Source organism: Vibrio sp. V09_P4A23P171, assembly GCF_963875615.1.
In the GTDB taxonomy this organism is placed as follows: domain Bacteria; phylum Pseudomonadota; class Gammaproteobacteria; order Enterobacterales; family Vibrionaceae; genus Vibrio; species Vibrio anguillarum.
In genome coordinates, this window is sequence record NZ_CAWNMR010000018.1 from 1 (window position 1) to 47311 (window position 47311).

Consider the following 47311-nt stretch of genomic DNA (forward strand, 5'->3'; position numbering starts at 1 on the left):
AGCCTGAGCTTATCCTGATTGCCACTGGCTCTGAAGTTGAACTGGCGGTAAAAGCCGCAGAGCAACTTACAGCAGAAGGTAAGAAAGTGCGCGTAGTTTCGATGCCATCGACCGATGCGTTTGATAAACAAGACGCAGCCTACCGCGAAGCCGTACTACCAGCAGCCGTGACTAAGCGTATCGCTATTGAAGCAGGTATCGCGGATTTCTGGTACAAGTACGTGGGTTTTGGCGGCAAGATTATCGGTATGACTACCTTTGGTGAGTCAGCACCGGCGGATCAACTGTTTAAAATGTTCGGCTTTACAACTGAAAACGTGGTGAAACAAGCACAAGAACTGCTTGCTTAAGTCTTCTTATTTTTAATGTAAAAGCCCAGCGAATGACTCGCTGGGCTTTTTTGATCTTGATGTTTATGGTGCTTTCCATTCCTCAGGACAGGCTTGACGTAGCGCGTCGATAAACAGACGCAGTTTGAGCGGATGTCTGCCTGCTGGATAATGACAACTAATTTCAGTGGGTGGCGACAACCATTCTGGCAAACATGCTTGCACACTGTTTGGGTGCGCTTGTTCAAAGCCTTTGGCAAACCATGTCGGCAGTAAGCCGATGCCTCTTCCTTTGGCTATCGCATCCGCTTGCATAGCTAAATTATCACTCTGCAAGCGGCTTGTGAGCGCAGGTAAAAGATAGCTGCCGTGAATAGGATGGATGAGAGCCAAAGCTTCTTGGCGAAAAGCGATAAAATCAATCCAAGGATGTTTGACTAGATCCTGTGGATGCTCTGGCATGTCGTTATTGGCAAGATAGTGTGGCGACGCATAAGGTGAATATTGCCAATGGCCGAGCAATTCACGTCTCCAGCCTTGTTGAGCAAACGGGCCAATCCAAATCAATAAATCAGGCTCAAGATGCGACTCTTCTGCCACATATTGGCTGTAGAGTCGAATGTTGATTTCGGTATGGGTTTGCATGAACTCATCCAATACGTTGCTCAACCAGCCACGAATTAAGTTCGGATGAACCACCAAGGTCATTTCACCGCTGATTTGGTTATTAAACTCTTGCAGTGCTTCATGGCTTTTTTCTGCTAATTCAAGCAGTTGTTCTGTATAAACTGCAAAAACTTGCCCAGCTTTAGTCAAAGTTAGACGGTTGCCTTGCCGAGCAATTAAGGCTTGTCCGAGATCGTTTTCCAAAGACGCCAAACGTCGACTGAGGGTGGACTTAGGCTGTTCCAGCGCTTTCGCCGCCGCAGTCAGGCTTTTGTATTGACAGAGAGCATGGAAAGCTTTGATCGCACTGAAATCATGCATAAGTAAAATGGCCTTTTAATCTAATCATCACTGTGTTCCATATTCGGTATCGACCATTCCATCTGTCTATCTATCTCAATCATCAAAATTATGAATAATCCACTCCTGAAATTAATAATCATTATCATTTAAAGGAGTGGTACATGTCCAGACTCAATCCGCTGAATGTTGCAATTACTGCAGCGCTCGGGTTATTCACCTCATCACACGTGTTCGCTGAAGAAATTCAATCTTATGAGAAATTAGTGGTGACGGCGGCTGGTTTTGAACAAACACAAGCGCAGGCTCCAGCGAGTATCAGTGTGATTACACGAGAAGAGTTGCAATCACGTTATTATCGTGATGTAACCGATGCACTGCGCAGTGTGCCGGGCGTGTTGGTGACTGGAGGTGGTGACAAAACAGACATCAGCTTGCGCGGTATGAGTTCAAACTACACTTTGATGTTAGTCGATGGTAAGCGTCAATCTTCACGTCAAACTCGACCAAATAGTGATGGCCCAGGTATTGAGCAGGGATGGATGCCACCACTGCAAGCCATTGAACGAATTGAAGTGATTCGTGGCCCAATGTCGACTTTGTATGGTTCAGATGCCATTGGTGGTGTGATCAACATCATCACACGAAAAGATAATCAAGAGTGGTCAGGCAGTGTTCAGTTGGATACGGTTTTCCAAGAAAATCGCGATTCTGGCGATCAGAACAGCGTCAACTTCTTCCTGACAGGGCCACTGGCCGACAATCTTTCTCTGCAAGTTTATGGACAGAGTACCGAACGCGATGAAGATAAGATTGAACGTGGCTACCAAGACAAAAGCTTAAAAAGTTTAACTTCAAAGTTGAACTACCAACTTAATGAGCAGCATGATCTGACTTTTGAAGTGGGTACTTCCGCACAAGATCGCCGAGGCAATGTAGGGTTATCCGTGCCAACGACAGGTTGTAAAGGTGGGTGCGAAGACAGCTTAAACGAATACCGTAGAACCTATATTTCCCTTTCTCACCAAGGGGATTGGGGCGACTATGGTGTGTCGGATACTTATGTCCAACGTGAAGTAAGTAATAATAAAAGCCGTGAAATGGAAATCATCAATACGGTAGCTAAATCAAGCTTAGTGGTGCCATTGACTAACAATACAGCAACCGTAGGCATTGAGGCTTCACATTCAAAGTTAGAAGATTTCACCTCAAATAAAGCCTCTGATTTAACTCAGATTGAAAGCACTCAATGGGCGGCGTTTGTTGAAGACGAGTGGCGCATGACCGAGTCGTTTAACCTAACCTTAGGTGGCCGTGTTGACCACGATGAAAATTATGGTTCTCATTTTAGCCCAAGAGCGTATGGCGTGTGGACCATCAATCCAGCGTGGATTCTGAAAGGTGGCGTGGCAACGGGTTTCCGTTCACCGCAGCTCAGAGAAGTCACGCCAAATTGGGCGCAAGTGAGTGGTGGCGGTAATATCTACGGCAACCCAGATTTAAAACCCGAAACTTCAATCAACAAAGAGTTAGGGTTGATGTACCAAAATGGAGCGGGTCTTAACGCGAGTTTGACTTTCTTCCATAATGATTTTAAAGACAAAATTACCCGTGTTGTGTGCCCAAGCAACGTCTGTACTGCAGGCCCGAACGAGTGGGGTTCTGATCCCACTTATCGAGTGAACGTTGATGAAGCGTACACGCGTGGAGTTGAAAGTACGCTCGGTTTACCTATCACAGAAACGGTTTATTTCAACGCGAGTTATACCTTTACTGACTCAGAGCAAAAAACCGGAAAATATCAAGGTATGCCACTTGAGCAACAACCTGAACATCGCTTCAGCGCTGATATTGATTGGCAAGCGACTGACAACCTGAGCAGTTGGTTGAAGCTGACTTATCGTGGAAAAGAGAGCAACCCAGTCACTGGCCCTTCTCGTAGCAGCTTGATTGAGCCAGCTTATCAGTTCATCGATACTGGCATCACTTACGCGCTTTCTTCTCAAGTAAGCTTGAAAGGTGCGATTTACAATCTACTCGATGAAGAAATTTCATACCAAGAATATGGCTATGTAGAAGATGGACGTCGTTATTGGTTAGGTATTGACGTTAACTTTTAAACCATCAATACCGCAAATGAAATGGCTCCCGTTTGGTGAGCCATTTTTTATGGTCATCTTTCTTGTCGTAGCCGCCGTTGCTTGTACCTTGAGTCCGTTTAGAAACGGAATCTTTTGCGACAACTGATGGCTTGGGGTGTTGCTCTTGGTCGCTATCGGTTACTATCTGTACCACGAAAAAAGTTAAGACGATGGAATGATGCTTAAAGTCGCGATCAATGGTTTTGGGCGTATCGGGCGCAACGTGCTGCGTGCGATATATGAAAGTGGAAAAAGTCAGCAGATAAAAGTGGTGGCGGTGAATGAGCTGGCGCTACCTGATGCCATGGCGCACCTACTGCAATACGACACTACTCATGGTCGATTTGGTAAAAAGATCACCAATGATCAAGAGCATATCTATGTTCATCATGGGCTGGATGAGCATGACTCGATTCGAATTTTGCACCTTAGTGAAATCAAACTTCTGCCATGGCGCGATTTAGGCGTTGATATTGTGCTCGACTGCACGGGTGTGTATGGCTCAAAAGCCGATGGTTTGGAGCACATTGAGGCAGGCGCAAAGAAGGTACTCTTTTCACATCCCGGCTCACATGATCTGGATAATACGATCATTTATGGGGTCAACCATGAGACGCTAACCGCAGAACATCGCATTGTGTCAAACGGATCCTGTACCACCAACTGCATTGTACCGATTATTAAAGTGCTTGATGAAGCGTTTGGTATCGATTCAGGAACCATTACCACCATTCACTCGTCAATGAATGATCAACAAGTGATTGATGCCTACCACACCGATTTGCGTCGAACACGTTCCGCAAGCCAATCCATCATTCCAGTGGACACCAAGTTGCACAAAGGAATTGAAAGGATCTTTCCGAAATTTTCTAACAAATTTGAAGCGATATCAGTGCGCGTACCGACAGTTAATGTCACCGCGATGGATTTGAGTGTCACAATTAATACAAATGTGAAAGTTAATGACGTAAATCAAACCATTGTTAACGCATCTCAGTGTACATTACGTGGCATTGTTGACTATACTGAAGCTCCGCTTGTTTCCATCGATTTTAACCACGATCCCCATAGTGCGATTGTTGATGGTTCACAAACAAGAGTGAGCAACGGGCAGCTTGTTAAAATGCTCGTTTGGTGTGATAACGAATGGGGCTTTGCGAATCGCATGCTGGATACGGCACTCGCAATGCAAGCATCCGAGTAGCAGCAGGATGATGGAGATTTATTTATTTTCAGGCTTGAAATAAATAACTCAAATCTCCATATCGATAACCAGTTTGAAGAATTTATAGGCTCGGCAAGGTTGCCGGGTTTCCAAAAACTTTATTTATTAATATTTGAGAGGACAAACCATGTCTGTAATCAAGATGACCGACCTGGACCTAGCAGGTAAACGCGTATTTATCCGTGCTGACCTAAACGTACCAGTGAAAGATGGCAAAGTAACTTCTGATGCACGTATTCTTGCATCGCTACCAACAATTCAGCACTGCCTAGCGGCGGGCGCTAAAGTGATGGTTACTTCTCACCTAGGTCGTCCAACTGAAGGCGAATACGCGGAAGAGTTCTCTCTACTACCAGTGGTTAATTACCTAAACGACGCGCTAGATTGCGAAGTGAAACTGGCAAAAGATTACCTAGATGGCCTAGAGCTAAACGCAGGTGAGCTTGTTGTTCTAGAAAACGTTCGCTTTAACAAAGGCGAGAAAAAGAACGAAGAAGAACTATCTAAAAAATACGCCGCTCTTTGCGACGTATTTGTGATGGATGCATTTGGTACGGCTCACCGTGCACAAGCCTCAACTCACGGCATTGGTATGCAAGCACCTATCGCTTGTGCTGGTCCACTATTGGCAGCAGAACTTGAAGCACTAGGCAAAGCTATGGATAACCCAGAGCGTCCATTAGTGGCTATCGTTGGTGGCTCAAAAGTGTCTACTAAACTAACGGTTCTAGAATCGCTATCTAAAATTGCTGACCAACTGGTTGTTGGCGGTGGTATTGCTAACACTTTCATCGCAGCAGCAGGCCACAACGTAGGTAAGTCTCTATATGAAGCAGACTTGCTTGAAACGGCTAAAAAGTTGATGAAAGAGTGTTCTATTCCAGTAGCAACAGATGTTGCTTGTGCAAAAGCCTTTGATGAAAACGCAGAAGCGGAAATCAAAAACGTGGCGGATGTTCAAGATGACGATATGATTTTCGACCTAGGTCCAGACTCAACCGCACAACTGGCTGAAATCATCGCTAACGCAAAAACCATTCTATGGAACGGTCCTGTTGGCGTATTTGAATTCAAAAACTTCGAAGCAGGTACAAAAGGTATCTCTGAAGCGATTGCGAAATCTGCAGGTTTCTCAGTGGCTGGTGGTGGTGACACACTGGCGGCAATCGACAAGTTCGGTATCAAAGCCGACGTATCTTACATCTCTACTGGCGGCGGTGCATTCCTTGAGTTTGTTGAAGGTAAAGTACTACCAGCGGTTGAAATGCTAGAAGCACGCGCGAAAGCTTAATGACTAATGAAAGCGGGAGTGATTCCCGCTTTCTTGTTTGCTGCACGTGTGTTTTTATTCTGATAGAATGACGCCAGTTGTGAGCAAACGTTTGCAAGAATTTAAACTTAACTGTTTTATTTTTAAAACGATAGAAAAAATAGGATCAAATCCATGTCTAAGATCTTCGATTTCGTAAAACCAGGCGTAATTTCTGGCGATGACGTACAGAAAGTATTTGAAGTTGCAAAACAAAATAACTTTGCTCTTCCTGCAGTAAACGTAGTGAACACTGACTCTATCAATGCGGTTCTTGAAGCTGCATCTAAAGTGAAAGCGCCAGTGGTTGTTCAGTTCTCTAACGGTGGCGCGGCTTTCTTTGCTGGTAAAGGCGTTAAACTTGCTGGTCAAGGTGCACAAATCCTAGGTGCGGTTGCTGGCGCGAAATATGTTCACGCTGTAGCAGAAACTTACGGTGTGCCTGTTATTCTTCACACTGACCACGCTGCGAAGAAACTACTTCCTTGGATCGACGGTCTACTAGACGCAGGCGAAGAGTTCTTCGCTCAAACTGGTAAGCCTCTATTCTCTTCTCATATGCTAGACCTTTCTGAAGAGTCTCTAGAAGAGAACGTTGAAACTTGTGCAAAATACCTAGAGCGTATGGCTAAAATGGGTATGACTATCGAGATCGAACTGGGTTGTACTGGTGGCGAAGAAGACGGCGTTGACAACTCAGACATGGATTCATCTGAGCTGTACACTTCTCCTGAAGACGTAGCTTACGCTTACGAGAAATTGAGCGCAGTGAGCCACCGTTTCACTATCGCAGCTTCTTTCGGTAACGTACACGGTGTTTACCAAGCGGGTAACGTGGTACTGACTCCAACTATCCTACGTGATTCACAAGCGTATGTTTCTGAGAAATTTGGCCTTCCAGCGAACTCTCTAAACTTCGTATTCCACGGTGGTTCTGGTTCTTCTGAAGCCGAGATCAAAGAGTCAATCAGCTATGGTGTTATCAAAATGAACATCGATACTGATACTCAGTGGGCAACTTGGGACGGTATCCGTCAGTACGAAGCTGAAAATCATGATTACCTACAAGGTCAAATTGGTAACCCTACGGGTGAATCTGCGCCAAACAAGAAATACTACGATCCACGCGTATGGCTACGTGCTGGTCAAGCATCGATGGTTGCTCGTTTAGAGAAAGCCTTCGCTGACCTTAATGCGATCGACGTACTATAAGTTCATTTATCTGAACTAAGTGATGAACCCGCTCAATGAGCGGGTTTTTTTATGGCCGAGATTCAGACAAAATGACTGGCGGATTGTTAAAATATTGCTTAACCTCTAACAAGCTCATATCAATGCTTCCAAGTAACTATTTGTTTTGTCAGTGTTTACATAAAACTGACTTTGCAACATAACCAAAGTGAGATATTGTGCCAAAAAACTGACACTCTACTGTCAGTCGTTTTTTGTCTTTGATGTTCAGTGGTAACAACAACATTCAAAATGATTTTATAAAGAGGAAATGCAATATGTCAGGTGAATCAATGGGCATCGAAGCTCCATTAGTCGATGGTTTAGCGCAAGCCAATACTTGGCTGACCAATAATTCAGATCTTTTGATACAATACGGCGTCAATATTATTTCCGCTATTCTGATCCTATTTATCGGTAACATTGTTGTTAAAGCTGTCGCTGGAAGTGTTGCCAAGGCTCTGAAAAAGAAAGACATGGACAAAGCAGTTGTTGAGTTTGTTCATGGCCTAGTCCGTTATACGCTATTTGTGGTGGTATTAATTGCCGCTTTAGGTCGCATTGGTGTGCAAACCGCTTCTGTTGTGGCCATTATCGGTGCGGCTGGATTGGCGGTTGGTTTAGCGCTACAAGGCTCCCTATCAAACTTTGCTGCGGGCGTTTTGATTGTGGCATTCCGCCCATTTAAATCCGGTGATTACGTGGAAGTGAGTGGTACTGCTGGATCGGTTGAATCGATTCAAATTTTTTCAACAGTACTGCGCACGCCAGACAATAAAATGGTGATTGTGCCTAATGGTTCGATCATCAGTGGCCCAATTGTTAACTATTCACGCCATGACACTCGTCGTATTGATTTGGTGATTGGTGTTTCTTATAAGTCCAATCTGCAAAAAACCAAGGAAGTGCTGGCTAAAGTAGTCGCGGCAGAGCCTCGTTTGTTGAAAGATCCTGCACCGACTATCGGTGTAATGGCCTTGGCCGATTCTTCAGTCAATTTTGTGGTTCGTCCTTGGGTGAAAACGACAGAGTATTGGGCTGTTTATTTTGATTTGTTACAAGCCATCAAAGAAGAATTAGATAAAGAAGGTATTGAGATCCCATTCCCACAAATGGATGTTCATCTGAATAAAATGAATTAATTCATTTTCAATCAAGTGAAAAGGGCATGAAATGATTATTCAGTTTATGCCCTTTCTTTTTGTTGGTTATACACTTACACCAGATATTGAATTGCCAGCCCTTTTGCAAGGATAAAGGCGATGCTAAACATCATTGCGGCCACGGCCATGTCTATTCCTTTCTTCACGTTAGGCTTTGAGAGCGTCGGCCCCAGTTTCGCAGCACCAATTGATAAAGAATAAAACCATACAAAGGAGGCCATCATGGTTCCTAGCGCAAACGCGATGCGATCATGGCCTTCAAACTGACCACCAATCGATCCCAAAATCACAACCGTATCTAAGTATAAATGTGGGTTAAGCACAGTAACGGCTAATGCGCCCAAAATAACCGTTCGTTTACCACGTGCGATCACTTCGCCATCCGATTCATTAGTGCTTGTTGAAGTGAAGGCACTCCTTAAAGAAATAAATCCATAAAATGAGAGAAAAGCAACACCGCCTAAGGTAACCGAGGTCAGTAAGATTTCGTTACTTGAGAGTAGGGCACCGCCACCAAATATACCCAGAGAAATAAAAATCACATCCAGTAGACTACAGATGGTCGCCGTCGTTAAGTGGTGATTGCGCTTAATTCCTTGGTTTAGCACATAGGCATTTTGTGCACCAATAGGAATAATCATCGTTGCACCTAATCCAAAACCTTGTAGCAAAATCCACACATTCACAGCTCACCTCATCGTAATAATTCAATACAGTGAGCGCACAATAGCGAGAGTATAAAAATAAGTATAATTAATGATTTTAATATTATATTAGTAATACTAATAATCATAAAAAGGAGCCTTGGATGAGAGGGCTAGATTACAAATGGATTGAGGCATTAGATGCGGTACTGCAACAAGGAAGCTTTGAACGAGCCGCTGAAAATCTCTATATTTCACAATCGGCTATTTCTCAAAGAATCAAGCAATTAGAGAGATTTATCGCCCAACCGGTCCTGATTCGAGAGCAGCCACCAAGGCCAACGCTGGTGGGGAAAAAATTGCTAGGGTTGTATCGTAGGGTGTGTTTGCTTGAAAATGAACTGGTGCCTGAATTGATGAATGAGGAGAATACGCGGCCCGTTTCAATAGCTATTGCCACTAATGCGGACAGTTTGGCCACTTGGTTACTTCCTGCGTTATCGAATACGATGAAAACGCGGCAAGTTGAGTTGAACCTGACGGTTTTCGGTGAGTCACGTACGATCGAAAAAATTAAAAATGGCGAAGTAGCTGGCGCAATAAGCTTAGAATCGCAAGCCATTCCTGGTTGTCATGCTGACTACTTAGGCCGAATGGACTATGTGTGTGTTGCCAGCCCGGAGTTTTATCAGCGTTATTTCTCTCAAGGTGTGAACTTTCATACCTTAAAAAAAGCACCAGCGGTATCGTATGATCAGTATGATGATCTGCATAAAAAATATTTGCATGATCACTTCAATGTGCCAAGAGATGCCGTCATAAACCATACCGTGGGTAGTTCAGAAGCTTTTGTTAAATTAGCCCTATCCGGTGCGGCGTATTGTTTGATCCCTCGCTTACAGATAGCACAAGAGCTCGAAATAGGCACGCTTACCGACATTACACCAGGGTTCATTTTAACCAACCGTATTTATTGGCATCATTGGCAGTTAGAAACGGGAATATTACAGGAAATTTCTCAGGCCATCGTTCAATATGCTCGCCAAGTGTTGCCGCAATGACAAAAGTTCAACGTCAAAGTTGTGTCATTTCATAAGCTATTAACTGTGCTTATATAGAGTATCGCCTATGATGTATTCACCCATTTGAGTAAGGTAACTCCCATGAAATTAATGACAAGTGTAACGCTATTATCTGGATTGCTCAGTTTTGGTTCTATGGCGCAGGAAATGAATTTTCCTCATCTTTCAACGACAGGTTATGGTGAAGTCGTTGCGGCACCTGATATGGCTGAGTTTTCAGTTAAAGTGGTTGAATCGACGCTGACGGCGGAGCAGGCAAAAAGAGCGGTCGACAAAGTGGTAGAAGCATTTGTGGCGCGTTTGAAAGAATCCGGTGTGACTTCCCAACAAATATCGAGTTCAAATCTCTACCTTGCCCCTCAATATCACTACCCTAAGTCCGGTAAGCCTGAGTTAGTGGGTTATCAAGCAACAAGAAGTGTCACGGTTGAGGTTGAAGATTTAAGCCAGCTTAATCAATACCTTGATGTAGCGCTCGGTGAGGGCATTAACCAAGTCGACAATATTCAACTTAAAGTTCGGAATCAAGATCAATACCAGCAACAAGCTCGGCTAGCGGCGATTCAAGATGCGAATACCAAAGCACTATCATTGGCGGAAGGATTTAAGTTGAAATTAGGTGATGTGTGGCAGATAGACTACAACTCGCCCAGCGTGCAGCCGATTATGATGCGTGCTATGGCAATGGATGCAAAATCTGAATCTAATAGTTACCAAGACTCGACGCTTATTATTCGCGATAGGGTGGACGTAGTCTATCAATTAAACAACTAAGCCCTTACCTAAGCTACTGATTGATTGGTTAATTTAAAATGGATAAAAACGAGCCTTTACTTCCATAAATTGATTGTATTATTAATCGGTAGCTTTTTGTTTTGTCTATTTTTTAAGATGCTATAATCCGCTCATCACTATTTAGGGTTAATATTTAGACAAGTCATGAGATACACAAAAATAATCAGCATCCTTCTCATCATTTGTTTCTTATTCAGCGCAATAGTGACTGGGTATTACTATCAGCGCTACCAAGAAGTGAAAGACAACGCAACGCAAAACACGGTAGCGGAGGCGTTTGATCAACTCAATGAAAGTGAGCGACAGTATCGGGGGTTGAAAGCTCAGGTTGGTTCCATTATTGATTTGCTTAGTCGAAGCCAAAGTTTGTATGAATTTATTTTTTCTCCTTCAGAGATAAATCAGCAGCATCTTGAAAATATATGGTCTTCGGTTGCTGAAAAGCAAACATGGTATAGTTCGATTACACTTTTGGATTTATCTGGGCATGAGCGACTCCGTATTGATTATTCTGCGGACAACCATTTAGCCTCTAGTGCAAAAAATCTTCAAGACCTGTCACATCATGGTTATGTTGCCTTTGCAGAAAACCTGTCAGAGGGAGAAGTGGGGGTTTGGGGCATTGCATTGGCTAGTGCTCGAAGTGCTGCGGCTATACAGCCGATGCTATGTGTGATTACGCCAGTTACCGTATTAGGGGAGCGAAAAGGCTATTTAGTCCTCGATGTTGATATTTGGTCACAATCTTCGCGTTTAAATCATGTCCGTGATCCACAATTAACTCCTGAGCTGATCGGCGATTCAGGTTTCTATTGGTCTTCCAACGATAAAACCAAATTATTTGGAGACTTATTACCGTCCAATCAATACGAGAATCTTGCACTTCTGCTACCGAAAACTTGGCAGCAGATGCAGACAACTCCTTCTGGCTATGTATTCGAAAATGGCAAGGTTACGGTTTATAAAACCCTTAAATTTGCTTCATTGAAACCTGTTTTTTTGATGATTCAACTCACCGATGAGCAATTAGATCATCGAGCGAAGCGTGACGTCAACGATTTAATCAAAGAAGCTTTTTTTGTCTTCTTCGTTATACTCATTTTTGCGCTTCCCATGGTTTCTATGGCGTTGCATTACCATCATCGAAGTATTGAAAGCAAACTGGCAAGAGCGGCCTTGAATGGTATGTCTGCAGTGATGATCTCAGACAGAAAGCACAAAGTGATGATGGTTAATGGCGAATTTGAAAAGATTACAGGTTTGACTATTGACGAGATAAAAGGCAGTAACGCATTAAAGTTACTGCTCAGTCCAAATGGTATGGAGTTTATGCTCGAGGTGCTTGAAGAGGTATCGCAGCAACATTTCTGGGAAGGTGAAGTAGAAATGGTCAATACACAAGGTGAGACGCTAACCGCCATCATGAGAATTCAAGCGATTAAAGAGGCGACTAAAGTCAGTTATTACATCACCTCTTTAGTCGATATTACTCAGTACAAAGTCTTAGAAAACCGATTGCGAGAATTGAGTGAAAAAGATGCGTTAACTCAGCTATGGAATCGGCGTAAATTTGAAGCAGAATTGCAGCATCATACGCACATCATTCAACGTTATCCCGAAAGCCATCATGTTTGTCTCGTCTTAATTGATATTGATTACTTTAAACGAGTGAATGATGAACAAGGACATGATGAAGGTGATCGCGTCATTATTAAAGTTGGTGAAATTTTGAGCCAAACATTGCGTACCACGGATTTTCTGGCACGTATTGGCGGTGAAGAGTTTGCGATTATTATGCCGCATACTTCTGTAGAAGAAGCCGAGACTGTCCTAGACCGATTACGAGTAGCGGTAGAGCAAAGCCTCACCGTGACTATCAGCGCTGGCTTTACTGACTTAACCGCAGATGGTAAACGCTCGTATAAATGCGCTGACATTGCTTTATATGAGGCGAAAACCTTAGGGCGAAATCGAATTTCACTGTGCAAAAGCAGTGATGATCTTGCTTAAGGCATACCACAAAGAGTGATGGGTTTGGCAAGTAAAGCGTAAATAGCGAAAATAAAAAATCGGGGCAAGCCCCGATTTTTTCTGCTTTGTATTCGACGTTCGATTATAGAACGTGAACAGAAGCTGTGTTGGTTGTACCTGAGGCAACAAGTGCACCAGAAACCATCACTACGATGTCACCCTTCTTGCCTAGACCAGAAGCCAGTGCAATCTCTTTACCATTGATGTAGAACGCATCAGTGCTGTCGATAGTATCAACAACAACCGGTGTTACACCTTTAGTCAGAACAAGTTGAGCCGCCGTTTTCTTGTTAGTGGTTACAGCAATGATGTTCGCAGTTGGGAAGTACTTACGCACTGAACGAGCTGATTTACCCGCTTCAGTTGCGACCACGATAAGTGGAGCCGCCAATTTCTCAGCAGTATCTACCGCACCTTTACATACGGCTTCAGTAATGCGTAGGCGTGGGCTGTCTAAACGAGAACCCAACTCAGCTTGTAGAACGCGGTCTGTACGAGCACAGATTTGCGCCATGATAGTGACCGCTTCAACAGGGTATTTACCTTTTGCTGTTTCGCCAGAAAGCATCACTGCATCTGTACCATCCATTACCGCGTTGGCTACGTCGCCAGCTTCTGCGCGAGTTGGACGTGGGTTCTTGATCATTGAATCAAGCATTTGAGTTGCTGTGATAACCACTTTACGTGCGCGGTTACATTTTTCGATCATCATCTTCTGTGCAAAGATAACTTCTTCAGCAGGGATCTCAACACCTAGGTCGCCACGAGCAACCATGATACCGTCAGAAAGCTCAAGAATTTCGTCGAAGTTATCAACGCCTTCTTGGTTTTCAATTTTAGAGATGATTTGGATATCTGCGCCGCCGTTTGCTGTTAGCAGTTCGCGGATTTCACGTACGTCGTCAGCTTTACGAATGAAAGAAGCCGCAACAAAATCAACGCCTTGCTCACAACCAAATTTAAGGTCTGCTTTATCTTTTTCAGAAAGAGCTGGAAGGTTTACTGAAACGTTAGGAAGGTTAACACCTTTGTTTTCACCTAGCGCGCCGTTGTTCAGCACTTTACATTTCACTTCAGTTTCTGTGGTTGCAATCACTTCCATTTCAATCAGGCCGTCATCAACCAAAATTTTGTTACCTACAGTAAGGTCTTTAGCAAAACCTAAGTAAGTCACGGCAACTTTATCTTTGTTACCTACAACGGTTGCATCAGTAGTGAAAGTGAAATCCTGGCCAGCCACGAGATCAACGTCATCACCATTTTCTAGTTTGATGGTACGGATTTCAGGACCTTTAGTGTCTAAAAGGATCGCAAGCTGTTTACCAGTGTTTTCCATTACTTTACGGAAGTTCGCAATACGAGTGCCGTGTTCTACGAAGTCACCGTGAGAGAAGTTCAAACGCATAACGTTCATGCCAGCATTCACTAGCTCAGTAAGCTTCTCTACAGATTCAGTTTTAGGGCCAATCGTACATACGATTTTGGTCTTTTTCATGGAAGGTTCTCTCCGGTAAATATGATTACAATTTGAAGTTGGTTGAGTGTTCTAGCGTCATCACAAGCGGCAATTTTTCTTATCTATTACCCAACAATATTAATGTGATTTTGTGACATTAGAGCTGAAAGTCTTTCAACAGTTTAGTCATTTTATGACCAAGCATTGTCGATTTTATAGCGTTATTTTGCCACTTATTGAGTTTAAATCGGTTAAGTTGCAAAAGAATAACAGTCAATTCTGTAATTTTTTTTCTTTTCGGCGCGAATTCTACCACCTAATGAGTTCAATATCACTGCCTAAGAATTGTCTTAGGACAAGGTTTTAGCGTGAATTATTAATTTTTTAGATCGAAATAAATAGACAATAAAGTTTCGATTCGATTAATATTGCTTTCGATTCGTAATCTTGAAGAAAAATATAAATGTCGAAACGAAATACACAACTGAGAAGACACACCATTGCTAACCTTGTGAATGAACAAGGTGAGGTCAGTGTTGATGCACTCTCTGCTCAGTTTGAAACCTCAGAGGTGACGATTAGAAAGGATTTGGCCTCTTTAGAGAAAAACGGTCAACTCTTACGCCGTTACGGCGGTGCGATTGCACTGCCTAAAGAGGTGGTCAATGATGAGTTTAATCCTAAAGTTTCGAATCGAAAGATAAAGCTGGCTAAAGCGGCGGCTAAGTTAATTCGAGACCACAATCGCATCGTTATTGACTGTGGTAGTACTACGGCAGCATTAATTCAGCAACTGAATGATAAACGCGGTTTGGTTGTGATGACCAACTCATTGCACGTAGCGAACGCCCTTAATGAACTAGAAAGTGAACCGACACTATTAATGACGGGCGGTACTTGGGATACCCATTCCGAGTCCTTTCAGGGCAAAGTGGCTGAATCGGTACTGCGTTCTTACGATTTTGACCAACTGTTTATTGGCGCTGACGGTATTGATCTTGAACGTGGCACCACCACCTTCAATGAACTGATTGGCCTGAGCAAAGTGATGGCCGAAGTCTCACGAGAAGTGATCGTGATGATCGAATCAGACAAAGTTGGCCGAAAAATTCCCAACCTTGAGCTCGCTTGGGAGCATATCGACGTGTTAGTGACCGATAACGATCTAACCGTTCAAGATGCCGCATTGATTGAATCGCACCAAGTGCGAGTGATCCGAGCCTAATTAACCCCTATTCAACCATTCCTAAATAAAGGCTTTCGCTTGCGGCTTTAGGGATGAAGCATAAATCTAAAATGGAGTAAAAACCTTATGTGTGGAATCGTCGGTGCAGTAGCACAACGAGATGTGGCTGAAATTTTAGTGGAAGGACTACGCCGTTTGGAATACCGCGGTTATGATTCAGCCGGTGTTGTTGTGGTGGATAGTGCGAGCCAATTAACGCGCGTTCGTCGTTTAGGCAAAGTGCAAGAGCTAGCCGATGCAGTCGAAAAGCAACATGTAGCCGGAGGCACAGGCATTGCGCACACACGCTGGGCGACACACGGTGAACCTTCCGAAATTAATGCTCACCCACACATGTCGGGCGATATTGCGGTTGTGCATAACGGCATTATCGAAAACCATGAAACGCTACGTGACGTTTTGCGTGAACGCGGCTACCTTTTTGAATCGCAAACCGATACTGAAGTGATTGCTCACCTTGTTGAGTGGGAACTGCGCACGGCCAGTTCACTGCTTGAAGCGGTGCAAAAAACGGTTAAACAACTCGATGGTGCTTACGGTACTGTGGTACTTGATCGCAAAGATCCAAGCCGTGTTGTGGTTGCTCGCTCCGGTAGCCCGATCGTGATCGGTTTCGGTGTTGGTGAGAATTTCTTAGCTTCAGACCAATTAGCTTTGCTGAATGTTACACGCCGCTTTATGTATCTTGAAGAGGGTGATGTCGCGGAAGTTACGCGCCGCGATGTGACGGTTTTTGCTGCAAACGGCGAACAGGTGACGCGTGAAATTAGCGAATCTAACGCAGAGCACGACGCTGGCGATAAAGGTAAATATCGTCATTTCATGCAAAAAGAGATCTTTGAACAGCCAACGGCATTGATTAACACCATGGAAGGCCGTATCACCAAAGACAGCGTAGTGACAGAAAGCATTGGCGTGAACGCTGCCGAAATTCTTAGCCAAGTGGAACATGTGCAAATCGTCGCTTGCGGAACGTCGTACAACGCAGGCATGACAGCGCGTTATTGGTTTGAAGCATTGGCAGGCGTGAGTTGCGATGTGGAAATTGCCTCTGAATTCCGCTATCGAAAATTTGTCACTCGTCCAAATAGCTTGTTGATCACGCTTTCTCAATCCGGTGAAACGGCAGATACCTTAGCCGCTTTGCGCTTGGCGAAAGAAAAAGGCTACATGGCCGCGATGACTATTTGTAACGTGGCGGGTTCTTCACTGGTTCGTGAATCTGACTTTGCATTCATGACTCGCGCCGGAACAGAAATTGGTGTGGCGTCAACCAAAGCCTTCACTACTCAGCTTGCAACCTTGCTAATGTTAGTGACCGCTCTTGGTAAACAAAAGCAGTGCATTAATAAAGAAAAAGAGGCGGAAATTGTTGAAGCTCTGCATGCACTGCCTGCACAAATTAATGCCGCCCTTGCCTATGAAAAGCAGATTGAAGCACTGGCTGAAGATTTCGCAGATAAACACCACACTCTATTCCTAGGTCGTGGTGAGTTTTACCCTATCGCGCTTGAAGCGTCATTAAAGCTGAAGGAAATCTCTTACATTCATGCTGAAGCATACGCGGCAGGCGAATTAAAGCACGGCCCATTAGCACTGATTGATGCTGATATGCCCGTTGTCGTGGTTGCGCCAAATAACGAGCTGTTAGAGAAGCTAAAATCGAACATTGAAGAAGTACGTGCTCGTGGCGGTTTGCTGTATGTGTTTGCCGATCAAGACGCTGGCTTTGCGGCTGATGAAACAATGAAAATTATCACCATGCCACACGTGAGTGAAATTACCGCGCCGATCTACTACACCATTCCAATGCAGCTTCTTTCTTATTATGTTGCTTTAATCAAAGGTACGGATGTCGACCAACCTCGTAACCTCGCCAAAGCCGTAACGGTTGAGTGATACAAGGTGGTTAGAGCACATATTGTCGGAGCATATTAAAGTTTAATTAATCACAATAAAGTCTGATCGCTTACCATCAAGTTTGAATAAAAGTGATCTGTTAACTTTTTTGTATTAATAGAAAGGATTAATTTTTTAAAATAGTGATAAGTGATAAGTGATAAGTGATAAGTGATAAGTGATAAGTGATAAGTGATAAGTGTTATGTAATCAAGTATTTTAAATAATGGTTAATCATCTTTAAAACTCTATATTCTGATCAAACATTATTGTTGGAAGACACTAATGTTTGATCAGTTACAGTAAAGTCTGTTTATTTACTTTACTGCTTAAAGAGGTTGAATCATTATTCGACTGTAATCGACAGCTAGTGAAATGGAAACGCGCCTCTTGAGGTGCATATTGATGGCCAACCTCATTAATTAGAACAGTATTTTCTCGCCCTGATTGGCGTACCCTCCGCCGACAATCAACACTTTCAACCCCAGTTAGAATTGGCATATAACAGACTAAGCGTAGAGCATTAGAGAGCGATTAAGGCTGAGGAAGCCACGTTACTGTCACAACTCGTCCATATAGATAACCACACCGCCAATACCTTGCATATAAACAACTGATAAGACCGAAATTGAGCTTGAGAGATTACAATCCCTAGCTTGGTGAAGCCTTGGCCAGAAGTTAAGGCGATGAATAAAATGCCGACCTTGAGGATGCCGTCTTGGGGGCTAGTCGTTAAATCGCTCAATCTGTGGGGAGTGGCTGATTGTTCAATGATTTGCTCAACAATACCGCACTTCCGAGCTAATGATGTCTGTGCTTTCGGAATAATCTTACAACCATAGATAATAAAATAATCGTATTATCCCCTCGTCTTATCTCCCTTAATTTTAATTCGATTAATCTATCTTAATGAAAATGAAAAAATATTTAATTTTAATCAGCGCATTAGGTGCACCTAATGCGCTCAACTTGTGGCGCAGAAGGCAGGCTGCAGATGACCAAACTGCCGAAGGAGGATCTCAAAATTTCAGAATTGAAATTACCATCCCCAACTTTCAGCTTCAACTTCAAGAGTAGGTCGTATTATGACTAAATTTTTTAAAGGTTTATTTGCGCTAATAGTATTACCTCTATTGATGCTGTTGACAGGCTGTAATTCAGACGATGTGTCTTCTGAACCAACAGTGAAATTAGAACGCATAGATATTACAGCGTCACCATTAACAACGCGAGGAGTGAGTCAACTGACGCTTGCGGTAGGTAATAAGCAGCCTTTCGAGGTCGTTGGTAACTACTCTGATGGCTCGTCTCGCATATTAACGGATTCAAATGCGGTTGATTGGCATGCAAGCGACTTGGATGTGGTTCTTTTTGATGCACCGGGCATCATTACTGGTAATGCGCCTGGTGTGGTGACCGTGCATGCCTCTAGTGGCGACATTGCCAGTAACGAGGTGACGGTTAACGTGAGCTCAGCGGAGATCACCGAGATTACAGTCACGCCTTCGCCAGTGAAGGTCGCGAAAGGTCAAACTCAGCAGTTGACTGCGATGGCGATGTACAGTGATGGTACTTCCTCTGAAGTGACGAATTCTGTTACGTGGACACTAATGGATACCGACACGGCAATGGTGACCGATAGTGGTCAGATCTCCGGGGTTGAAGAGAACAGTACAACCCTCACTGCCACGAAGGCCGGTGTGACCAGTAACGAGGTGACGGTCAATGTGAGCTCAGCGGAGATCACTGAGATTACCGTGACCCCTTCACAGGTCAATATTGCGAAAGGTCAGACTCAGCAGTTAACGGCCATTGCGACGTACAGTGATGGTACTTCATCTTCTGTCACCAACTCAGTGATGTGGACGCCAGCCGATGCCAATACAGCAACAGTGACGTCAACAGGTTTGATCACTGGTGTTGGCGTGGGTTCTACGACGATGGCAGTTACCAAAGATGGCATTACCAGTAACACGGTGAATGTCACCGTCTCCTCGGCTGTGATTACTGCGATTCAAGTGACGCCTTCACAGGTCAATGTTGCGAAAGGTCAAACTCAGCAGTTAACGGCCATTGCGACGTACAGTGATACGACTTCCTCTGACATCTCTAGCTCAGTGACGTGGATGTCAGTCGATACCAATACCGCCACGGTGACGTCAACAGGTTTGCTTACTGGTGTCGAAGTGGGCTCTACAACGGTAACCGCCACCAAAGATGGAATNGTGACGTTGGATGGTTTGCTTACTGGTGTCGAAGTGGGCTCTACAACGGTAACCGCCACCAAAGATGGCATTGCCAGTAATGCGGTGAATGTCACTGTCTCTTCGGCTGTGATTACTGCGATTCAAGTGACGCCTTCACAGGTCAATATTGCGAAAGGTCAAACTCAACAGTTAACGGCCATTGCGACGTACAGTGATACGACTTCCTCTGACATCTCTAGCTCAGTGACGTGGATGTCAGTCGATACCAATACCGCCACGGTGACGTCAACAGGTTTGCTTACTGGTGTCGAAGTGGGCTCTACAACGGTAACCGCCACCAAAGATGGAATTGTCAGCAATGCGGTCAATATCACTGTCTCCTCGGCTGTGATTACTGCGATTCAAGTGACGCCTTCACAGGTCAATGTTGCGAAAGGTCAGACTGAACAGTTAACGGCCATTGCGACGTACAGTGATACGACTTCCTCTGACATCTCTAGCTTAGTGACGTGGACACCAGCNCTGACATCTCTAGCTCAGTGACGTGGACACCAGCCGATACCAATACCGCCACGGTGACGTTGGATGGTTTGCTTACTGGTGTCGAAGTGGGCTCTACAACGGTAACCGCCACCAAAGATGGCATTGCCAGTAATGCGGTGAATGTCACTGTCTCTTCGGCTGTGATTACTGCGATTCAAGTGACGCCTTCACAGGTCAATGTTGCGAAAGGTCAAACTCAGCAGTTAACGGCCATTGCGACGTACAGTGATACGACTTCCTCTGACATCTCTAGCTCAGTGACATGGACACCAGCCGATACCAACACCGCCACGGTGACGTTGGATGGTTTGCTTACTGGTGTCGAAGTGGGCTCTACAACGGTAACCGCCACCAAAGATGGCATCGCCAGCAATGCGGTCAATGCCACTGTTTCTTCGGCTGTGATTACTGCGATTCAAGTGACGCCTTCACAGGTCAATGTTGCGAAAGGTCAGACTGAACAGTTAACGGCCATTGCGACGTACAGTGATACGACTTCCTCTGACATCTCTAACTCAGTGACATGGACACCAGCCGATACCAACACAACAACGGTAACGTCAACAGGTTTGATCACTGGTGTTGGCGTGGGTTCTACGAGCATGACAGTTACCAAGGACGGCATTACCAGTAACACGGTGAATGTCACCGTCTCCTCGGCTGTGATTACTGCGATTCAAGTGACGCCTTCACAGGTCAATGTTGCGAAAGGTCAAACTCAGCAGTTAACGGCCATTGCGACGTACAGTGATACGACTTCCTCTGACATCTCTAGCTTAGTGACGTGGACGTCAGGCGATACCAATACCGCCACGGTGACGTTGGATGGTTTGCTTACTGGTGTCGAACTGGGCTCTACAACGGTAACCGCCACCAAGGATGGCATTGCCAGCAATGCGGTCAATGTCACTGTCTCCTCGGCTGTGATTACTGCGATTCAAGTGACCCCTTCTCCTGTCAGTGTGGCGAAAGGTCAGACTGAACAGTTAACGGCCATTGCGACGTACAGTGATACGACTTCCTCTGACATCTCTAGCTCAGTGACGTGGACACCAGCCGATACCAATACAATGACGGTGACCTCAACAGGTTTGATCACTGGTGTTGAAGTGGGCTCTACAACCGTAACAGCCACCAAGAATGGTATCAGTAACTCGGTGAATGTCACTGTCTCTTCGGCTGTGATTACTGCGATTCAAGTGACGCCTACTACGGTCAATGTGGCGAAAGGTCTAAACGGACAGTTAACCGCCACGGCGACGTACAGTGATGGCACTTCATCTTCTGTCACCAAGTCAGTGACGTGGATGTCAGTCGATACCAATACCGCTACGGTGACGTTGGATGGTTTGCTTACTGGTGTCGAAGTGGGCTCTACAACGGTAACCGCCATCGAGGATGGCATTGCCAGTAACCAAGTGAATGTGAATGTGTGTGCTGACTTAGCTGGTGTATGTATTGATATCTTCGATATAGGTAGCGGGACATTATTTACCAACTCACCATCAGTGGCTTACTTAAATAGTATTGGTGGAAGTACAATAGCAAATGATGTCGCTACTGAAACCGGAATTGATGGTCCAATAGGTGATTTCTACCGATTCAAATGGGATAATGCAAACGCACTGTGTGAGATCTACAATGCTCAGAATCTCGGAGGGCGAACTAACTGGCGCTTAGCAGAAAGTGATGAGTTGCTTAACGAACTGTACGTTGGATTCGGTAACATGTTTAAAGCGCGCGGTTGGCCGACCGACTATTGGTACTGGTCGAAGACAACTGATCTTTCTAATCCTGTTAACCATGACACGCTGCTCCTTAGCGATGGTATTCCCGTCTCCGCCCCTCCAACCGCCATTATCTACGTATCCTGCGTCTCAAATCCTTAGCATTTAGGGTTTAACGTTTTAATTTTTATGCGCCAGAGTAATGACTGGCGCTTTTTTTACCCGAAGAGTTTGTCAATAAAGCGGCTCAACCTTTTCAAGGGTTAGGCGCGTGATGGGTGAGGTATTCGTATGCTTCTTTGGTGCCCATGTAGCGGCTTAAGCTGCGCACCGGAACGTTGCGTAAATCGACCACAATCAAGCCATCTAACGAATCATTAAAATCAGGGTCTACGTTAAAACTGACTAACTTGCCATTTAAACCGAGGTATTGACGCAGTAGCACTGGTACGCTTTTCCCTTCATCCAACCGGGCAATCACTTTTGAAAGCAGCTGTAAATCAGCCAATGCACTCAGCAAACTGGCATTCCAAGGGGCTTGTTGCTTGGGGAGTGGGTTACTTGCCTCTACCAAATGGGCGTGTTGGTTATTGTAGTAGTGCTGCGTCATGGTGTCGGCTAATAAACGGCGCGCACTTTCACTGTAATCATTGCTGATACTTACGGGTCCAAATAGGTGCGTATAGTGCGGGTTTCGGTGCACATAGGTTGCGATTCCCTTCCAAAGCAGCAATAGCGGAGCCATACTTTTTTGATACTCGATGTCGACGACTGAACGCCCCATTTCAATTGCATTACCTATGGTATTGAGAAAGCGGTGGTCATACTGAAACAGCGTTCGTGAGTACAAACCTGCAATACCGCTTATAGGCACAATACGGTCGACTAAGCCTAAACGGTAAGCTCCGACTAATTTCTGCGCTTCGCGATCCCAAATGAATAGATGCAGGTAGTTGCGATCGTATTGATCGATATCGAGCTCGGTGCCAGTGCCTTCACCTACCAGCCTGAAATTGTGCTCTCGCACTCGTCCTATTTCGTGCAGTAACGAGGGGATGTTTTCTGCGCTGGTACAATACACATCGAATTCGTTATGCCTTAATAGATGATCAGAAAAAGAAAGCTGCTCAATATCGTGTAACAAAGCGCTTAGGGGGAGCCGCTGTGCAATGGGTTGTAACGGCTCATCATTGGTTTTATTGCGCTTGGTTGGGCTGATGTGACTTAAAAGGTAGGTGTTGAGCCTTAAATAGCTGACCAGCGTCTCATCACACAGATGTTGGATTTCTTTATGATTGATCGCATCGCCAATGGCGATTTCGATACGCTGATGCTTTTTATTGAGCAGTTCACGGCCCAACATTAACGTTCTTAGTAGCGGGTGGATTTTTCCAGCCATGTAAAAGCGTTTCGAATTTTGCCCGTTGATGAACACAGGTAACGCCGTCGCTTGATGCTTTTGTATCAGTCGGCTGACTGAACGGCTCCACTGTTTGTCTTCCAGTTTCTGCGTTTTACTATCAACCAATTGTGACACTTCGCCCGCAGGAAACATCAATAGCAGCCCTCCTTGAGCAAGGTGTTTATTGGCAGCTCTCAAGGCTTGCATATTCGCTTTTTGCGCGGCTTTGTCTTCAAAAACATCCACACCAATGAACAGCGAATCTAACTCTGGTACGGTTTTTAAATAGTGATTGGCTAATATCTGCACGTCTGAGCGAATTGAAAGCAGCATCTCAGCCAGAATAACGCCTTCCACACAACCAAGTGGGTGATTTGCAACAACGACTGTCGCGCCTTGAGTGGGAACTTGAGCTAATGATCCTTTCACCACTTGGTAGTCAATACCCAATACCTCTAACGTAAAACGCAAAAATGTTGCGGTATCGCAATGGGGTGGGCGTTGTGCATAAAACTTATCTAAACGAGTTAGGCCTGTCGCCCACTCAGTGAAGTGTTCGCCTAGTCCAAACGGCGTTTTTCTCGGTAATTTAAAAGGGCTTATCGTGAGCATAGCAACCTCGCATTTTATGCTTTGTGCTTATGCTAGAGAGGGAAGATGACAATCTGGCTGCGATTAAGTGAGTAATTGATGGCTCTTTTTTTACAGTTTAATGAAATCCGTCTCAAACTGGAGATAAATTAGAATCTTGGATGCAACAATGATTTTTTAGTAAAACTAAATAATTTATTGCTCACAAAATGAAGCAAATTTGTGTTGATGCGACATTTTTGGTGTTAGCTTGTAATGGCTGTAAAAAATATAAAAATGTCAATTGAACCTTTGTTTTGCTGATCTGGAATAGACGGGAGCTTCGTGCTCCCGTTGCTGTTTTTAGCGCGAGGTTGCTTATTTCTTTTCTTCTTTATTTTGCCTTGCTTCCAATCCAGCCATTTAAAAAGAGACTTTACCGCGCAATGATTTATTGGCCGCTATCCGTTTTTTCTCGTCAACTCGCCGACGTTGAGAGCTTTTTGTCGGTTTGGTTGCCCGGCGCGGTTTTTCTATCACCATCGCAGAAAGAATAATTTCTTTGAGACGTTTGAGTGCATCTTCTTTATTCAGCTCTTGGGTGCGGTGAGATTGCGCTTTGAGGACAATAACGCCCTCTTTGGTCATTCTGGAATCTGGTCTTTCGAGTAATTTTTGTTTGTAGATGTCCGGTAACGTTGAGCGTCTGATGTCAAAACGTAAGTGGATCGCACTGGAGACTTTATTGACGTTTTGCCCGCCATTTCCAGCTGCACGAATCGCAGTAAGTTCGATTTCCCAGTCTGCCAGTTCAATAGTGTTGGATAGTTTGAGCATACAACCAAAGTAAAAATGTGTTCAATCCGCATTCTAGTTGAGGTGGCTAAGGTTATCTACCGCAGATTGTGGCTAGATTAGGAAAAGCAATACAGAGTGACGTATTGCGAAATCGCAGCGAAAAATTGCTTGATACGAGCAAGTTTCTACCCGGACGAGCAAGTTCTTGCTCGAAAATGAAAGCTTATAATCTAATTGATTGAAATTTAACTATTTTTGTTTTGGCATCCCCTTTGCTTTAAGAAACATTACATAACGCGATGCAATTTCCATCGCTTTTTCTTACTGAATAAGGATTAAGTCATGCCAACTCCATGTTATATCTCTATCGAAGGCGAAACTCAGGGTCTCATCACTGCTGGCGCTCTTTCTACTGACTCTATCGGCGATGCTTTCGTTGAAGGTCATGAAGATCAAATGTTGGTTCAAATGTTTGACCACGTTGTGACAGTACCGACTGACCCACAATCAGGTCAGCCTTCTGGTCAACGTGTTCACAAACCATTCAAATTCACCGTTGCGCTAAATAAAGCGGTTCCTCTTCTTTATAACGCGTTGGCGTCTGGCGAGAAGATGAAATCGGTTGAGCTAAAGTGGTACCGCACGTCTATCGAAGGTAAACAAGAGAACTTCTTCACCACTAAACTTGAAAGCGCGTCTATCGTCGATATTCACTGCGAAATGCCACACTGCCAAGATCCTGCGAACGGCGACTTCACGCAAAACGTTACGGTTTCTATGTCTTACCGTAAAATCCTGTGGGATCACGTGAACGCGGGTACTTCAGGTTCAGATGACTGGCGCAAACCAGTAGAAGCGTAAGCTTTGATTTGGGTGGCTGGCTGATGTTGCGTAAGCAAAGCCAATCCGGCCAGCCACCTTTTTTAGCCTTAAGCAAAGTGCATTCAATGAGTGTGACTTGCTTAAGGCTTTGCTGTTTCTAGTGTAAAGAGGATGGAAGATGGCCACGCTGAATTTTACGTTAAAGGTTGACGGGCTCGCCGACGATGCATTTGTGGTGCGAGAATACCAAGGACAAGAATCCTTATCGGAGAGTGCGCTGGCCAATGGCGAGCCTTGTTATGGGTTTCGTTACCACATTGAGCTAGCAAGCCGTCAATCAACTTTGAGTGCAATCGATGTCGTCGACAAAACGGCTCAGCTAACGGTTTTTCGTAATGGCGGGGTGGTGCAGCGCGTGCATGGCATCGTGCGCCAGTTCAGTAAAGGCGATATTGGTCATCATCACACCTTTTACTCACTCACTTTAGTACCTGCATTAGAGCGTTTGTCGCTGCGCCAAAATAGCCGCATCTTCCAGCTTAAAACTGTACCTGAAATTCTTTCCATTGTGCTGCAAGAAATGGGCATTGACGACTATGCCTTCTCGCTCAAAGGAGAATGTCTTCAGCGCGAATTCTGCGTACAGTACCGTGAAACCGATAGCCACTTTTTACACCGCTTAGCCGCCGAAGAGGGCTTGGTCTACCACCTCCTGCATGAAGAAGGTAAACATACCCTCATTTTCAGTGACGACAGCCAAAGCTTAACGAAGCTCGATACACCGATCCCTTACAATGTGCTGTCCGGTGGTATCGCTGATACGCCTTACATTTCCAACTTAATCAGCCATACGCAATCGCAAGTGGCGGAAAGCCAATTGGCGGATTACAGCTTTAAAAAACCGACTTACGGTTTTAAGCAAAGTGCACTCGGCACCGCGATGGATTACCAGCAGACCCACTATGAACATTTTGATTTCCCGGGTCGATTTAAAGACGATGAGAGCGGCAAAGCGTTTAACCAAATTCGTTTAGAGTACTTAAGAAGGCAGGCGCGTACCGCACAAGGCCAAAGCAATGAAGCGCGTTTGCAAGCCGGAACCCTGTTTGATTTGGCCGAACATTTAGACGACAGCGTGAACCGAGATTGGGTTGTGGTGCAAGTAAACCATCAAGGCCGGCAGCCGCAAGCATTAGAAGAGTCTGGCGGTAGCGGTGCAACAACCTACAGTAACCAATTTACCTTGATCCCGGCCGATGTAACGTGGCGTGCAACACCGCACACGAAGCCGCAAGTGGATGGCCCATGCATCGCCCATGTGGTTGGCCCCGATGGCGAAGAGATCTTCTGCGATGAGTATGGCCGCGTTAAACTGCATTTCCCATGGGACAGATATTCTAACGGCGATGAACACAGTTCATGTTGGGTGAGGGTGTCGCAAGGTTGGGCGGGTAGCCAATATGGCATGATGGCTATCCCAAGAATTGGCCATGAAGTGATTGTCGATTTTTTAAACGGTGATCCGGATCAACCCATCGTCACGGGCCGCGCTTATCACGCCACCAATAAAGCGCCCTACACACTGCCAGATAACAAAACCAAAACCGTACTGCGCAGTGAAACGCATCAAGGTGAAGGCTTTAATGAGCTGAGTTTTGAAGACCAAGCAGGGCAAGAGAAAATCTACCTGCATGCGCAAAAAGACTATGAAGCGCTAGTGCTTAATGATGCCACCACACACATCAAACACGATAAACACCTGACAGTGGATAACGACCAGTTCAGCCACATCAAAAATAACCAACACCTAACGGTTGAAGGCGAAAGCCGTCAGAAAATAGCGTTAGATCGTAGCCTTGATGTGGGTGGTTCACTGCACCAAAAAATCGGTGAAAAAACGGTTTTTGACTCAGGTAATGAAGTGCACCTTAAAGCAGGCAATAAGTTGGTGTTAGATGCAGGTAATGAGATCACCATCAAAGCTGCGGGCAGTTTTATCAAAGTGGATGGCGGCGGCGTGCACCTAGTCGGGCCTGCGATCAACCTCAACTCTGGCGGCAGCGCAGGCAGCGGCTCGGGTTATGGCGGTGTTGTAGCGGCGTTGCCACAAGGGGTTGATGAAGCCAAAACGCCGCAAGATATTGAGCTAGCAGCGGTAACTCCCACTCAGCAATCCATGTCACCTTTACTTAAGGCGCGACAAATTGAAGCACTCAAAGGTCCTGCACCTGTGTGTGAAGTGTGTGAAGTGTGTGAAGAGGCAAAGGGAAATTAATGCGTTCAACAAATTCCGTTGTCGTGCATAACTGGGTGAGCTCGGTTCCAGAGATGGAAATGGATACACAAGAAAGGCTTTACCTTTTGGTTGATGGTGCTCAAATCAGCCATCTAGCACAAGCCTTGTACCGTCTATCGGGTGAATTGGTTTTGGAGCCTTTGTACCTTTTTCCGCCTTTTGAGCAGCTTAAAGAGGTGTCTCCTTATCTCGTTTTGGCAACGGATGTAGTTAAAACCTGGTTCCTTGAGCAGAATCAGGGGTTAGCTGGGTTCTTTTTTGCTTCTTTAGAGTCCATTGAAGAGATTGCTGAACAACTGCGTCGTTTGATCCAAGTGGAATCCCCTTATGGTTCAACGGTGTTTCTTAAAATGGCGAACAGTGAATGCGCGTATGTACTTTTGAGTACCCAATGCCAACCACTGTGGAAAGTGATCAATCGAGCTTGGTTGCCCACACGTCAAGGTTGGCAATATGTGCAACGACCAGAACTGACGGCGACTCAGGACACTCCTGTGCGATTCAAGTTAACCGATGAACAGTGGCAACGGCTTGGCAACATCACATGGCTCAATACCTTAGAAACGGTCGAGCGGCATGTGCAGCAGTGGTTTCCGGATTTAGCGCAGCAGTGGCAGTCTGACCCTGAACTATTTCATCGTCATGCTCAATGGGCTTACCAGCAGGGCTTTAGCAGTGAGCGAGATTTAATGCTGTTTTTTAATGTGTTGGGGTTTTTAGGCGTTGATGCTCTTGAAAAAGGGAAGTATCCCGAGATTGACCTTTTGTTGCATCAGGCTTCAAGTCATACGCCTTCGCAACGCATTGAAGCTGCCGCAGAGCTGGCTTATCAACATTCACAATCATCACAGGAGGTACAAGGATGAGTAATCCCAATCAAGCTGCGAAAACAGGACAGACCAATGATGCGCAAAATCCCGCCAGTGCATGTCCTTTTAAACAGCCGTTAATAGGGATAATTCCTGTTCGTTACGCCTTTGATGTTTATGATGATCAAGGTCAAGCATTACACCCTTTACCCAAAGCGGATCGACAGTGGAAAGGTCAATTCTCTATCAAGCAGCGCAGTTATACCTTAAGGCAACTGCGTGATGGCTGGCTCTATGTCTATGATGAAACAGCAAAAACACTGCACGAATATGAAGTCGTTGGCTGCAAGTTGACCAAAATTGATTGGTCTGATGATGAGGCAAACAAACCCACTCACGAGCGCGGTTCGAAAGGTGAAAGCAAAAGTTGTTTACTCTATCCCGCCCAGCACACGCTCTCTATCGGTTATGCGCACCAACGATGGACGTGGCGAGTGTGTGAGCATATGCGCTCCAATACCAGCAGCCGTCATGCTGTGATGCGTAAAGTGAGCCTTAAACAGTTTGAGTCCAATGGTACTCACCCTCATGCGCATTTTGCTCAGTATCTTGAAGACTATGTGGCGGACATCGGGACGCCAGCTGAGCAGGATATTTTTAAAGCTACCTGTACCCCTTTATTACCGGTAGAGAAAAGTGAAGAAGCGGCGATAGATACCGAATTCAAATTCGTTGCCGACAAAGCGGTGGTGAGCTGCAGTGATTATTTGCAAGATTTGCCAGAGCAAAACTGCGGTTTATTTGTGGCGCTGAATGACCCTTTAGCGGATGTGTCAGATTTATTTGTTACTTTTACTACCCAAGTGGCAAAGCGAACTAAAGCGGTTGGTGATGAAACGCAACAGCATAAAATGCAGATGGCAGAGCTGACACGCACATTAGGCCGAATTCGTCTTGAAGAAAAAGAAATTCCCGATTTTGTAAAACAAGATCCTATCCGTATTTTAGAGTTAGAAAGAGCCATTACTGAATATTGGGCTACGGCTGAATTAGCCGAAATGGAATTTAGCCAATTAGCCAGTGAAGGGATCACGCCATCAAAGGCGCTTTCCCCCATGCAGCAGCAAGCGGATCAGCAATTGGCGGAATTGAAAACACTCTATCGTTTTGAACCCACCAGTGCTCAGATGCGCAAGTGGCGCAAAAAAGACAACGGTTTTAACGATGAAGTGCGCTGGGCGGATTTAGATAACTTTTTGGTGGAGCATTACACCCAACTCAAAGGATTGGATGAACAGATTAAACAGCACTATGCGCAGTTTATGTCTGCCTTCAACCAGCTTGGCCTTGACCCGATTCTACTTGGTATAGATAACCAAGATGAGATCCAGCAAGCGTATTTGTTAGCGTTAATTAGCCAATTTCTAGTGGCAGTTACGCAAGTCAATCATGATGAGAAAGCGCTTGAGACCCTCAAAAAAGAGCTCAGTTTTGATTCACCGAAAAACCTCATGGCGCTCGCGTCAACAGGCTTTTCTCTGCAGGCGAATCAAGCCATTAACAGCCACATCCAAGGTTTTAGCACCGCTTTTCTCTCTACCGGTAATCCTAGTGATATGGTGGCATTTTCGGCCGCGATCGCTAACTGGGATACGTTCACGGGAGATGGCCGCATTCGGGAAAAAGCATGGTTTAAGACATGGATTGAACCCGTTCAATCGAGTTTTGGTGCACTGCAAAAAGCGGTAGCCAATCAAGCTAAAGAGAGTTGGCAAGCGGTGATGGAGTTGCTGTTTCCTTATCAGACTCAGCCTAAAGGAGGAACGCCCAGTTTGCTGGCTAACCTTCGCTTATTATTAGTGGAAAGCCTAGTACGAGAAGAGGCGGTGTTGCAACATAACCCCAAGTATGCGGCTGAGCTTAAGCAATTTGAGACTAAGTTGAATGCCATCTTGCAAGAGATGAATAATGCTCTGGAACTCAAGCCCGGTAATGTGAGCCCGAAAAACCATCAAATTGCGACCGCGCAATCCGCACAACGTAAGCTAGGGCAATTACTCAGTAGTGAACTGCCGATGATGTTCACGCTCAAAAACCAAGCGGCGATGAACACTTTTCAGCAGTCGGTAAATGAGAAACTGAGCGCGCTATCGAAAAACGTCAAAACCAGTAGCGCGTCGGTGAGCCAGAAACTGGGTGGGCTGGGTGGCTTGCTGTTTGCGCTTAACCTATGGAATACCATGGCGGTTTTGGAGAATATCCGCGGTAAGGTCGCACAATACCCTAGTTGGGATCCTTTTAAGAATCCGGCGTTGGGCGAAGCCATTTATGCCACTGGCTATACCATTGTGGCCGCTGGTGCCATCAGTGCGGGGCGCGCTTGGGGGACGATTGCTGAGCAAGGGTTGTTAGATCGTACACTGAAAAACGCCTTAAATACCACGAAAGCATTGGGCACAAAAGATGCCCTAAAAACCTTTGCTAAATCGATCGCCTTGGTGGCTACCGTGGGCATGATTGCCAGCGCATTAGAAACATGGGAAAGCTGGGGTAAGTTTAATGACAGCAGTAAAACCGATCTTGAACGCTTCGGTTATTTATTAAAAGCCGGAGCGACAGGTGGACAAATGCTGATTTTTGTTGCTCAAACAATGAGGTTGACACAGAACATCTTAGGTTTCTCATCAATTGCTGCTATCAATGCTGGCTGGATGCTCGCCGGTTTTGCTGTGATTGGTATTGTCTATTTGATTGGGGTGATTTTGACCAATGTGTTTAAACGCTCAGAGTTAGAAATCTGGTTATCAAAATCGACGTGGGGGAAAGAGAGTGCTCATTGGCCAGTGGGCCAAGAATTGACCGAGTTAGAGCGCCTTCTCCATCGTCCGAGTCTTCGGTTGAGTCAAGTTACGCAACGTAAAGCAGCACAATGGATGGATTCAGGTTCTTCACAATGGCAGTTAGAACTCACGTTACCCGATTATCTTAAAGGGCAGACGATAGGCTTACAAATCACCCGTTTGCCAGCGCAGCCGGCATATTATCAACCGCAAAGGGAGGCGGTAACACCAATACTCATCAATGAACAACAGGGAAAATGGAGTATTGAAGATAATCAGCCAGTGTATCGTATTACACTGGGTGGCAGTGAGAAGGATACTGTTGGAGTTTGCGTTGAACTGCCCCAGCATTGGGTCAAGAAACAGAGTCTCAAATTTTGCGCCCGCGGAACTCGCGCGGGGGAATTGGATTTACAATCTGCAGAGGCGAATGATATTGCCACAAGAAATCTCGTTGTAGGAAAGGGTTAAATGTTAATTGATAAAGATGAGTTAGAGCAGTTAAAGGCAAAATTACACAGCAGTGAGGTGATCCATCAGTGGGTGTGTATAACAGGAGACATCAGTAATATGGCTCGCTGGTTTTGCGCTATCTTTGCTGGTTTTTTGCTTCCCTCACTATTTCTTGTGTTCGGGGATATTGCTTTTAACAGTGCAGAGTTTTGGGGCTTTATCAGCTTTGGTACGGCGGGCATGGCCGCGGTGAGGTATCTTTTTATGCCCGACCACCGCTATTGCTATAGTCTAACGCAAGTGGGGGTTCATTATACCGACCAAGAGGTGATCCCGGATGCGGCCTACACTTTTGTACGCGGTTTTGCTTGGGTGGGGATTGCTGTCTGTTTGCTAGCCTTAGCCGTCGTTGGTCCGTTAGCGTTTGTTGGTGCCGGCGGTTTTGCCCTGCTGGCCTTTGGTTTGACCAACTTCCATCCCACTGTACATCAGAAAGAGGTTTACTTTGCCAAACAATTGATTGTTTTTGATCCGATCAAAGAAAAGATGGTGGATTTAAATACAGATAGCACAGATCAACCATGGTTTGACAGACGGCTATTTTTTAGTTCACTTGATGAGAAGACGCATTTTATTGAGCTCGTGAAGAGTATTCATAATAATGTCGACTATCTTGCGTTACAGCGAGTTAACGATCAGTACAAGCATCCTATCTTTAATCAAGAGTTAAAAGAGGAATAGCTTAAAGGTTTTTCACACCAGCGGCACTTTGGTACTCTAATTTGTGTCTGCTGCGTACAGCTCACTTTTGGCTGTTTAGCGGTATTGATGGTGTGTCACTAGCCGATAACATCCTAAACCCTTAGGGTAAAAACAACATCGCAATAAGCTTAATCAACGAATCTGATAAGGAGCAAATCAATGGCAAATGGTGCATTAGTAGGAGATATCGGATCCGATCATGATGGTTTTCCTCCTACGCCGATCACCGCTGGGTCACCGACGGTCAAAATTGATGGCAAAGCAGTGGCAAGGCAGGGCGACCCGCTAGAGCCTCATGACAAACCGAACAACCCAAGCCACCCACGTGTAATTAAAGGGGGATCGGGTAGCGTTATGATTGATGGCAAGCCTGCTGCGCGAGTCGGTGATGCCGTTGACTGCGGTGGTGTAATTATTGGTGGTTCATCGGTCAATATCGGTTAAGGTTGTAACCTATTTGAGATATAAAGCGGCGCTTCAAACCTTGAGTGCCGCTTTATTGTTTTAAGCACAGCAGCTTTAGCAATAGTGAGCCAGCGTTATCCCTCTTTATGAAAAGAAATTCTACAGACAGAAACGGAGCGAACAATGATCCGCCATATCTTATTAATCAAATTCAAACCACAAGCTCAGCCCGCCGACATCCAACAGCTCAAGTCACTGTTTGAAGCCATGCCAGAGAAAATTGAGGGGGTCGCTGCGGTTGAGTGGGGCGTGAACGACAGCCCAGAAGGCAAAAACCAAGGTTATACTCACAGCGTTTTAATGACATTTACCGATGAGCAAGGACGCCAAAATTATCTACCTCATCCAGAGCATAACGTGCTAAAGGATGTCTTTCGTCCTTTGCTCGAAGAGATCATCGTTTTCGATTATTCGATTTAGTTACAAGCCAGTAAAATCTAGACGGTGTTTACCCCCTGACTTCGCCGCTAAGATTCAAACCTCAAGGTTTAGATGGCCTATGCCGGCCTTCGCTTATTAATAAATGATGAAAAACCATTAAAGTATAGATTTATCAATATTTTGCGAACTTCTATTCACCATTGTATCAATGGTGTTTAGATCAAATTTTCAGCACAAAGCATTCACAATAATGGGATGAATGTATGGTTTTATTGTTGTTGTGAATGATTTTCATTGTGTTGCGTTTTATCTTTTTGGTCGCTTTCTAAGCGCATTAAATAGGATGTAATAAAATGAATAAAGGATACAAATATTCTGCTCTTACTGCAGCAATACTCGTTTCAGCATCGGTTTCGGCAAACGTCAGTGTAGAACCCACCCCAATTAATTCGCCTTTTATTAAAGATATAAAAGGTAATATTGTTGAAGACTATACTCCACAAGCTATCCAACCTCGTTTGTTTTTCATGCGTATGATTGGGAGTTCTGAACAGCGTGGGGATTGGTTTAATCTCTCGGCTAACTATTCCTCTATCCAAGGGGTTGGATCGGATTATGTGTATGAATCCTTGATGCCCCCTCTTAAACCTCAGCCTGTTATCGTGGCGGTGTTAGATTCGGGCGTGGACATTGAACACGAAGATCTAAAGAACAAGTTATGGGTTAATGCGGGAGAAATCCCAAACAATGGCATTGATGATGATGGTAATGGCTATATTGATGATGTGTATGGTTGGAATTTCTTAGGTAACTCGCTTGGTATCAATGTGGATTACGATACATTAGAGCTGACGCGTGAGTACAAAAAATACCTGGATTTATTAGAAGGCAATGATTGGATACCTGAGCAAAAACGTGCTTACTACCAAGCAATAGAAACGGAATATCTAGCCGAGGTTCAGAGTAACCAAACCCTGATCGCGCAGGTCACTGAAGCTATTGCGCAAGCGAATCAATATAAATCGCAAATCTTAGCCTTGACTCAGCATAAAGATTTTACGGCCGAAGGTTTGCTCATTTTGCTGTCACATCCGAACTCTGAAGTCGTCTCCGCTGCTCAAGCTTTGTTGGCACTATTCGACGATTGGTATTCGTTTGACTACCTCGAGTCAAGACGAAGCCGATATCAAGATGCGTTGGATTACTACTACAACCTTGAGTTTGATCCTCGTGCTGATATCGTTTTAGATGACATCAGCAACCCTTGGGAAAAGGGGTATGGAAATAATGATGTAAAAGGGCCTGATGCATCACACGGTACGCATGTGGCGGGAATTATTGCAGCAGAGCGTCGCAATGGTATCGGAATTGACGGCTTATCTGAAGATGTGAAAGTCATGTCGTTGCGTATGGTGCCCAATGGTGATGAGCGCGATAAAGACATTGCTAATGCTGTGCGTTATGCGGTGGATAATGGCGCAAAAATCATCAACATGAGTTTTGGTAAAAGCTATTCACCACGTAAATTTGTAGTTGACCACGCGTTTCGTTATGCGGCCAGCAAAGGTGTGTTAATCATCCATTCTGCAGGCAATAGCCAAAGTGATAATGATAGTAAACCAAGCTTCCCTAATCGTTTTGCCGATACTTACGAATCGTCACCTATTTCAACTTGGATAGACGTAGGTGCATCAGCGAAATACGCGAATGAAGATTTTGTCGCCAGTTTTAGTAATTATGGCCAAAAATCGGTTGATATCTTTGCACCCGGTTATCGCATTCTCTCTTCTACGCCAGGCAATAACTACGCCACTTATAGTGGTACGAGTATGGCTGCACCTGTAGTATCAGGCGTTGCCGCTATGGTGTGGTCACGCTATCCAGAGCTCTCCGCAGTAGAACTCAAAGCCCTATTACTTGATAGCGCCCGTCGTTATCCTGAGCTGTTAGTGAAAAAACCATCATCACCTGAAACGTTTGTTCCATTCAGTGCACTATCGATCTCGGGTGGAATGGTTGATGCTGAAGCCGCTTTTGAAACACTCGCGAGTAAGTAGTGTCGCAGTCGGTAATGGATCAACTTTGTCTTGTTGTGCAAGCACAGGCCTATTTACCGATGGCTTAATTTAAACGTGAGCGTAATAAAAGGCGTAGCTGATATCATCCAGCTACGCCTTTTTGTATTCAGAGAAGAGTGCGTGTTCGGGTGCTTGTCTGACCCATTACCTGACCCAAAATCGTCAGGACAAAAAAAGGTCAGTAAACACTACGCTTACTAACCTTCTAGAATTTGGTGGCCCTCCCAGACTCAATTTTGTATTTTAACTTATTGTTAAATAAAAATTTTACTGGTTTTCATTTTATTCATTGGTACATTTGGTGGTACATCACGAAGAAACCAACAGCATCGTTCTTTCAAAATCAGAGTGATTTACGAAAAATCTTGGCTAGATCACATTGCAATTAGCCTGAACCTAATCGCTCCACTGTTTTGGATGAAAGCGTAACTATGTTGTTCTGCCGCTTCATTGACTCAACAGATCAGCATATATTCTTTCTTTAGATAAAAAACGTCTTAAACGATCATCTTGCTGTTCTTGCTGTTCTTGCTGTTCTTGCTGTTCTTGCTGTTCTTGGTGAGTTTGAGTTGCTTGAAGATTGTCGTTGGAATCTTGATCTACATTGCCCTCTTTAGCATTTTTTCGATTTTCCAATTCTCTATCGATCAACTTTTTAAGCTTGGCCTTAATCTCATTTTTTCCATCGCTGCCAGTAAGCTCGATCAACTTAGCCCAATCCACCTCACTGAATGTTAGTGTTTTTTCTTCTTTAGTTCTGAAGGCTTTGCTTTGTGAAGATGAGGACTTAGCTTTTCTTGAAAACGAATCAGTGAGTTCTTTTACCACTTTTTTAAATGTTGTAACCTCGCTACTTTTTTCACTCAAATCATCAGGTGAGGTTGTTGCGCAAAGTACGTCAAAAATACACATAATGGTATGTTTTTGTTTAATGGAATCATTAGTTGTGTTTAAGCCGGTTCCTGGATACTTTTTCATCAAGTAATGGTAATACCAAGCGTTCAATTTTTCATCGTTTGAGTTAAACACGTTCCACTCTGTGTTTACGTAACGACAACTCAATTGGTAGAGACTTTCTATATCATTAATTATTTCTAGCATTACTCTTTGGTCGTCTACATGACAAGAAACAGCAATATACTCAAGTGTTCTGGCGATACTATCCTGAGCTGATGATGTTTTGTTTGGACAGATGCTTTTTAGAGGTACGAGGAAATGTGTCTTTTTGGCAGAGTCTAGGGCCATTTGAGCGAATTTGCCCAGTGTAACTTTACTAGTATCGGTATCTATTTTTAATGACTTTGCTGTTTTAAAGTTAATTTCTGTTGTTTTAAAGTCAACCGATTTTACAGGGTAAGACAAGTCAGTAATATCGTTATTGAAAACAGCGCGCATCAATACTGAGAAAAAATATAGTGGCCTTGGTTCAGATAACCATTCTATCTGTTTACTAATATCTCCTCTTATTTGCTGAGCGCGTGAAAATAAAGAGCTAATGAAATCATCCAAATCTTCACTTTCATATTCAGTTAAATCATCTTCTTCTAAGTATTTAGATTCAATATCGAGCTTGTCTCTAATTAATTCTTTTAATATTAATTGTAGGCTTGATTTATTTCTATTACTTAAATCAATTACCTCATCTTTTTTACTTTCTAATTCCCATTTAATTATATAAATATAAAGTTTCAGGTCTTCTTCTGATGAGTTTTTAATCAGTTCTAAATATCTTCTAGTACTCATGGTCATTCGTTTGTGCAAGATTTTTGTCGGTCTAGTGTAGGAGAAATGTAGGAGAATTGATAGTTTTACAACTATAAATCGTGGGTTTTATGTTGGTTGGTGGTGGGTTTTTTGCTGGTTTCTCTATAAGGTTTCAGATTAAACTCAGGAACGATGATTTCGAATGTCATTTAGCAGTGTTCAAAAAGTGGACTGGTCATCCATATCTGATATATGACATAAGTTATTTTTCACTTTGAGTGGATTTAATATAAAGCATCTCTGGTAAATAATCAAATTAACGATTTGATATAAACTGAATGGGATGTCATTCTTTGGTTGTAGTGTGTGTTTTTTAATGAATTGAAAATCCAAGGTGATAAGTTTCGAGTGAAAGGAAACATGATTATTTGTATCCTTAAGTCTGTTTTGTCTGATTTTTGCGTAAAAGGATTACTGTTTTTATAAAAAGGGGATTAGTTTTTGTTGCAAGGTCGTTTCGATGTCATGAGGATATGTTGGTATAGGTAATATACATAACTGCCAACTACTAAAATTTACGTTATTCCCTGTGTGTATGAGAGACACACGAATAGGGATAACAACATCATGAATCATCAGTACACATCTGAAGACAAGTTCAACAACTACGACCTACCTCAACCAACGAAACGAAAGCAACGATTCTTCTATCGCAAGTTTTACCTCTACAAGATTTCTCAATTGATAGAGAAAGCATTGAAGTATCATACTAGGCTATCCGTCTTTCGGATAGACCTACACTTACCCGAAGATTTCGATGATTCGGATTCGAAAGTCATCACTCGATTCTTCAAATCCCTAAATGCCAAATTGGACGTAGATATAAAACGTAAAGAGAAAAGCTGGGGAAGGGGGTTAAAGAACAAGACCAGTTACATCTGGGCAAAAGAGAAGAATACCTCTGAGCAGTGCCACTACCATGTGGCTATTTTCTTGAATAAAGATATCTATTATCAACTCGGGGATGTTGGGGCGTCAGATGGCTCTCTAGCCGACTTGATTAAACAAGCATGGTGCAGTGCTATCAAACAGGAGAAACCAGCACTAGTTCATTTCTGCAAGAATGGTGTGTATCGCTTAAACCTGAATGCATCGGATATTGAACAATCGAAGAATGAGCTATTCAAAAGGGTGTGCTATTTCGCGAAACCTAACTCAAAGGTATACGGAGGGGACATGAGAAACTTCGCTACTAGTTCTTAATCCCCTTAAAAATTACGTTGGAAACAGTTCCTGTGGGAATCACAACAAACCACAGGAACCAATCATGATTCATCAAATCAACGTAGCTCATCAAAGAGTCCACACCATCACTCATGACCGAACCTTTAATGGAAAGCCACTCTACTACCACAAGGATGGTCTCGTTCTCGAATACCTAGAGGAGATAGACCGAGTGCTGACTGAAGCACTAAACCAATACCCAAGAATCTTTGCTGTTCACATCAACCTAAACCTACCGAGTGACTTCGGGGAAGATTACCTAGCGGTGTTTGCCCATTTCTTTCGTATTTTAGAATCGGAGACTAATGAGCTCTGTAGAGACAAATACACCGACAGAACTTATCAATACCAGCAAACGGTCATTCGCTATATCTGGGCGAAGGCCAGTGAATCCACCAGCCAGCATCATCATCTTATCTTGCTCTTTGATAGGGATCTCTTTCAAAACTTCGGCACTGGACGAGAGGGTTGGGGACGTTTTCTCTACAAAAAAGTGAGGAAGACATGGGATAGGGTGGTTGAAGATTATTACAGCCAACCATGCTCTGGATTAGCCTACTCTCCTACGAATGAAGGTTTTGAGCTGTTGTCTGACGCTGAAGTGTTCCCGTTACAGTTAAACGAGTTCTTTTATCGAATCAGTCGTCTCGCGAAACCCATTGCCAACCAGAACGATCAACGCAACAAGAGCTTTGGTTGTAGTCACGACTCACCTTAAAAAATACAGAGCGAGTAATGCCTATGTCATTCACACACTGAGAGGTATTACTCATGTCGAACACAACCCACCTTCCAACCATTACTCGTGCTAGAACATTTAAAGATTATCCATTGTTTTACAGCAATAAGGGACTTTATGAATCAGCGCTTACCACGATGGATAAGGTCTTTGATCAGGCTCTGACTCAGTATCAACGTACTCTTGCGATGCGTTTGGATTTATACCTGCCTAAAGATCATCAAGACACCGATCTCAGCATCCTCAATGATTACTTTGACATTCTGAAAGAGAAAATCGATGCCGATTTGTTGCCTTATGTATGGCGTAAGCGAGCTGATAAAACCCCTTCACATAACTACCGAGTAATGCTGTTTCTTGATGATAGTCAGTACTTCGGCCCTGCCATTTGTTGGGATAAAGGTAATCAGCTTGTGGATCATCTAAAAACAGCTTGGAAGGAAGCGATAGAAAAGCACTACAAAGGCAAAGAGCGATCAATCATTTTGTTTAACGACCGAGGGAACTATGGACTAGGAACACGCTGTAAGAGCAAAGATACCAATATAAAGCGTTGTGTCTTCCTCCGCATGAGCAGCCTTGCTGAAGCGTGGAAAGAAGAGCGTTACTGCTTTGGCTCTAGCCTAGATTAGATTAGGCCGACTGCACTTTTTTACCGTGGCGACTTATCCATGGGTATATACAAGAGGAGACAATTCCCATGAGATTTCTACGACTTAAAGACGTGATGGCGATTACAGGGCTAGGCCGCTCCACTATCTATAAGTTCATGGCTGATGAAACCGATTTTCCGAAGAGTGTGCCACTCGGTGGACGAGCGGTAGCTTGGGTCGAAAGTGAAATAGAGGAATGGATGGAATCGCGTCTGAGCATGAGAGACAACGCAGAATCCTTTCAGTAACACAAACAGCAAATCACATCATCAACGGGGCGCTGGCTAAGCAAAGTCATGCGCCCTTTTTGCAATTAGAGAGAGATAAAAATGAGTTATTCAATTTACGTAGACGGCGCTGCACCAAACAACCAACACGGATGTACACGAGGTGGTATCGGGCTGGTGGTCATGGATGAAGACAACGAGATTGTTCATGAAGAGAGCATCACCATCAATCGAAAAACCGACAATGCTGAGCTGGAACTACTGGCCTTAATTGAAGCATTGGAATACGCAGAAGATGGAGATGTTATCTATTCGGACAGTGATTACTGTGTGAAAGGTTTCAACATCTGGATGGACGATTGGAAAGACCGAGGTTGGCGTCGAGCGGATAAGAAACCGGTTAAAAACCGCCAGCTTTGGCAACAAGTGGACGAGTTGAGTTCTAGGAAGTATGTCGAGGTATTTAAGGTCAAAGCACATTCGGGCATTGAAGGGAATGAAAGAGCTGACCTGTTGGCGGTTGAAGCTGCGGAAGCTGACTAATACAAGAATTCATAGTTTGGGAGGGTAACACCTCTCAAGCTATGCCCTATTTTTTGTTTGGGCTAAGTTGGTTAATGATGAAGTCATTATCAATAGGTTTGGATGTAGTGGGTGAAAATCACAATGTCTGCAATTGGTAGACCGAACTTATGGTTATAAATCCTGCAATTACGACTGTTTAGGTAGAATACGCCTATTGAAAGTAGCAGATGGATTTAACTGTGGGTTATCGAGTGGTACGGTTAACCGAACTGATGGCATATGAGTTCGGTCAGGTTGAAGGTGACATTGGTCGGCTGGACGAAAGAGCGTTAGGCTCAGCACTCCCTCAGGGGATGAGCTATTCCAGTTTTATGGACAAGCTGAAAAGTGGTGAGTTAGCCTTGTTGACCGATTCCCCTTCAAAGCCTGTGATGCTCCGAGATGGCATGAGCAAATCATGGAGCTTGTCGGCGGAAGGGCAAGAGGCGTTATCGCCAGAAGCGAAAAGTGCCTACCTGTCCAGAACAAAAATGTCTGGCGGTGCGGCTGGCAGTGCTGCGCCCACTCAAAGCGCCGCTGGTTATGCGCCTAACATTGAAGAGACCTACGTTCCTGAGCCCGTAAAACCTGATACCTCAGATGCACCACCAAAACTGCAATACGAATATTGCTTTGAAGTGGCTTGCTCGGATGAGACGTTTAGAAAAAGCGTGGGGTATGCGTTTGAACTGGCGAAAACCAAACAAGAATCCCTGATTGGCCGTTGGCAGACGGAGGCAACCGAGCACGGTACAAAATATACGGCTCATACCGCCTTTGATGAACCGAAAAAATTAGTCGCTAAAGTAGCGTCCAATGCTCTGGGTATTAGCGTTCCCGACAATGTGCAGGTGAAGCCTATAGGCTCTGGTGTAGTGCGAGAAGCCTTTATCCCAGTTGTCCCCTCAGTGCAGCTTGGTGAGCGTTTGGGGCTACCAACAGAAGGCTACTACTACCATTTCTACAATGGCCGTTTAGTTCAAGAATACAAGCTGCTAGGAAATGGCAAGTGGGCCTTCTACGCGACACGCTCCACTCACGAGCAGCTTAATGATGAGCAAGGCTACAACATCTATCAAAGTGCCATTCTGGTTTACTGGAAGCTCGAAGGTAAAGACGTTGAAAACCAACATCTGATTTATCTTGAACAGCCAATTACCCGAGAAGAGCTAGACAACCTCGATGATGACTGGTTGGCTCAACATGGTATTAAACTTGATATCAACGAATTGCTTGCTGCGCCCAAGCAACCTGTCGCAGAAAGACAAACCATTCAACCCTCGGACACAGAGAAAGCAGAGAGTAAACCAGAAACGCATACTGTTGGAACGGACTCTAAGACCAACCAACGAGGATCATGGGGAGCCATTGCAGAGCAATATGGTTTGTCGGCGAAACAATTACTGGATTTGAATCCGCAGTACAATGCCGATCCGATGTCATTGAAAGTCGGGGATACGCTGACCGTTAAGGCCGTCGAACAAAACCAGAGCACTCCAGAAAAAGCGACCGATTTACCTCCGCTTTCCCCTTGCACCTATAGCTGCTTGGCGAACACGCATTATGATCACTCTGACTCGCTTATCTCAGGAACTCAGTTTAAGGCGATAAACAGCGATAGTCTGTTTGAGAAAGAATTGCCCGTCACGAACTTAACCACCATCACCACGGCTTCTAAAGCAACCGATTATGGTAAAACGGCACTCCTTGCGATCCCCGCAAATGGTGCAGCAACGAACCTTGGCATTCTCAGTAGCAATACGACCAATACGATAGGCACATGGTCGATTTCAGGAGAAGCGTTAGCAGGCTTTGCGCGAATGGGGGGCTTTCTAGTGGCCGCCTTATGGCCGTCTCAGCTTGGTGATGGCACCTTAGACGGAAATCCAGATTTTGTGACTGGTGACACTACGACGATGCGTGTGCGTTTCAATATGTACACAGACGAGAATGGTAAACAGCAAGTGGTCGGCATCAAAACGGGAGACGGTAGCGCCTATGGTGAGCGAGTTGCGAAGCGTGAGGCGGTACAGAAAGGACAGCACTTTGTTGCTGAACTAGAGAATGGGATTACCATTACATGGACACCGGATGGCTCAACGGATGTACTAACACCTGATACTGTATTGCCCGAAAATGATCAGCTCGATGTACACAACATTTGGGTGCGCCCGATTGAAGAGCATGAACAAGAGATAGGTACAGCGCTCTATCCCGAGGAAGAGCTTGCTGAGTATATTGTGACTTTCCCTGCGGATTCTGGCGTGTCCTCCTTGTACTTAGTATTTAATAAGCGTAGTGCTGGAATTACTAAGGTAAAACCACTGGAAGTAGGCACTTATGGCGACTTAGCGCCAAGAAGCAAAAAGGATGGAATGGATATAGATCATATTCCATCTCAGGCGGCATTGTTAAGAGCTGCGGAAGAAATGCTTGGACGTCCTTTAACTGCTGATGAAAAGAAAGAAATTATTAACTCAGGTGCTGGAGTAGCGATCCCGAGAGAGATTCATCAAAAGTGTAGTGAAACATATGGTGGAAGAAATAAACTTGAAAAGCAGCAAGTTGATTCAGGTGATCTAGATGCGGCAGTAAATTCGAATTTTGATGCGATTAAGACATGTTTAAAAGAAAATGGCTACACTGATGAGCAACTTGAGGACGCTAGAGAAGAGCTCCACCGCTTAAATAAAGCAAACGGATGGTATTAGATGAACTATTTAGATTTTATTGGCTGCACTTATCAAGACCTTGTGAAAAACCCTAAGTTTGCAGCGTTAATAACAGGTAATGTGCCATCGACGATGGATGGCTACACTGAAGAATTTTACATTCGAACTTTTGATAATGGGCTGGAGTTTCAATTTGACGCAAACAGCAGCGTTCTAAAATTGATTGTTGCCACGAATCCTAACTTCTTTATGGATGACTTAAAGAATATCTCATCCAAGGAACTAGTTCATCAGATGATGGGGAAGCCTGTTGAATCGATGTTAGAGAAAAAAGTACCAGTACTTGGTGTTGTCGGAGCTTGGGACAAGTACAAGTCTGTGAATGGTCATACTATTCAAGTCTTATATGAAGTTGGTTCTACCAAGGTCAAGAGTGTTTTTTATCGATAACATATACCTTCAAACTGGTGTATAGAAGCAAAAAAGAATGGGGAGCATCACGCTCCCCATTGTTATTTTTACCGCTGCTGGTGAAGTTACTTTTCTTTGCTGGCTTCACTGCCTTCAGACATTGTGATAGCTGGAAGAAGAAAAACTGGCGTAGAGCGGATTAAAGCACGATTTTAAATAGCCGCTTGTGGTAGACAGTCGATGCTCTTCTCTCTGAAAGGTACGTCGAAGTCAAAAAGGTTAGAGCGCATTTTGGTGTCAGAGGGAATGAGATAGCGGACTCACTAGCCGTTGATGCCGCTAGAAGTGATATCGATTGATGTAATAATGCGGTTTGTAGGCTCAATCTAACAAGCCGCTATTGCCTGTTATTTGCGTTTTTCTAGATAACATATATCTGAAGGTGGATACGATGAGGAAGCGAGAGCGGGCATTAGACCAACCGCTCTCTTAGCAAGTTTTTGCCCCATTCCTTCTTTACGGCAAAGAGCACTATTGTCAACTGTACTATGCGTAGCCCTAATAAAACTTATCTCTGATGAACGGTGGAACCGTGTCAGGGCGAAATGTTGCTTTTAAGAAATTTATCAGTTGTTCTTTGTTGTGTCTGGGTTCATAAATTGAAGCAATAGCCAAAAGACTGCATCATTGAGAGCTGAACGTTACAATTGTGATATTCAGTGCTAAATCGGTTATAAATAATATGAGGAAATTGAGTTGGTAGAAGCAAAAACTATCGGGTTGTTCTTTATTACAGCAGTAGCAGAGATATTGGGGTGTTATCTACCTTATCTCTGGTTGAAAGACGGGAAATCTGTCTGGCTTTTACTACCAGCAGCTCTATCCCTAGCACTATTTGCTTGGTTGCTTTCTCTTCACCCAACAGCGGCTGGTAGGGTTTATGCTGCCTACGGTGGGGTTTACATTTTCGTAGCAATACTATGGCTGTGGATAGTTGATGGTATTCGACCAACTTTATGGGACATAGTCGGTGTGACGGTAGCGCTGATCGGCATGGCTATCATCATGTTCGCGCCAAGGTACACCTAATAATGAACTATTGAAACATTTCAAATTGAGGGGTATGAGCAAGCTCCACCTTAGGTCTGTCCCTATTTTGGTCTCAACATTAAGACAGCCATTTGACATCGACTTACTTTTCCCAAACTAACTTATCTCTCAGAAGAACATGTTTAATTGAAAAATTGATACATACGGAAGATAAAACATATGATATTTCATATGTTTTATTGCGTTGAATAGTTCCTATGTTTGATCCAATCCTTCTTTACAAAGCATTTGCTGAAGAAACTCGGCTTAAGTCTCTGCTGTTAATGCAGAAACAAGAAGAATTGTGTGTGTGATCTCATGGAGGCGCTTAATCTCAGTCAACCCAAAGTCTCTCGGCATCTTGCCGAACTGCGAAAGCACGAGCTTGTTATGGATGAGCGACGTGGTAAGTGGGTTTACTACCGAATCAATCCCAGGTTAGCTCCTTGGGTTAAGCAAGTGCTGGAGATAACCCTCAAGCATAATTTGGCACTTATCGAGCCAGAGTTGCAGTTCATCAAAGGCAAAACATTCTCGAATGGTATAAGTGAATAATGCTCTATTCAGTTGGTTTATCAATTTCATATTAAAGAGGTCTGTATGAGTAATATCTCAAGCTGTGGCGAAACCAGCGCATCTGAAAAAATGAGTTTCCTAGATCGATATCTAACCGTATGGATTTTTCTTGCAATGGCCGTTGGTGTCGGGATTGGAGTGTGCTTCCCTCTGTCGGCTCAGTGGAACGAAAGCCTATCTGTAGTTCAACCAATATCCCGCTTGCTATTGGCCTAATCCTAATGATGTACCCTCCATTAGCGAAAGTAAATTATAGCCTTCTAGGCGAAGTAACTCGTGACAAACGCGCGATAATGCTTTCTTTAGTGATGAACTGGCTCGTGGGACCGATTTTGATGTTCACATTAGCCATCATTTTCTTACGCGATCAACCTAGTTATATGGTAGGACTCATTCTGATCGGCCTTGCTCGATGCATCGCTATGGTGTTGGTTTGGAATGATATCAGCGGCGGAAACAAAGAGTACGGTGCAACTTTGGTTGCATTAAATAGCGCGTTTCAAATTGTCACGTATAGTTTTATGGCGTGGCTGTTTATTACTGTTTTACCCCCTTACTTTGGCCTTGAAAGTTTCGTTGTTGACATCACTATCTGGGATATTGCACAAAGCGTCTTAATTTATTTAGGCATCCCTTTCTTAGCGGGTTTCTTAAGCCGTAAACTATTAGTTTCAGCAAAAGGTGAACAGTGGTACAACGAAGTCTTCATCCCGCGTATTTCGCCAATCACCCTGATTGCGCTTTTGGCAACCATCGTTTTGATGTTTAGTCTGAAAGGTGAAATGATCATCGAGTTACCGATGGATGTGTTCCGTACTGCAGTGCCACTGATCATCTATTTTATGGTGATGTTTTTGTGAGCTTCTACATCGGGAAACGTATGGGGATCCCTTACGACCAAAATGCTTCTATCGCCTTTACTTCAACGGGCAATAACTTCGAACTGGCTATCGCCGTATCAATCGCTGTATTTGGATTAAACTCTGATCAAGCATTTGCAGGCGTTATTGGACCTTTGGTTGAAGTGCCCGTTTTAATTGCTTTGGTCAACGTCGCATTACGAATGAAGAAGAAGTACTATCCTCCCCATCATGGTATTAAAGCGCACAATCAATAACCAATTCACAAACGTCATGATCTTGCCATTAAGCAGTCAATGAGTTCATCCCGATAAGAATGCAACAATGTAATTAGAATTAACCTAGGTAACTAACACCACTGCAATCCAGTAGGGAGGCTTGGTTGATGAGTAAGTAACATTCGACAGTGCTCCAAAAACAAAAAGGCTGCGATGGAGAGCAGCCTTTTTTACTACCCGTCATATCATGACGACTGGTTTTTGGGGCTTGCCAAAAGCTCCGCAATCGCTTGATCGTTTTGGTGACGAACATCCAAGCCAGTCACAAAATAAATCGTGTACTCACAAACGTTGCGCGCGTGATCGCCAATCCGTTCGACCGCGCGACCTATCCACGTGATCTCCAAAATGGTTTGATAGTGAGTGCCTTGCACCAGCATATCTTTATCATTTTGACGCAAAATATCGCCGTAGCTGTTGTCGATTTGTTTATCTAACATTGCTGCTTCTAGCGCATCGTGTGCATTGAGATCGTGAAAAGCGTTCATCGATTTTTGCAGCATATTGATCACGTTCGCGTTAATTGTTTCAAACGCATCTTCTTGTAATTCAATACCATCAAAATAGTCTTTGTCACCCGGATGG

General features: G+C 44.3%; 36 protein-coding genes and 3 pseudogenes. 32 read left to right on the plus strand and 7 right to left on the minus strand.

Going from position 1 to position 47311, the window contains the following annotated elements:
* Window positions 1-350, plus strand: a 350-nt coding sequence (locus tag AACT23_RS07125; RefSeq protein ID WP_303396345.1) for a transketolase-like TK C-terminal-containing protein, incomplete at its 5' end; no start/stop codon positions are given.
* A 63-nt stretch (window positions 351-413) separates the two neighbouring features.
* On the opposite strand, the gene AACT23_RS07130 is transcribed toward AACT23_RS07125, so the two are convergent.
* Entirely contained in the window at window positions 414-1316 is a 903-nt protein-coding gene (locus AACT23_RS07130) for a LysR family transcriptional regulator (protein WP_019282284.1), read from the minus strand.
* A 143-nt stretch (window positions 1317-1459) separates the two neighbouring features.
* Here AACT23_RS07130 and AACT23_RS07135 point away from each other — a divergent pair, with 143 nt between their 5' ends.
* The 5 genes from AACT23_RS07135 to mscS all read left to right on the plus strand — a co-directional run bounded on the left by AACT23_RS07135 (window position 1460) and on the right by mscS (window position 8342).
* Window positions 1460-3415: a ligand-gated channel protein gene (locus AACT23_RS07135; RefSeq protein ID WP_094128465.1), complete on the plus strand. Its 1956-nt coding sequence runs from the start codon at window positions 1460-1462 to the stop codon at window positions 3413-3415.
* 199 nt (window positions 3416-3614) lie between these two features.
* Window positions 3615-4640, plus strand: coding sequence for an erythrose-4-phosphate dehydrogenase (gene epd / locus AACT23_RS07140; RefSeq protein WP_026028484.1), 1026 nt, complete (start codon window positions 3615-3617; stop codon window positions 4638-4640).
* Between the two features lie 148 nt (window positions 4641-4788).
* Window positions 4789-5952 (plus strand): phosphoglycerate kinase, encoded by a 1164-nt coding sequence (locus AACT23_RS07145; protein ID WP_026027969.1) that lies wholly within the window; start codon window positions 4789-4791, stop codon window positions 5950-5952.
* A gap of 153 nt (window positions 5953-6105) precedes the next feature.
* Entirely contained in the window at window positions 6106-7182 is a 1077-nt protein-coding gene (gene fbaA / locus AACT23_RS07150) for a class II fructose-bisphosphate aldolase (protein WP_013857804.1), read from the plus strand.
* 233 nt (window positions 7183-7415) lie between these two features.
* Entirely contained in the window at window positions 7416-8342 is a 927-nt protein-coding gene (gene mscS, locus AACT23_RS07155) for a small-conductance mechanosensitive channel MscS (protein WP_164996748.1), read from the plus strand.
* A 74-nt stretch (window positions 8343-8416) separates the two neighbouring features.
* Here the strand turns inward: mscS and AACT23_RS07160 are convergent, their stop codons facing one another.
* The gene (locus tag AACT23_RS07160) at window positions 8417-9049 is read right to left on the minus strand and encodes a LysE/ArgO family amino acid transporter (RefSeq protein WP_017047512.1); all 633 of its coding nucleotides are present in this window, start codon (window positions 9047-9049) and stop codon (window positions 8417-8419) included.
* 122 nt (window positions 9050-9171) lie between these two features.
* On the opposite strand from AACT23_RS07160, the gene AACT23_RS07165 reads away from it, so the two are divergent.
* The 3 genes from AACT23_RS07165 (at window position 9172) to AACT23_RS07175 (ending at window position 12894) form a co-directional block, all read left to right on the plus strand.
* Complete coding sequence (locus tag AACT23_RS07165) at window positions 9172-10068, plus strand: LysR family transcriptional regulator ArgP (protein WP_017045436.1); 897 nt, start codon at window positions 9172-9174, stop codon at window positions 10066-10068.
* Window positions 10069-10170: 102 nt separating this feature from the next.
* Complete coding sequence (locus tag AACT23_RS07170) at window positions 10171-10863, plus strand: oxidative stress defense protein (RefSeq protein ID WP_038169970.1); 693 nt, start codon at window positions 10171-10173, stop codon at window positions 10861-10863.
* A 165-nt stretch (window positions 10864-11028) separates the two neighbouring features.
* A complete protein-coding gene (locus AACT23_RS07175; RefSeq protein WP_094128471.1) occupies window positions 11029-12894 on the plus strand; it encodes a sensor domain-containing diguanylate cyclase in 1866 nt (621 codons plus the stop codon).
* A 103-nt stretch (window positions 12895-12997) separates the two neighbouring features.
* On the opposite strand, the gene pykF is transcribed toward AACT23_RS07175, so the two are convergent.
* Entirely contained in the window at window positions 12998-14410 is a 1413-nt protein-coding gene (gene pykF / locus AACT23_RS07180) for a pyruvate kinase PykF (protein ID WP_026027602.1), read from the minus strand.
* 424 nt (window positions 14411-14834) lie between these two features.
* On the opposite strand from pykF, the gene AACT23_RS07185 reads away from it, so the two are divergent.
* The 4 genes from AACT23_RS07185 (at window position 14835) to AACT23_RS07200 (ending at window position 22155) form a co-directional block, all read left to right on the plus strand.
* A complete protein-coding gene (locus AACT23_RS07185; protein ID WP_013857797.1) occupies window positions 14835-15596 on the plus strand; it encodes a DeoR/GlpR family DNA-binding transcription regulator in 762 nt (253 codons plus the stop codon).
* An 87-nt stretch (window positions 15597-15683) separates the two neighbouring features.
* Window positions 15684-17516 (plus strand): glutamine--fructose-6-phosphate transaminase (isomerizing), encoded by a 1833-nt coding sequence (gene glmS / locus AACT23_RS07190; protein ID WP_094128474.1) that lies wholly within the window; start codon window positions 15684-15686, stop codon window positions 17514-17516.
* Window positions 17517-18652: 1136 nt separating this feature from the next.
* Complete coding sequence (locus AACT23_RS07195; RefSeq protein ID WP_445286076.1) at window positions 18653-20266, plus strand: Ig-like domain-containing protein; 1614 nt, start codon at window positions 18653-18655, stop codon at window positions 20264-20266.
* A gap of 32 nt (window positions 20267-20298) precedes the next feature.
* Window positions 20299-22155, plus strand: coding sequence for an Ig-like domain-containing protein (locus tag AACT23_RS07200; RefSeq protein ID WP_445286077.1), 1857 nt, complete (start codon window positions 20299-20301; stop codon window positions 22153-22155).
* A 94-nt stretch (window positions 22156-22249) separates the two neighbouring features.
* Here AACT23_RS07200 and AACT23_RS07205 read toward each other — a convergent pair whose 3' ends face one another.
* Together AACT23_RS07205 and arfB are read right to left on the minus strand one after the other, a co-directional pair.
* Complete coding sequence (locus AACT23_RS07205) at window positions 22250-24007, minus strand: lysophospholipid acyltransferase family protein (RefSeq protein ID WP_094128480.1); 1758 nt, start codon at window positions 24005-24007, stop codon at window positions 22250-22252.
* Between the two features lie 381 nt (window positions 24008-24388).
* A complete protein-coding gene (gene arfB, locus AACT23_RS07210) occupies window positions 24389-24802 on the minus strand; it encodes an alternative ribosome rescue aminoacyl-tRNA hydrolase ArfB (RefSeq protein ID WP_017043428.1) in 414 nt (137 codons plus the stop codon).
* Window positions 24803-25105: 303 nt separating this feature from the next.
* Between arfB and AACT23_RS07215 the strand changes: the two genes are divergently transcribed.
* From AACT23_RS07215 to AACT23_RS07250, 8 genes are all read left to right on the plus strand, one after another.
* Window positions 25106-25624 (plus strand): Hcp family type VI secretion system effector, encoded by a 519-nt coding sequence (locus AACT23_RS07215; RefSeq protein WP_013857791.1) that lies wholly within the window; start codon window positions 25106-25108, stop codon window positions 25622-25624.
* Between the two features lie 139 nt (window positions 25625-25763).
* Entirely contained in the window at window positions 25764-27860 is a 2097-nt protein-coding gene (locus AACT23_RS07220; RefSeq protein ID WP_094128483.1) for a type VI secretion system Vgr family protein, read from the plus strand.
* Window positions 27860-28747 (plus strand): type VI secretion system accessory protein VasW, encoded by an 888-nt coding sequence (gene vasW, locus AACT23_RS07225; RefSeq protein ID WP_094128486.1) that lies wholly within the window; start codon window positions 27860-27862, stop codon window positions 28745-28747. Before AACT23_RS07220 ends, vasW begins: the two co-directional genes overlap by 1 nt.
* Complete coding sequence (locus tag AACT23_RS07230) at window positions 28744-32001, plus strand: T6SS effector BTH_I2691 family protein (RefSeq protein WP_094128489.1); 3258 nt, start codon at window positions 28744-28746, stop codon at window positions 31999-32001. Before vasW ends, AACT23_RS07230 begins: the two co-directional genes overlap by 4 nt.
* A complete protein-coding gene (locus AACT23_RS07235; RefSeq protein WP_094128492.1) occupies window positions 32002-32724 on the plus strand; it encodes a hypothetical protein in 723 nt (240 codons plus the stop codon).
* A 180-nt stretch (window positions 32725-32904) separates the two neighbouring features.
* Window positions 32905-33189: a type VI secretion system PAAR protein gene (locus AACT23_RS07240; RefSeq protein WP_094128495.1), complete on the plus strand. Its 285-nt coding sequence runs from the start codon at window positions 32905-32907 to the stop codon at window positions 33187-33189.
* A gap of 144 nt (window positions 33190-33333) precedes the next feature.
* Window positions 33334-33630, plus strand: coding sequence for a Dabb family protein (locus AACT23_RS07245; protein ID WP_064624362.1), 297 nt, complete (start codon window positions 33334-33336; stop codon window positions 33628-33630).
* Between the two features lie 314 nt (window positions 33631-33944).
* The gene (locus AACT23_RS07250; protein ID WP_094128498.1) at window positions 33945-35648 is read left to right on the plus strand and encodes a S8 family serine peptidase; all 1704 of its coding nucleotides are present in this window, start codon (window positions 33945-33947) and stop codon (window positions 35646-35648) included.
* 468 nt (window positions 35649-36116) lie between these two features.
* On the opposite strand, the gene AACT23_RS07255 is transcribed toward AACT23_RS07250, so the two are convergent.
* On the minus strand, window positions 36117-37412 hold the full coding sequence (locus tag AACT23_RS07255) for a hypothetical protein (RefSeq protein ID WP_094128501.1): 1296 nt from the start codon (window positions 37410-37412) through the stop codon (window positions 36117-36119).
* 588 nt (window positions 37413-38000) lie between these two features.
* Here AACT23_RS07255 and AACT23_RS07260 point away from each other — a divergent pair.
* The 11 genes and pseudogenes from AACT23_RS07260 (at window position 38001) to arsB (ending at window position 46705) form a co-directional block, all read left to right on the plus strand.
* Window positions 38001-38636, plus strand: coding sequence for an inovirus Gp2 family protein (locus tag AACT23_RS07260; RefSeq protein WP_094128504.1), 636 nt, complete (start codon window positions 38001-38003; stop codon window positions 38634-38636).
* Between the two features lie 64 nt (window positions 38637-38700).
* Window positions 38701-39375 (plus strand): inovirus Gp2 family protein, encoded by a 675-nt coding sequence (locus AACT23_RS07265; RefSeq protein WP_094128507.1) that lies wholly within the window; start codon window positions 38701-38703, stop codon window positions 39373-39375.
* Window positions 39376-39428: 53 nt separating this feature from the next.
* Window positions 39429-40028, plus strand: coding sequence for an inovirus Gp2 family protein (locus AACT23_RS07270; protein WP_094128510.1), 600 nt, complete (start codon window positions 39429-39431; stop codon window positions 40026-40028).
* 68 nt (window positions 40029-40096) lie between these two features.
* Window positions 40097-40297: an AlpA family transcriptional regulator gene (locus tag AACT23_RS07275; RefSeq protein ID WP_055035460.1), complete on the plus strand. Its 201-nt coding sequence runs from the start codon at window positions 40097-40099 to the stop codon at window positions 40295-40297.
* An 81-nt stretch (window positions 40298-40378) separates the two neighbouring features.
* Window positions 40379-40819: a ribonuclease HI gene (locus tag AACT23_RS07280; protein ID WP_019827556.1), complete on the plus strand. Its 441-nt coding sequence runs from the start codon at window positions 40379-40381 to the stop codon at window positions 40817-40819.
* A 209-nt stretch (window positions 40820-41028) separates the two neighbouring features.
* A complete protein-coding gene (locus AACT23_RS07285; protein ID WP_094128513.1) occupies window positions 41029-43551 on the plus strand; it encodes a T6SS effector antibacterial DNase in 2523 nt (840 codons plus the stop codon).
* Complete coding sequence (locus tag AACT23_RS07290) at window positions 43552-43962, plus strand: hypothetical protein (protein WP_029827263.1); 411 nt, start codon at window positions 43552-43554, stop codon at window positions 43960-43962.
* 212 nt (window positions 43963-44174) lie between these two features.
* Window positions 44175-44282, plus strand: a pseudogene (locus tag AACT23_RS07295) (hypothetical protein); the annotation flags it as partial.
* Window positions 44283-44679: 397 nt separating this feature from the next.
* Entirely contained in the window at window positions 44680-45012 is a 333-nt protein-coding gene (locus AACT23_RS07300; protein ID WP_094128516.1) for a YnfA family protein, read from the plus strand.
* Between the two features lie 218 nt (window positions 45013-45230).
* Window positions 45231-45567, plus strand: a pseudogene (locus AACT23_RS07305) (metalloregulator ArsR/SmtB family transcription factor).
* 45 nt (window positions 45568-45612) lie between these two features.
* Window positions 45613-46705, plus strand: a pseudogene (arsB, locus tag AACT23_RS07310) (ACR3 family arsenite efflux transporter).
* Window positions 46706-46911: 206 nt separating this feature from the next.
* Here arsB and AACT23_RS07315 read toward each other — a convergent pair.
* Window positions 46912-47311, minus strand: a 400-nt coding sequence (locus tag AACT23_RS07315; RefSeq protein WP_303396346.1) for a phosphate signaling complex PhoU family protein, incomplete at its 5' end; no start/stop codon positions are given.

Coding starts and splice junctions, on each gene's coding strand:
- vasW (WP_094128486.1), top strand. CDS start 27,860: ATGCGTTCAACAAATTCCGTTGTCGTGCATAACTGGGTGAGCTCGGTT.
- AACT23_RS07185 (WP_013857797.1), top strand. CDS start 14,835: ATGTCGAAACGAAATACACAACTGAGAAGACACACCATTGCTAACCTT.
- AACT23_RS07270 (WP_094128510.1), top strand. CDS start 39,429: ATGTCGAACACAACCCACCTTCCAACCATTACTCGTGCTAGAACATTT.
- AACT23_RS07205 (WP_094128480.1), bottom strand. CDS start 24,007: ATGCTCACGATAAGCCCTTTTAAATTACCGAGAAAAACGCCGTTTGGA.
- AACT23_RS07130 (WP_019282284.1), bottom strand. CDS start 1,316: ATGCATGATTTCAGTGCGATCAAAGCTTTCCATGCTCTCTGTCAATAC.
- epd (WP_026028484.1), top strand. CDS start 3,615: ATGCTTAAAGTCGCGATCAATGGTTTTGGGCGTATCGGGCGCAACGTG.
- arfB (WP_017043428.1), bottom strand. CDS start 24,802: ATGCTCAAACTATCCAACACTATTGAACTGGCAGACTGGGAAATCGAA.
- AACT23_RS07240 (WP_094128495.1), top strand. CDS start 32,905: ATGGCAAATGGTGCATTAGTAGGAGATATCGGATCCGATCATGATGGT.
- AACT23_RS07220 (WP_094128483.1), top strand. CDS start 25,764: ATGGCCACGCTGAATTTTACGTTAAAGGTTGACGGGCTCGCCGACGAT.
- AACT23_RS07135 (WP_094128465.1), top strand. CDS start 1,460: ATGTCCAGACTCAATCCGCTGAATGTTGCAATTACTGCAGCGCTCGGG.
- AACT23_RS07245 (WP_064624362.1), top strand. CDS start 33,334: ATGATCCGCCATATCTTATTAATCAAATTCAAACCACAAGCTCAGCCC.
- AACT23_RS07290 (WP_029827263.1), top strand. CDS start 43,552: ATGAACTATTTAGATTTTATTGGCTGCACTTATCAAGACCTTGTGAAA.
- AACT23_RS07285 (WP_094128513.1), top strand. CDS start 41,029: ATGGATTTAACTGTGGGTTATCGAGTGGTACGGTTAACCGAACTGATG.
- AACT23_RS07250 (WP_094128498.1), top strand. CDS start 33,945: ATGAATAAAGGATACAAATATTCTGCTCTTACTGCAGCAATACTCGTT.
- pykF (WP_026027602.1), bottom strand. CDS start 14,410: ATGAAAAAGACCAAAATCGTATGTACGATTGGCCCTAAAACTGAATCT.
- AACT23_RS07145 (WP_026027969.1), top strand. CDS start 4,789: ATGTCTGTAATCAAGATGACCGACCTGGACCTAGCAGGTAAACGCGTA.
- AACT23_RS07275 (WP_055035460.1), top strand. CDS start 40,097: ATGAGATTTCTACGACTTAAAGACGTGATGGCGATTACAGGGCTAGGC.
- AACT23_RS07280 (WP_019827556.1), top strand. CDS start 40,379: ATGAGTTATTCAATTTACGTAGACGGCGCTGCACCAAACAACCAACAC.
- glmS (WP_094128474.1), top strand. CDS start 15,684: ATGTGTGGAATCGTCGGTGCAGTAGCACAACGAGATGTGGCTGAAATT.
- AACT23_RS07215 (WP_013857791.1), top strand. CDS start 25,106: ATGCCAACTCCATGTTATATCTCTATCGAAGGCGAAACTCAGGGTCTC.
- AACT23_RS07170 (WP_038169970.1), top strand. CDS start 10,171: ATGAAATTAATGACAAGTGTAACGCTATTATCTGGATTGCTCAGTTTT.
- AACT23_RS07265 (WP_094128507.1), top strand. CDS start 38,701: ATGATTCATCAAATCAACGTAGCTCATCAAAGAGTCCACACCATCACT.
- AACT23_RS07230 (WP_094128489.1), top strand. CDS start 28,744: ATGAGTAATCCCAATCAAGCTGCGAAAACAGGACAGACCAATGATGCG.
- AACT23_RS07260 (WP_094128504.1), top strand. CDS start 38,001: ATGAATCATCAGTACACATCTGAAGACAAGTTCAACAACTACGACCTA.
- AACT23_RS07235 (WP_094128492.1), top strand. CDS start 32,002: ATGTTAATTGATAAAGATGAGTTAGAGCAGTTAAAGGCAAAATTACAC.
- AACT23_RS07165 (WP_017045436.1), top strand. CDS start 9,172: ATGAGAGGGCTAGATTACAAATGGATTGAGGCATTAGATGCGGTACTG.
- AACT23_RS07255 (WP_094128501.1), bottom strand. CDS start 37,412: ATGAGTACTAGAAGATATTTAGAACTGATTAAAAACTCATCAGAAGAA.
- AACT23_RS07175 (WP_094128471.1), top strand. CDS start 11,029: ATGAGATACACAAAAATAATCAGCATCCTTCTCATCATTTGTTTCTTA.
- fbaA (WP_013857804.1), top strand. CDS start 6,106: ATGTCTAAGATCTTCGATTTCGTAAAACCAGGCGTAATTTCTGGCGAT.